Source organism: Pedobacter sp. SL55, assembly GCF_026625705.1.
In the GTDB taxonomy this organism is placed as follows: domain Bacteria; phylum Bacteroidota; class Bacteroidia; order Sphingobacteriales; family Sphingobacteriaceae; genus Pedobacter.
This window is the reverse complement of the sequence record NZ_CP113059.1, coordinates 1,497,350-1,555,020: the sequence shown is the minus strand read 5'-3', so window position 1 is coordinate 1,555,020 and position 57,671 is coordinate 1,497,350. Positions and strand designations below refer to the sequence as shown.

The following is a 57,671-nucleotide window of genomic DNA, read 5'->3' as shown; positions in this document are numbered from 1 at the left end:
CAGACAACGATTTTATGATTGAAATGACCAAACGCGATTATCCGGACATTGAGTTTCATACCACGAGCGAGTTTAAATAGCCCTTTTAAACCATAAGTTTTTTTAGCAGCGCAATTTTTGTGCTGCTATTTTTTTGTAGTGTTAAAATCTGCGAGGTTATGCGATAATCTCGCAATGCTTAAAAATATGCCCTAACTTGCATGTTGCCCGTGTGTACAGCGTTTACTGCTGGCGATTTACGCCCTTCGTAATTAATGTTAAGCTGTATACCATTACCAATGGTTCTTTGCAGCCCTAAGCCCCAAGTGTAATTGTTGCCAATCTGCAAACCAGATAGCATTTCGTAACCAATGGTACTGTTACTTTCGCCAGTGAATTTATTGTTGATGTAGCTAACCTTACCCGTTAGCACGCCCTTTTTTAAAACATTGTAACGTGTTTCGGTAGTAAAGGTTACATTCTGATTTTTTTCGCCACCATAAGCACTGGCATTTCGCTGACTGCCATAAATTCCTGCAAAAGTTACTCTCAAATCTGTACTGAATTGATAATTTAACTCTGGTAACACATCGAAATAACTGATCTGATAATTACGTTGTACAAAAAGTTCGGAATTGTAATTCTTACGCCCTTGGTTTAAAGTAAGATTAAGGTTGGTACTTTTTATTGGAGCTGTTCTAATGCGCAGCCCCCGTTCGTTACGTTTTCTACTATCGAAACCGTTGCTCAAAAAGCTTTTGCCACCATCGGCCAAATAGTTAAAATCTACACCAAACTTTGGGTTATTACGATTAAAGAAAAGCGTATTACGCAGAAAAGAAGCCAAAGAAATCAAATTTGCGGCATCTATGCCTGTATGAAAAGGATTGTAAACCTCTAGCCCATTACTTGCTAAAATTTTTCTATCTATCTTATAAGAAAGCTGGTTGGTAAACCTACTTACCAACTTCTGCAAACCCTTGCTTCCCTTTAAAATGGCACTTGGTGTAATCCTAAAAGTTTGATTAACACCCGTGAAATTGGTACGCACATATTCGGTACCTGCTGTAAAAATACGGATGTACTTTGCTTGGTCTGGAAACCGTGATATTTCAAACTCATCCAGTTCTTTAATGCCATTATCATTATAATCGTTCCAAGCATAAATACCCTGACCGGGCAATACTTCCAAATAAGTGATTTCGCGACGAGGCTCTTGCCCATTGCCCACCTCATAATAAACAGAAGTATTGATAAAACCTTTCATCGCATTAAGGTTATAATCTAATCTACCCACCAAGCTTTCGTCACTATCTACCGAAGCAAATCCGTTTTCATATCCCGTTTTGCGATAACCAGCTGTTAAACTCAATCTAGAGTTTACATTTTTGCTTAAATCTAAACCCACATTTACACTTTGCGAATGCGAACTGTTCAACAATTGCGTTCCTCGAGGTAATTGATCTTGCCTAAAGCTATAATCTATTTTATAACGGTTACTTTCTGTCGCTTTGCTTTGTAGGTAAAATTTATAAATATGGTACGAAAGGCTATTTCCAGTCAACAAATCTGTTTGCTTATCTGTAGTAAGGTTATGCTGCTGCTCAAAAACAAAGCCTGCCAAGAAATTGAAAACCTCTCTATTGGCATCTAAATAATGTTTAAAGAAAGTTCCTTTATTCGCCGTAGCATCAGAATTTAGCAAACTACCATCGTACTTTAAGCCATATTTACCAGCCTTAAATACGCTTTTCACTCTGTGTAAATAACCTTGATATTGCCCCTCTCTAGTAAATGTATTTAAGGTGTATCCAATATTTTGTTGCTCGCTTTTAAACAACTGCGCCCCGGCAGTAAACAAATGTTCGGTAGCTTCGGTTGTAATCGCATCTAAATTAAAATCTCGGTTAAACTCTACTGTGCGGTATCGTTCTATGGGTTTAAATGTTTTGCTTACATACTCGTAATTGGCAGAGGTGTTAAGCTTTAAGCCTTTATCATTCAATACAAACGGATGAAGCGCATCTAACTTTAAACCATAGCCAGATATATTTGCTACGCTTTTATCTGCAAACAGGTTAAGGTTGTTGTTACTGATGGCAAACTCGCTACTAAAAAGTGTTTGCTTTTGAGGTTTAAAATCTGCTGCTAGGGTAATTAACTGCTGCTGTTTTGGCGTGATAAGCAAAGTGATTGGTTCGTAATTTCCCTGCATTACACCTGCAACAGGTGCTACATATTCGTAAACTTTTCCATTTGCCGCCGACTGGCTATTGATACGGTAGTTGCCTCTACCCTCGCCTAAATAAGAAAAACCAACACGAAATTTCGCCAAAGCAGGATCGGTACTGTAGCGATAGTAATCTACACCGCCTACCGATGTTAACCTTTCGTACAAAATCTCATTTTCGCTATAGGGAACTTCGGTAACGTTAGGATAATAAGCCTGCGAAATATCCCTCCCCAAGGTAGACATGAACTGCTTTTGCTCGTCATTTAAGATTTGTAAAAAAGGCTGATTTCGATTATCTTTCTCGTTGTAATAATTTAAACGGAAAGCCAATTTATCTGTTTCTATCCGTTGGTTTAAATAAGTGAGCGACCGAGAATAGTTCTTATCAGAATACTCAAACTCTACCGATATCCTACTGTTAAGGTTAATAATTTGCTTAGCAGTGAAAGTAATTTCTGCGGTATTATAGTCGATGATATAATCGTTATCCTGCCCACGAACTAAAGGCACCCCATCAATAAAAACACGCTCAGTACCAGCAATAACCACAATGTAAGTTTCGCCGTTGTTACCTGTTAAACGATAAGGACCTTGGTTCCCTTCCTGACCAATAATTTGATTGCGGCCCGAGCGACCTTTTGCCACCGCAGCGGCAACCGTTGTGCTGTATCTAATTCCTTTTTCCGTTTTAAAATCATGGCTAATCATGGCGCCTTGCGTTCGCTTATAAAAGTTCATGAAATAGCTATTTGGCCGTTTCAGCTCATAATCTCCAGCGGTAAGCATCGTGCTGTCTTTCTTAATCTGTACAAACACCCTATCGAACTCGTTAAGTTGCTGCGTATTTCCCTCGGGCTGTATGGGCAAATTATCATCAGAAATGGCGGCTAAAATTTCAATGTCGTTTCCTATTTTACCAGACATTTGTAACACCATATTAGAGTTTACCGAAAGGTTTTGGTTGTTACCAAACATGACACCTCTGGAAATACTGCCACTTTTATTTAAGCCTTTCATAGAAAAAAGGGTATTTTCTACCGTTTGAGGCTTGTAATTATAAAAACTACTGTTATCTATGGCCAGCTCTTCAATCAGTTTTACATCTTTATGAAAATAGCTTTTAGAGAATAAAATGGGGAACACTTTGTAGTTCAGCATCAGTGCTACCCCTTCTGCTCCTTTCCATAAAAAGGTGGCTTTGGCATAGTCTACTTGATAGAGCGAACTATCTACAGGCAAATTTGTGCTGTACCGAACGCTAAAAGATTGCGGCACGATACTTAAACTATCTAGCGCAACCACTTTGGTGGTGGTGTTAAGCTTTTTAAACCGTTGGTTGGTATTTAGCTGTGCTTTTAATCCAGTATCTTACCAAAATCACTAAAAGCGATATGAGGCCAACCCTAAACATCATTACACTAATGGGAAAGTGAGGTAGAAAATAGTTCCATTATTTAATACTGAGGTAAACTCTACTTTTCCGCCAGCATTTTCTATGGCCTGTTTTACGAATGCCAAGCCCAAACCAGTGCCCGATGATTTTGTGGTAAAATTAGCCCTAAAAATACTGCTCTGTAAACTTGGTTCAATACCTTTTCCGTTGTCTTCTAGCTCTACAAAAACCTGTTTTTCATCGTTAGCAATATGTATTTTAATTACACATTTCTCTTTCCCATCTGCAGCTTCTATGGCATTTTTTAACAGGTTATTAAACGAACGCAGCAGCTGGTCTTTGTCGCCAAGCACCCATATTTCTCTATTGCTTCTGTTTAATATATGGATTTCTACATGCTCCATAGAGCTAAATACTTCTTTGGCTTGCTCTATAATTGGCACCAGTGTAATGTGTTCCAATTTAGTATCGGGCATTTTTGCAAAATTAGAAAACTCTGATGCAATGGTGGCTAAGCTATCAATCTGTTCTACAAACGATTTATTAAAACGCTCAAACTTTTGCTCAAAATTAGGATCTTTTTCTTTCCACGATTTTTCTAACAACTGTACACCAAGCTTTAACGGTGTCAATGGGTTTTTAATTTCGTGAGCTACCTGTTTTGCCATTTCACGCCATGCACTTTCGCGTTCGCTACGAGCTAATTTATTTGCACTTACCTCTAGTTCGGCAATCATTTTATTGTATTCTTTTACGAGTACCCCAATCTCGTCTTGGCGGTGCCACACCAATGGCTGGTTGGCCTGCCCCAACTTGGTTCTGCGTATGTTTTCTTGTATAAAAGTTAGCGGACTGGTAATTTGGTTGGCCAAGAAAACAGCCAAAACACCAATCAATACAAAAACTAGTGCGTAAATATTAATTAGCGTATTGATAAAAAGCCCAATTCTGGCCTGGTAATCTTCTTCGTTTGAATAGTATGGAATACTGATATAGGCAATGGTTTGGTTATCGGCATTTCGTACCGGAGCATAAGCTGCAGCGTAGCTAAATTCGCCAATTTTTTCTACCGGGTTTATGTATTCCGATTTTTGTGCTGTAGCCAACTGCATATAGGCCATTGGACCCATTTTACGCCCAATAATACCCAAATCGTACAACCTAGGCAAAGTAGTAAGGTAAAGGTTGCCACTAATATCGTACAAATTGAGGTAAACACCATTCACATCCGCAAATTGGTTAAACTCAAATTGCGCCTCGCTATTGTTGCTAATGGTACCTGCTAGGGCAATCTGCTTTTCGTAGGCCAATTGCACTTTTCGCAATTTCTCTCTTACCTGTTCGGTTTGTTGTTCAAGGTATTGATGTTTGATATTGAAAAAGGTAGTCCACCCAACAATAACCAGCGTAGCCACTACAGAAAGCACTATCGAAAACTGTATACGGGTTTTGTAGAGAATTTTATTGGCATTAATCATCAAATACCTATTGATGTTGAAGATGCCCCCCTCTACTATCGCTAATGTTTACCACCAGCCAAACTACAATATATACAACAATGCCAAATATGATAAAGATGAGGAAGAAGAATGATAAAGTTGCCAAACGTACCGTAAATTCTACTTTCTCTAAGCTAATAACCACTAAACGATTGTTTGCTGGTTTATAAACTGCATGGCTATAAGAATAATTTGGAGTATACTCGTTTACAAACTCAATACGGTCTCTTTCGCCTTTAAAGTTAGTGTTTACCATTGGATAAACGTACTTGCCAGACTGACTAAACAATTGGTTTTCTTTATAAAAAGCCAAAGAATATTTGCTTAAATCTTCGTCACTTTTCAGCTTACCATCTATCAATAAATCGGGAAAAAGCGTATTATAATCATAAGGCCTAGAGGTAAGCTCTACTACCATGGTACCTAGAAGTTCGCCGGCATCAAATATGGGTATAATACCGAAGTAGTTTTGAAAACCAAAAGTATCGTTAACACGGTAAAAGTAGTTGGCCTGCTGGGCTTTTACTGCACCAAATTTTACCAAATTTTTATATTTAGCAATAGGCAAACTCTCAGCACTTTTTAACGATTCGTCTTTGCTATTGTATTCGAACATTTTATATTCGAAACGAGACAAGTACCCATCTAGGTAATTTTTAGAAATATAGTTATGGAAATTAGTTGTCTGTATCAGCAAAGGATGCTTAAAATAACTTACCACTTGCGAGTCTACAGAAAGGCCACTCTCTAGCAATTCAATGGCATTCATTACTTTTGGATCATCCTGATACATCAACTTATCGGCGATTCCAGCTCTGATATTGCGCTCTTTAGTATCTTCGAACCTTATGTACTTAATTGAAGTATTGGTGGCCATACACAAGAAAATAACCGCGAGTACCGAAATAGAAAACTTGCTGCCTTGAATGTAATTGTTGTAGGCAATCATAAAAATTAGCAAAGCATACACTAAATAAAACACCGTATAGTCTGTTGCCAATTTATATACCGTAAAACCTAATACAATAAGTAAAAAAAGCCACAATTTTTCTTTGTTGCTTATTACAAATTGCTTGGTTAACATTAGCATGGCATTAACCATTAGATAAATGTTAAGCCAAGCCAAGCAGAGAATAAAGATACTTACCCAGCTTACCCACCCCAAGTTAATGATGTTACTAATGTTAAATTCTATTTTTGAATAGAACACTAAGCCAAAAAACAAGTCTTCGGTTAAAAATGCGACTACCGATAGTACTGCGGCAAAAAGTAAGAACAAAAGATAGTTGGCTATTTTTTTTGTTGCTATACTTTTGGGGAGGGTGTAAGCATTTCTATGGGCATAAATGAATACCAAAATCCACGTAGTAGCCAATACATTTAACAGTAAATCTCCTAGTGAGGGAAGAAAATCGCTTTCTGCGTATATAGTTGGATCGAATATTTTTAAATCAAACTGGTGGTTAAGCCAAAAGTAGTTTAAGTCTAGCCACCTAAAAGTTATAAAGTATGCCGCCACTAGTAGAGTTCCAATTAGTACTTTCCCATTACTAGCCAACCACAAACCACAAGAATTTACGAATAGGCTTACAAACAATATGCCTACTAGCCAAAGCCAAAGCTCTGCAGATGTAAAAATGTTATCGGTATAGTTGCTACTAAGCTTAACCGTAAAAAGGTAGTCTTTATTTAAGCTAAAAATCTCGGTGGTTTCCTTATCTGTAAAAGAAGCTATTTGTAGTGTATTGTTATTAAATAGACCCGGCCAAATCTCATTACGTAAATATTGATTTTCTATTGCAAACTGGGTTTTAACCGTTACAAGAAAAACAAACATGTATTCTCCAACCGTTTTTTTGATGAGCTCGTAATAACCATTAGGTAGCAGCACGAAAGAAGTGCCATCTTTTAGCCTATCTACGTTTTTAGGCGTAGCTTTATAGGTGCTCCAATACGTTAGCTCGCCCTTTTTGTAAACCAACACATTGATGCCACTGCTGCGATAGGTAGCAATAAAATCACTAGATAGTTTTTCGTCTACACTAAATTTCTTTAGGTCTTCCAACCTATCGGGCATGGTAAGATAATCATAAATGATTCGCTCCCGAACTAATAAATTTTCTTGCAGCCGGTTGGCTTCATGCAAAAGCAGGTCTTTTTTAGTAATTGAATTGCGCAAGGAAATGGCTGTTACAAAGCAACAAACACCTAATAGCAACATCAAAAATCTAATTTTCAGTCCTGTATTCAAATTTAACGGCTTTAAAATATAAATATACAGAAATGGGGCTGTGTAAAAAGCAAAATGTTAATTTCCAACGTATAAACACAGAAAAAGTTATAAATGTGTTAAGCATTTATAACTTTCTATTTTTTTTGGACGATTGCTCTTAAACAGCCCCAGTAATTATTTTAAAAACTAAGCGATGTTTGCACTGCTAGTTTGCACTTCTCTACTCACTTTTTTAACTAAGCCTTGCAATACGTTGCCTGGGCCTACTTCTACAAAATCATTACCGCCATCAGCAATCATATTGGTTGCAGTTTGTGTCCATTTTACTGCTCCAGTTAATTGGGCAATTAAATTTGTCTTAATTACCACAGGATCAATAGTTGGCTGCGCATTTACGTTTTGATAAATTGGACAAACCGGTGCATTAATTGCTGTAGCTTCAATTGCCGCCTGTAATTCTACCTTTGCAGGCTCCATTAAAGGCGAGTGAAAAGCACCGCCAACATTTAACTTCAATGCTCTTTTTGCACCCGCAGCGGTTAATTGCTCACATGCTTTGTTAATGCCTTCAATACTTCCAGAAATTACCAACTGACCAGGGCAATTGTAATTTGCAGGAACTACTACATCTTCAATTCCAGCACAAATTTGCTCTACAACCTCATCAGCTAAACCTAAGATAGCAGCCATAGTGCTTGGTTGCAACTCGCAAGCTTTTTGCATGGCATTAGCACGAGCAATAACCAATTTTAAACCGTCTTCAAAAGACAATGCGTTAGCCGCAACCAAAGCAGAAAACTCGCCTAAAGAGTGGCCTGCAACCATTTCTGGCTTAAAATCATCTCCCAAAACCTTTGCTAAAATTACCGAGTGCAAGAAAATTGCAGGCTGTGTTACATTGGTTTGCTTCAATTCTTCGTCAGTACCACCAAACATGATATCGCTAATGCGGAAACCGATAATTTCATTCGCTTTTTCAAAAAGTTCTTTAGCTAGCGGACTGTTTTCGTACAAGTCCTTACCCATGCCTACAAACTGGGCGCCTTGCCCTGGAAAAATATATGCTTTCATACCCCTTAATCCCCTAAAGGGGAAATTTATATTGTTGTTAAATTTTGTTCGTTATCCAAAAGCCCCTTTAGGGGTTTGGGGTTGTTAGTGTAAATCTGCCGTAATTAACCTTAAAAACTCTGCACGAGTTTTATCATTTTTCAAAAATCCGCCAGTAAATGCAGAGGTAGTAGTTACAGAATTTTGTTTCTGCACCCCACGCATTGCCATGCACAAGTGCTTACATTCCATTACTACGGCAACACCAGCTGGGTTTAACGTATCCTGAATGCAGTCTCTAATTTCGTTAGTTAAACGCTCTTGCACTTGTAAACGGCGGGCAAAAGCATCAACCACACGAGGAATTTTGCTTAAACCTACAATATGCCCATTAGGAATATAGGCAATGTGTGCTTTCCCAAAAAACGGCAACATGTGGTGTTCGCACATAGAGAAAATCTCAATATCTTTTACCACCACCATTTGGCTATATTCTTCCTTAAACATTGCCGAACGCAAAATTTCTTCTGGTTTAACATCGTAGCCATGCGTTAAATATTGCAAAGCTTTAGCTACACGCTCTGGTGTTTTCAGCAAACCTTCACGCTCTGGGTTTTCGCCCAATTGCGTTAAAATATCTTTATAGTGTACTGCAACACTGTTAATTTTATCATCGTTGTATCGTTCTATCTTCTGATAGCCCAATAATTCTTCATCATCGTGGTCGTGATTGTGTGCCATATTTAGATGCTATTAGCCGAAATACTCGACGTAGTTGTTATCAGTTTCGTAAATTTTAATGCAGTGCAATTCGGCACCGCTTTCGTTTATCTGTGGTTTCAAAATATCCCACACGGCAATTGCCAAATTCTCTGTAGATGCTAATTTACCTTTCATAAAATCCACATCAAGGTTCAAGTTTCTGTGGTCAACTTTATCAATCACATGGGTATTAATTACTTGTTTTAACCATTTCAAATCTACCAAAAAACCAGTTTCTGGGTTAACTTCTCCTTTAACCGTTACATATAATTGATAGTTATGACCATGCCAATTTGGGTTAGCGCATTTGCCAAAAACCGCCGTATTTTCGTCCTCTGTCCAATCTGGTCTAGCCAGTTTGTGTGCAGCGTTAAAGCTTTCTCTACGTGTGATATAAATCATTCTTAAAAAATAAAGTGCAAATATACAGTATAAAGTCGAGAGGCGGAGATTTGATATTGGAGGAACTGAAAATTTGAGCGCTGTATGATTTTTTGAAAAGCAATTACAGCATTTCATAGCGGCGTTAGCCCCGCTTTCCGCTTTACTCCAGAGCAAACACATAGGTTTGCTCCTACGTGCTCGCTACAATACGGGTTTAGTACACAAAAAACATTGCTAAACACCAAAAAAACCAAGCCCTCAAACAACCAAACAACCAAAAAATATTGTTAATTAGCATCATGAAACTTCTCATCGTTGCAGCCACCCAGGCAGAAATTGCGCCAACCCTGTCGCATTTCAATTTGAAGCCTCGCAATTTCATCGAAACAGAAAATTTTGATGTGCTCATTACTGGCGTAGGTATGGTAGCAACTGCATTTGCACTAGGACAAAAGCTTACCAGCAACTACCACTTAGTACTCAATGTTGGTATTGCTGGCAGTTTCGACAGAGAAATTTCGTTGGGAGAACTCGTTAATATTACTCAAGACACTTTTGCAGAATTAGGAGCCGAAGACCATGAAAAATTCATCAGCTTACCCCAACTTGGCTTTGGGGAGAATGAGTTTTCATCTTCGTCCGATATAGCACTTAAACTTAGAGCAGTAAAAGGAATTACCGTAAATAAAGTGCATGGCAACGCACAAAGCATTGAAAAAACCGAGGCAATTTACCATCCTCAAACTGAAAGCATGGAAGGCGCAGCAGTTTTTTATGCCTGCAATCAATTAGGCATTAAGACTTTGCAAGTGCGAAGCATTTCTAACTACGTAGAACCTAGAAACAGAGAAAGTTGGCAAATTGGTTTGGCAGTAAAAAACCTGAACGAATGGTTAATAGCTTTTCTGGTACAGTTATAGCTAATTAAGATTGAAAGAACTTTATATTTTTTTGGTAAATTTGAATATGAGCGTATTAGTAAACACCCAAAATGAACAAGAGGAAAAGGTGCTATTGGCTTTTCTGGACAGTTTAAGGTATAGTTATCAATCTGACATTGGAGCCAATGAGCAAGATATTAGTGCGGCCTTTTTAGATCAATACAATAAAGAGATAGATGAGGCCGATGCCGAGATTTCTGCGGGACAACACATTAAACATGAAGATGTAGTTTTGCTGTTTAAAAACAGAAGAAAAGCACTTTAATGCAAATAAAATGGAATAGATTAGCTGTTAAGCGGCTTATGGATGCCATTCAATATCTCGAAGATAACGAGAACTCCGCTTACGCAGAAAAGATTGAAAGGGAAATACTATCTAAAATCAAGTTGCTAGTTGAAAGACCAAAAATTCATCAACTAGATAGGTTAAAGAAAAATAACGATGGTAGCTTCTACGCATTTGAAGTAGATAGATATCGGATATCATATCGTGAAATTTCAAGAGAAATAAGAATTTTAAGAATTAGACATACAAGTAGAAGACCGTTTTCTCGTTAGAGAATTAAGCTCTTATAAACTATCTTTACCCCATGGAACTCACACTTGGTTTTTCGCCCTGCCCTAACGATACTTTTATTTTCGATGCGCTGATACACGGAAAAATAGATACCGAAGGTTTAACTTTTAAGGTGTTTTTTGATGATGTAGAAACGCTTAATCAAAAAGCTTTGCGTAGCGAATTAGCTATTACCAAACTGAGTTTTCATGCCTTTGCCTACGTTGCAGAGCAATATGCCTTATTGGATGCCGGAAGTGCACTTGGATTTGGCGTAGGCCCTTTGTTAATTTGCAAAAAGGAAAATGCCAAGCAAATTGAAAGCAAGCTGCAAGCTGAAAACTGCGAGCTTAAAATTGGCATTCCGGGCAAATACACTACCGCCAATTTTTTATTGGGAGCAGCCTACCCGCAATTAACCAATAAACAAGAAATGGTTTTCTCAGAAATTGAAGACGCCTTGCTTAGCGAAGAAATTGATTTGGGCTTAATTATTCACGAAAATAGGTTTACCTACCAAGCTAAAGGTTTACATAAAGTGGTAGACTTAGGTGCTTATTGGGAAGAATTTTCGGGCTGTGCCATCCCTTTGGGAGGCATTGTAGTAAACAGAAAGTTGCCACTTGATGTTCAGCAGAAAGTAAATCGTTTAGTTAAAAAATCTGTAGAATTTGCTTTTGCCAACCCAAAATCGGGAATTGATTTTATACGAGAGCATGCACAGGCTATGGAAGAAGAAGTGATGTACAAGCACATTGAATTGTATGTAAACAAATACTCTGTAGACTTAGGGATCGAAGGCCGTAAAGCAATTGACACGCTATTTGAAGTAGCTACCAAAAATGAAGTAATTCCATCAATAGGAAAGAGTTTATATGTAAATTCTTAACTGGATAAAGGAACAAAGAGCAAGGAACAAAGAGCAAGGGACAAGGAGTAAGGAACAAGGAGCAAAAGTTATATTGATAGCTATCGGTAGAAGTGGATGCCGTTTCTATCGACAGAAGTGAAAATCTACACTTGATTTAATAGTTGCAGTAAAATGCTTTTCTTACTATAAAACTAATCCCTAACTCCTAGCCACTAACTACTGATTACAAGGCCCTTCGGGAATATCTTTCAAAACTTTAAGCACTTTAGTCACCACCATTGTAGAATCGTAACCACCAGTAACGGTAGCCGTGTCAGATTTTACCAAATGTGCCTCTACCTCAATGTAAACTGGCGTATAAGGTTTTTCGAAGCCTAGGTTAGTATATTCTAATTCTAGGTTTTTAGCACTATCTGCCACCCAATATTCACGGCCTTCATCGCAATCGGTAAAAGATTTAACCTCTGGCCCAAAGCTATACAGTCCTTTTAGAGTAATCGATTTTTCTTTTTCTTGAGCTGTATTTTTATTACCGTTACATGCCCACAAGAAACTTACCGCTAACAACAATGCAAAAAATATTTTATTACGAGTATACATAGGCTAAAGATCTTGATTAATACGATCTATCTTTTTAACACTTAAATTTGATGCCAAACCTGCCGCTATAAAAGAAAAAAAGCTAACAGTGACAAATACCAGCACAAAATCTTTCCACTTTAATGCAATTGGATAAGCGTTGGAGAACATAAAATTTGCATCGCCCATTTTTACCCATCCAAAGCGTTGCTGAAGCAAGCAAAAAATCAATCCTATTGCTATACCAAATATACAACCTGTTAAGGTGATCATCATGCCTTCGGCCAAAAAATTCTTCTTATTAATCGTTTTCCTGCTCCCAAGCTGCTCAGCACAGAAATATCTTTCTGCTTATCTATCACTAACATGGTTAACGAGCCAATGATATTAAAAATTGCGATGATTAAGATAAAAGTTAGGATGATATAAACCATCCATTTTTCGGAACCGAGTACATTGTACAATGCCTGGTTTTGCTCAATTCTATTTTTTACTACATAGCTACTGCCCAAATCTTTGGACACCTGTGTCTTTAATTCCTCTGCATCTACACCGGGCTTTACGTTTATTTCTATGGAAGACACATTTTTAGCCTCGCCAAGTAGTTCTCTTGCAAAACTTAGAGGTACAATCAACAGGTTGTCGAAATCTTGTTGTATCTCGAAAATTCCCGCTGGCGAGATACTTAACATGGTAAAATCGTCCATCGGATTAACAGCGCTGCCTGTAGCACCCTTCTTTGGCGAAAAGATTTGGAGCTGTTCAAACGGATCTGCCGGATTGGTATCTAAAAATGCCTGTAATGCCGAACCAACTACGGCTTGCGGCTGCCCTATTTTGTTCTCTAAAACAAAAGTACCATCTATCATAATGGTATCTAAGCTTTTGTTTTTAAGGAAATCGGCACTCACTCCCTTTACTACCGCTGGCGTTTGCTTGGTGCCGTACCTTACGAGCGCATTTTCTGCCAAAACTTCGGTAAAAGAATATACTTTTTCGTTTTTCTTTAACTGATTGAAATAGGCTGTATTTGGATTAAAGGTTTTACCTTGTGCCGGAGAAACTACAATTTGTGGTGTAATGCTATTGAAAATTTTCAGCACCATTTCCTCAAAACCATTAAACACAGATAGGATAATGATTAAAGCCGCACTACCCACCATTACCCCCAGCATTGAAATGGCAGAGATGATGTTGATGGCATTGGTTGATTTCTTTGCAAAAAGATACCTACGAGCTATGTAAAAGGCGGTGTTCACAGTGGGTAAAGATAGGTAAAAAGGTGGAGGGTTTTTTAAAGTTGAGACAATAGATGTAACAGAAATAAAAGATGAATTTAAAAGCTTAAACATCTCAGTTGTGTGATAAAAAGTCACATATTTGGAATTATAGTTTTTTTTTTTTTGAAGTTTCGCCAAATAATTTTTTGTTTAACTAAAACCTTTAAAAACATGAAAAAATTAAACTTAGAACAAATGGAGAACATTGAGGGAGGATTCCCATGGTGGGGAACTTATTGTGATTATTCAACTCCTGTCGATTCGGGAATTTATGAAGTTGGAGAAGTAGGTGGCGGTCATTATCAGGAATTCTGCTCTTACCCTTGTGCGTATTATGTAATGGGAGTTAGGGTTGCTAGTAGACCGGATACACGAGAAGCCTGTCCTACTGGTTGGTAGCAATAAACCCTAACCTAATCAAACCTGGTTGGATGTTAATTCCCACAGGTTTGATTAACAATTCATGATTTTGATATGAAAATTTCGTTTCTGATTATTTTTCTTTGTACGCTATCATTTATCTGCAAGGCGCAAACGAATGGCAATGTTTGTTGGCAACCAAAAATTATAGACTTATCAACTGGTACGCCTTTAGAGACAGCCAACATATCCATCAACAGAAAAATAGATTACCCTATTAATAATCAAGGTGCAGCAAATATCCCGTTAGAAAAGATTAACGAGGGAGACAGTGTTTTTATTAGCTGTATGGGATATCAGACATCCAGTTTTTACGTTCAAAACAAGAAAAACTTACGCTATACAATTGAACTTACACCGGTGAGCTACGACCTTAAAGCGGTAGAAATTTCTAAGAAAACAAATAAACTTAAAGAAATAACTGTTGGCACCCAAGCCTTTACTATTACTAGTGCAGGAATTTATTACAACAGTAGTTTAGGACTTTACATCAACAATAAAGATAAAAAAACGGGCTTTATCAAATCGGTTAAAATTAGAATGTTTGACCGTGCTGACGGCATAGAGATGCCATTTAGGTTAAGATTGTATAAAAAAGTATCTGGGGAAACCTTTCCTAGGTTAGAACTAATGGAGCCGATGATTGTGCAAAATGTTAAAAAAAAGCGATGGTTTAATATCGATCTATCCCATTTTAGTATTAGGCTACCTGAAGATGGTTTTTTTGTTGTTGTTGATATATTAGGGAAAGAATACTACAGTGGCAAATTGGTAAAGTCATTCGGGGCGTTCGTGAACCAAATCCCTCAATTTGGCGCAACTACTTTCCCAAAAGCTTACAATAAAGATAATTATTCTATTATTAAGCGAGACAACAAGAAATGGATCTTATATAAAAATGATGAATACCAGTTCCAAGCAAAAATTTTAACATACGATGAATAGTATATTACGAAATAGAAAGTTTCCCATATATTATTTGGGCTTTACAATCTGGAGCTTTGTTACACTTTCTTACCTATCCTCTATATACATTCTAAATGGAAAGTACTTTTCTTATAAAACATTTATTGTTCCTGCTTTAGTTTTCTGGGGTTCGGCAATTACATTCCTATTGCTTTTTTCTGCGTTAAAGCTCAACAACATCAGCCTAAGCAAAAACATTCTTTTTAAAGCCATACTAGCTGGCACCTCCATATATTTATTGCAATATTTAGCAGAGTTTATTTGGCTGCTATATAATAAGCAAAACTATCGCCCTGCATATCTTCAAAATTTCAGTTCTCTATCGCTTTACCAATTATACCATCCTGCAGATTTGCCTAGTTACCTTATTTACCCAATGCAAACCATTAACCTTTGGGAAATGCTTTATATAATTACAATTGTGTTTGTTGCAAAAAAGCTCACAGAAAATCAAATACCAAAATTGGGGCGCACTTTAGCTATTACTTACTGTTTAGAGCTTTTCTCTTGGTTTGTCATTGTTACGTTTATCAATTTACTTAACCAACCTGCATGAGTAAAAAATTCTACCTGTTTTGCGCCATTTTAATTTGTCTATTGGCAACTATGCTTTATTTTATCACAGTAAAAATAAAGGCTCAACCCAATGCAGCACAGTTACCTAATTTTACTTTTAAAACCTTAAACGGGCAGCCATTTACCCAAAAGCAGTTACCAGAAAAAGAGCATCATTTAATTTTATACTTTTCGCCAGATTGCCATTATTGCACCGATGAAATGGATGATATCATTAAGAATAAAGATTGGTTTGCCCAATGTTATATTTTATTGGTATCTCCTTCCAGCATTCAACAACTCAACGCCTATCACCAATATCTTGTCAATAAAGGCATCAAATACCAAATTTTAAGCGACAGTAAATATCAATTTTCCAACTATTTTGGACCGGCTAACATTCCTACAAGTTATTTGTATTCGAGAAACAAGCAGCTAGTTAAAAAATTTAACGGCGGTACTACGGCAAAAAACATCTATTCATTTATCAATGCCAAGTAAGTCAGAATTAAAAAAATACAAAAGGGCTTTGGTTTTACAGCAAGACCAGACTGATTGCGGTGTAGCTTGTCTACTTAGCTTGGTAAATTTTTATGGAGGCACTGGCAGCTTAGAGAAACTACGGGAATTGAGCGGCACTGATACCGTTGGCACTACTTTGCTAGGTTTATACCAATGTGCACAAAAAACTGGCTTTGATGCAGACGCCTATGAAACAGACCTGCAACAACTCAAGCTAATTGAAAAGCCTTGCATATTACATGTAGTAAACGAAGGTAATCTGCAACACTACATCATTTGTTTTTCTTATACTCGTTCCCATTTGGAGGAATTGGAAGGAACTTTTACTATCGGCGACCCTGCAAAAGGCATCATAACGCTTAGCGAAAATGAGTTAGAAAAAATTTGGCAAAGTAAAACCTTATTAACGCTAAGCCCAAATCAAAGTTTTACCCTTAACGAACAAGAAACCAAAGCAAAATGGCAATGGTTTAAAGCACTAATTAAACCAGACTTAAATATTTTAGCGTTAACTATGCTATTGGGTATTATTGCCACCATATTGGGTTTAGCTATAGCCATATTTTCACAGAAACTCATAGACCAAATTATACCCTCTGGAAATACAACCAGACTAATTACTTCGTTGATTGTACTGTTTTTTGTGTTATTAATGCGCACAGGTATAAGCTATATTAGAACACATTTTCTATTGCTACAGAGCAAAGATTTTAACAACCGTATAGTTGGCAATTTTTTTAATGCTTTGGTTTACCTTCCAAAATCTTTTTTTGATACCCGCAAAACAGGGGATATGATTACCCGAATGCAAGACACTTCCCGTATCCAACGTAACATTGCCTTTATTACAGGTTCATTTTTTATAGATATTATCATCCTGCTGTCTACTTCCTTCTTTCTTATTACCTACTCCAAAACAATTGCTATCATTACTTTTTGCTTTATTCCTGCAATTGTTTTGCTAATACTGAGTTACAGCAAGCCTATTAAAAAACATCAACAAGAAGTAATGGCTTACAGCGGTATTAACCAAAGCAACTATATAGACACTTTTAATGGTATTTCGGTTATTAAGCAACATCTGCTCGAAACTACATTTACCCAAAAGATAAAAAATGTATATGGCAGTCTTCAAGAAAAAACGTTAGCTATGGGCAAAATGGGTAATCGCTTTACAGTAATGAACGACATATTGGGTATTATCTTAAATATAGTGCTAATTGCCACCGCCTCTTTTATGGTACTAAATAAACAACTTAAAGTTGGCGAAATGATGGCTGTTATATCACTTTCAGGATCTTTAATCCCAGCAGTAGCAAGATTATCTCAAATTAACTTACAGTTACAAGAAGCTAAAGTAGCTTTCGATAGAATGTATGATTTCAGTTCTATACAACCAGAATTTGTTGAAGAAAAAATTACACTCATAGAATTTGCTCAACTAGAAGTAAAAAATATCTCGTTCAGATTTGCTGGGCGAAAACCGATATTAAAAGATGTAAGCGTTAACCTGAAAAAAGGCGAAATGATTGCGTTGCTAGGAGAAAGCGGATGCGGAAAAAGTACAACATTAGCCATCTTAGAAAAATGCTATGAAATTGAAAATGGAGAAATTACTGTTAACGGAACACTATTAAATCATCTCTACACTCCCTCTTGGCGCAATATTCTTGCAGTGGTTCCACAAGAAATAAAACTATTTAATGGCTCTGTAATAGAAAACATTGCACTTTGTTTAAATCCTTTAGCAGAGATGAGCAAAGTTGTACGCTTTTGTAGAGATTTAGGTATAGAGCCATTTATCATGCAATTACCCCAAGGTTATTTCACAATTATAGGAGAAGAAGGAATTAACCTATCTGGAGGACAAAAACAGGTTATAGCGATATGTAGAGCACTTTATAAAAACCCTCAAATATTGTTATTGGATGAAGCTACTAGTGCCATGGATAGAAATACAGAGCATTTCATACTCAACCTCATAAAAAAAGAACAACTTAAAGGCCTTTCGGTATTAATGGTCACACACAAAGCATCTGCTGCTAAATTAGCTGACCGCATTTATGTGATTGAAAATGGTGTAACTAATGTACAGGGTACTCCAAAAGAACTGGCAGCTACTAATAACTTTTTCAGCCAATTGATAATGGACACTAACATTTAATACATTACCCTACCAAAAACGGATTATTCACTTTCTCGTAACCAATTGTTGTACTTGGTCCATGCCCCGGAAAAACCTCACAATCATCTGGTAAGGCAAATACGTTGGTTTTAATGCTTTCTATGAGTTGTTGGTGGTTACCACCTGGCAAATCTGTACGCCCAATGCTACGGAAAAACAGTACATCGCCACCAATTAAGAAATTTTCCTGCTTAGCATAGAAACACAAATGTGCTGGCGAATGACCTGGCGCAAATATCAATTCTAGCTGACTGTTACCGAACGAAACTGTTCCTTTTTCTTCCAAAAATATTTCAGGTTCTGGCGAAACTTGATAGTTGAAACCCATTTGCGGGGCATAACTTACTACTCGATGGAGCAAAATCAGCTCGCCTCTGTGGAATTGCGGCTTTAATCCCCATTGGTCGTAAACAAATTTATTGCCCAATACGTGGTCGATATGGCAATGCGTATTCAGCAATAAAACCGGTGTTAAACCTTTTTCTTTAATGAAACTTACCAATTGGTTTTGCTCAAACCCTTCGTACATCCCTGGATCTATAATCACACATTCGCCAGTTTCATCATACAAAACGTAGGTATTTTCTTGATAGGGGTTAAAAGTAAATTGCTGTAGGTTAATCATTTGAATTACGATTTTAGATTTACGAATTACGATTTTTTGCTCCTTTCCTTCTCTCCCTTCTGGGGAGAGATGCCGAAGGCAGAGAGGGGCTATTTCTTCCAATGAAAAGTTTCTATCAGCTTATCGATATCTTGTTTAATAAATTTAACTACTGGCTGAATAGAATCATATCGCGGACGCTCGTTAAAATACAGCGCACCACGTAAATAATGGTTTACACTATCAGTTAAAAAAAACTGTACCGACGATGCCGTATTTCCAGCGATGCTGTAGTAAATGCCATAAACTTTCTTATCAGGATAATTGATGATACGTTGGTCGATGGCATCGGCTTTAATAGTATGCTTCATGGCCAAAGTACGTGCATTCTCCGTCATTTCGTTGTAGGTTTTAGGAGAAAAAACGTCATAATAAGTAATGTGCAATACCCCATTAAATTGCGGAAAGTTTAAATTCATCCAGCAAGGGGCTGCATTTTTATCGGTATCGGCCTCTAATTTGGCATAAGTGGGGTAGCTAAAACTATAAGCACAGCCTTCATTAAAAACTTGATATTGTTTTTTAGGGAAATTGATACGGAAGTAACCTTTAGGTTTTGGTGTGGATACGTTTTCGTTTGTACAAGAAACAAATGCTGCCGTTATCAACCACAAAGCACACAAAAGACACAAAGTTTTTTTTGTTGTTATAGCGGTAACATTCTGCATAAATCGTACTTCGTAAATCTAAAGTCTAAAATTAGGAGTTCCAAATATCCCAAGAACGCTCTGCTTGTAAATGTAGCATTTCTAAGCCATTTTTTATGGTTCCGCCTTGCTCTTTCACTCTGGTTAAAAATGCAGTTTCTTCTGGGTTATAAACCAAATCGTAAGCCAAATGCTTTTCTGTTAAATGTTGGTAAGGAATTGGCGGAAAAGAATCTACATTTGGGAACATCCCCAATGGGGTAGTATTCACTAAAATAGTGTATTCGTCTAAAACCTCTTTAGTTACGCTAGAGTATAAAACGGCATCTGGCTGTGCATTTCTAACCACAGAAATAAACGGAATATTCAATTGGTTAAAAACATATTTTACTGCTTTAGCCGCACCGCCATCGCCAAATATCAACGCTTTGGTATGATGTGGTTTCAACAAAGGTTTCAGTGATTCTTCAAAACCGTAAACATCTGTATTGTATCCTTTCAAGTGAGGTTTTTCGCCAGATTGATCAATTGCAATACAATTTACAGCACCAATTTTCTCAGAGGCATCATCCAGTTCTGTTAAAAAGGGTAATACACTTACTTTATGGGGAATAGTCACGTTAATTCCACAAAGCTTAGGGTCGGCCTCAATTAAATCTAGCAATTCTTTGGCCTGCGGAATAGGGTGCAGTTCGTACCTACAATTTGTAATTCCTTCTGCTTTAAACTTATCTGCAAAAAATTGCTTAGAAAAAGACGCAGAAAGCGGAAAGCCAATTAAACCAAAAGTTCTCATATCGTAAATTAAACATCTCGTCATTTCAAAGGAGGAACGACTGAGAAATCTGTTAGTCAGAATACCAACTTAAAGATTTAACTCCGTTCTTTTTCAATTCTCGCATGCACTCGAAATGACGTTGCGGCAGCTAAATCGGTTATTATTTATTTAAGAAATAGTCAAAAGTATCGCCACGTAAACCTAAGCGTATAGTTTCTAAAGGAATTACTTCGGCTGGAGCAATGTTGCCTAAATTTACATTAGTACCAATTAGTTTGATAAACCAAACTTGTTGCTCTTTTTGTGGGGCTTCCCAAATGATACGTTCATCGGGTATTTGGGTTAAAATCTCATCTACCAATCCTTCTCTCACTTCGCCTGTACCGCGATAAATACCCACGTTTCCGCCTTCTCTTGCTTCGGCAATTACCTTCCATGAACCCGCTTCAATTTCTGCTTTCATTAACTGTATCCATTTATACGGAGCAAAAATCTTAGTGGCATCTTTAGAACCAACTTCAGAAATTACCGTCACTTGTTTAGCTAACTTAGCAATGTATTCACATTTTTCTTCGTGAACAATATCCATTGATCCATCAGAAACTTCGGCGTATTCCATTCCAAATTCATCTAATACTCTTTGGTAATCTTCAAACTGGTTACGGATAGCAAATGCTTCGAACAAAGTACCGCCAAAGTAGACAGGAATGCCCGCACTGCGGTATAAAGCCAGCTTTTCTTTTAAATTTGGGGTAACATACGAAGTTGCCCAACCCAATTTCACAATATCTGTGTGCGTACCAGCAACTTCTAAGAAATCTTCAACCTGTCTTAAACTTAAGCCCTTGTCCATTACCATGGTTAAACCTTTTTGACGAGGCTTAACCGTACGTTCAGGAATATTGTTTAACGTATAATTCATATCGCTGCAAAGTTAAAAAACTCTGCGTTTTTTTAAGTACCTATATGCCTTTTATTTGATGTAGTTGCTTATTATTGCCACAATTGTGCTGTTATTTTGTAACTGAGGCAAGTATTCAAATAAAATATAATGCTTATCCGGATCTATCTGTAAAGCTGTTTGTAAATACTCTACACCCTCTTGTACTTTGCCTAAAGCAAACATATAAGCCACCATTCTATAGTATAATTCGGCAGCATCTGGGTTGTTTTTAATGGCATCCAACATCGTTTCTGATGCTTCTACCAATCTACCTTGCTCGTATAAAACGGTAGAGAAATCTAGCCAAGCCTCTACATCTACTGGATTATACTCCAACACTTTATAATACGCTTCGATTGATTCATCAATTTGCCCTAATTTATAATAAGCATCGGCCATGGCAAACCAAAAATCAGCATTTTCGTTATCAAGATCTAAAGCTTTTTTATAGAAATGAAGCGATTCGAAAAAGCGCTCTTCAAAATTGAGCGTTACGCCAATTCCAAACCAGGCATCGGCCATTTTGGGATCCATTTTTACAGATTTTTTGTAGTAAGACCTTGCCTCTCCCATTTGCTCCAATTTTTCATAGCATTCGCCAATGGCACAATAGGTATCTGCATTAGGTGGTTCGTATTCAAAAGTCTGTTTGTAAACTTCAATAGCTTCATCGTACTTATCTAACTGTACTAAAGCGTTTCCTTTATTAAAATAGGCCGATGAAAAATTCTCTTTAATTAAAATTGCATAATCATAAGCATCAATAGCTTTTTCGTAAAGCTCTAACTTATGAAACGAATTTGCCAAATTGTACCATGCCGCGTAAGAATATGGGTCGCTATCAATATATTCTTGGTAAAACTGGATGCTTTCTTCCTGCTTGTCTAAAATATCGTAACAAAAAGCCAGCTCATAAAGCCCGTCTTTGTTTTCCATGTTTTGCTCTAAGCTACGCTTGATGTAAACAATTGCATTTTCATAATCGTGCATGTTTTGATACACGTAGGCAATTTGCAATAAAATTTCATCTGTAGTTTCTGCTAGCGTAAGTGCTTTTTCGTAGTTTTCTAAAGCTTCGGCATGGCGATCCATGTTTTGGTAGATATTTCCCCTTAGCACATATATGTCCGCTTCAGAAGCTTCCAACATTTCGGCTTTTTCTAATGCCGCAAAAGCCCTATCTACCTCGTTGGTAAACAGCAATAGTTGTGCTTGTTTAATTAAAAAAACCGCAGCGTACGGGTGTTGGTTAAGGGCAAAATCAATTACCTCCAATGCCTTTACCGGATCGTTCTTTTCAATGTAATTATCTATAATATATTCAAAAGCTTGCGCATCAAAAAAATACTGATCCTCGTTACGGATCATTTCTTCATAACGTTCTACCGAATTTTGCGCATCTTCATTAAAATCAAATTCAAATTCTTCTTCCATGTTTTTGAATATTTAAAAGAACAGCCCTAGTTACTTTAATACATCATAAGTTTACGCCAAATAATAAAAAGAGGCACAAAATAATTATCAACATACACACAATATGCAACTCAAATGTTTATAAATAAAAGTTTTATGCAGAATAAGGTGTGGATGTATTGGTGGCCGCTTGGCAGGAGCTCTTGTTCAATTAATTACAAATTTCGGTATATTTAGCTTTAAAATAGTAACATCAAAGTCATGAATAAACTGAAAATGCTATTGGCAATGCTCTGTTGTACAATAACGATATCGGCTTTTGCCCAAAATAACGAAGAAGAAGCCATCAAGAAAACCATTAACCAATTATTTGACGGCATGCGAAAAGCAGATAGCAATTTAGTTAAACAAGCATTTAGTGAAGGTGCCATTTTGCAAACTATTGCCAAAACAAAAGATGGAAAAGCCTTGGTTAAAAGTGCTGATTTGAATTCGTTTATAGCCAGCATTGCCAAACCCCATCCAGAAATTTACGATGAAAGGATTGCATTTACAAAGATATTAATAGACGATAACTTGGCCAGCGTTTGGACAGATTACAAGTTTTATATTGGCGATAGGTTTAGCCACTGCGGCGTAAACTCTTTTCAATTGGTAAAAACAGAAAATGGATGGAAAATTGTGTATTTGATAGACACAAGGAGGAAGGAAAATTGTAATTGAAAGAGCAAAGACTAAAGAACAAAGATCAAAGACTTTAGGGCAAGGCTGTTTGCACGTACAAAGAGAGCAACCACAAAACGAAAAACTAACAACAAGAAACGAATTATCTATTTATTTTTTTGTTGATTTGATTTTTTTAAGTAAACCCAATTTATGTATACCATGAAACCGTTATTAATAGCTTTATTATGCATTTGTTTCTCGCAAACTTTTGCTCAAACTATAGACGAAACATTTGTCAAAGAAACTGTTAATCAGCTTTTTGAAGGCATGCGAAAAAACGACCGCAATATGATGCTTGGCACACTACATAAAAGCGCTGTGATACAATATGCTAATCAAGCTATTAGACCTGGAGAAGATATAAAACCAGGCGACAGTGCAGAGGCCTTTGTAAACGGCTATTCTAAGTTTAACGGTGGCAAGATAGATGAGCAAATTACAATTAACAAAATACTAATTGATGATGAGTTAGCAAGCGTCTGGGTAAATTATAAGTGCTATATGAACAATAGATTGCTGTTTTGTGGCGTAAAATCAATTCAACTAATTAAAAATGGTCTAAAGTGGAAAATATCGTACATTGTAGAAAATAGAAGAAAGTATTGCGAGTAATCTCTTTGATAGAAAGTAAAACGCATTCTTTTTATTTTTTGTTGATTTGTAAACATCCCATTAAAATACAGTATTATGAAACCAGATATTAGTTCAATTTTAGCACAATTAGGTATTGCAGGATTTAATCCTTCATATAGTACAGGAAGCAAATGGAGCCACGCAGCAGATGGCGAGCATATCCACAGCATGTCGCCAGTAGATGGCGAAAAAATTGCTTCGGTTTTTGCCGCTTCTATGAAAGAGTACGACCATGTGATTAGCACTGCACAAGAGGCTTATAAAGTTTGGAATAAAGTACCGGCTCCTAAACGAGGCGAAATTGTTCGTCAGTTTGGAGATGCGCTGAGAAAGAAAAAAACTGCTTTAGGCACTTTGGTAAGCTACGAAATGGGTAAAAGCTTACAGGAAGGTTTAGGTGAAGTACAAGAGATGATCGATATCTGCGATTTCGCAGTAGGTTTATCGCGACAACTGTACGGTTTAACCATTGCTAGCGAACGCCAGAGCCATAGAATGATGGAGCAATGGCATCCACTTGGTGTGGTAGGCATTATTTCTGCATTCAATTTCCCCGTAGCAGTTTGGAGCTGGAATGCAGCTTTAGCTTGGGTTTGCGGCAATGTTTGTGTTTGGAAACCATCAGAAAAAACACCGATCACAGCCATTGCTTGTCAGCGTATAGCAGAAGAAGTTTTTGCAGCGAATGATATTCCCGAGGGCGTTTCTTGTCTAATTATTGGCGATGCCGAAATAGGAAAACTGATGAGCGCCGATACCCGTGTGCCTTTAGTTTCTGCTACAGGCTCTACCCGAATGGGAAAAGCTGTGGCCATGCAGGTAGCCAACCGTTTGGGCAAAACCATTTTAGAATTAGGTGGTAACAATGCCATCATCATTTCTAAAGATGCGGATCTAGATATGGCCTTAATTGGTGCTGTTTTTGGCGCTGTGGGTACTGCTGGTCAGCGTTGTACTTCTACACGCAGGTTAATCATCCACGAAAGTGTGTACGAAACTTTTAAAGCGAAACTGGTAAAAGCTTACGGACAGTTGCGCATTGGCAACCCTTTAGATCAAAATAACCATGTTGGTCCGCTGATTGATAAAGATGCAGTTAACGCTTACCTCGCTTCTATAGAAAAATGTAAAGCCGAAGGTGGCAAATTTGTAATAGAAGGTGGTGTGCTAGCAGGCGACGAATACAGCTCGGATTGCTATGTAAAACCTTGCATTGCCGAGGTAGAAAACGACTACGACATTGTACAACACGAAACTTTTGCGCCAATTCTTTACTTAATTAAGTATAACGATTTGGAAGAGGCAATTGCTTTACAAAATGCAGTGCCACAAGGTTTATCATCTGCCATTATGACCTTGAATTTGCGTGAAGCAGAGCAGTTCCTATCTGCGCAAGGTTCTGATTGCGGTATTGCCAACGTAAACATCGGCACTTCTGGTGCTGAAATTGGTGGCGCTTTTGGTGGCGAGAAAGAAACTGGCGGCGGTAGAGAAAGTGGTTCTGACGCTTGGAAAGCTTACATGCGCCGACAAACGAATACCATTAATTACTCGAATACTTTGCCGTTAGCGCAGGGAATAAAGTTTGATTTGTAATAGGATTTAAGACTTACGAAGTTTTTAAACGGCAAAGTAAACTTCGTAAGTGTTTATAAAAACCAAAAAGGCAGCTCAACCAATCGAACTGCCTTTTACATTTATGTAGAGCCCTTTTTCAGGGAGCGGATTTTATTTACCCAAAAGCATCTCATCATTTGCGGCAATTGCTTCTAAAGTTTTCGCAACTACTTTTGCCTGTGCGCTATAGACTGGAGCAATAGATTTCACATCCGATGTGCCAGCTACAAAGTTACCTGTTGTCATCTTCGCTGCTGTACCCATTAAAGCGTAGTGCTCTTCTGTAGTGCCGCTCAATTTTAAGCTGGCTTGGTCTTTTACCGAAGTAAAAAGGTTAACCGTGTTGGCGTTAATTTCTGCCGTTGCTTTGTCTTTCAATAACACATCTAAGCTTAAAAAGTTCACTTTTCCGTAAGTTTTTACTGAGGCGTTATCTGTTGCTTCGATAGATGAGATATTACGAACATAAACCGTTACTGTTAGCGGCGCCGCTTCAAAAGAACTGATGCGCAACACACCATCTTTTTGCTGCACCAACGCATTTTTTGAGTAATAGCTATCGTACACTTTTACGCTTTCTGTGGGTGCTTGTACCACAAATATTTCTACATTACCTGAAGCTACAATTTTGTTGATATTTTTTACCTCGTTTAAGATGGTTACTTTGTTAGCGCTTACATTGTTTTTTGCATTTTCTTTGTTGTCATTTGCAAATGCTGATGTAGAAATGGTTACTAAACCTAATGCTACCACGAATAAATTTTTAATAGAAGTTTTCATAATCTTTTTAATTTAATTTCATTTGTAATGAAGCTATCATGATTTGATTTTGTTGTTTTTTTGATTTACAAAATCATGATGGTTTCATAATCTTAATATTTTTATCTTTTTGATTTTCTGTTAATTGTCAACCTTTTCAGGATGTTTTCGAATATAAGACTGCGAGAAAACAAAAACGTTGCACAGCTTTTCTCCGTTTTATACGACGAGCAGTTAACCCTAGACCAACGCCTGTAATTTTTCGACCAACGGGCAGCAATTTTTTAAGGGATTTCGTGTAGATGTTGAGTTTTTAAGAAGAGAATGTTAGTGTTTGTTAGTAAAGGCAGCCCCGCTAGTTAGCTTTGACAAACCTATAGCGAACGGGGTAGAGGTTTGTCAAAGCCCCTAGTAGTAGAGTTCTTTGTTAATTAAACCCGACAACAGCGAGCACGTAGGGGTAAACCTAAGTGTTTACCCCGCAGTAAAGCGAATGGCGGGACGAACGAAAACAGTAGCACCAACCCTGCTTTTCTAATAATTTAAGAACTATAAAAATCATCTATCCTTTTTAGCTTTTGCTTTGAAAAAACAACTATTTGGCGTAAGTTTAGAAATTTTTATCAGCGTACCTTTTAATAAATTTTTCTACTAAGCAATGTTACGAGTAAATAGTTCAGCACCCTGCCAAATTGTGTATTCTTTATGCAAGCACGATTATTTGGGCTATTTAATTGAGCCGCACATTGTTCAGCTTAATCCGCAGGGCGATTTTTCGTTAACTTACCAACGCTTATTTACACATACGGCGCAAGAGTTTGCCAAGCATTTAACAGATTTAGATTTTAAACTCATCAAAATTTTGGATGAAACCGAACAAGATTTCATCATCAAAAAGTACCATAAAAAAGCCGTTAGGCCATTCGAGTTTTTTAGCAAGTTTTACGACCAAAAGTTTTTCGAGATCTGTTAGACCCAAAATCGAAAAAAAACTAGTCGAGGTTTTAGAAACGCTGAAAACTACGGGCGGCTTGTATTTAATGGATAAAGATGGCTGGCCTGCAGAACGTAAAATAGAATTGGCAACCGAAGCATCGACCATTTTATTCCATTTCCGCAGAAACGAAGTAGAAACACGCTACTTCCCTACCATCAAATACCAAGGTCTGCGTATCGATTTTATGTTTAAGGATGCTCAAGTAATTTGCAATCAGCCTGCTTGGTTGTTGCTAAACGATGTGATGTACTTTTTTGAGCAAGATTTTGAAGGCAAGAAACTCACACCTTTTTTAAACAAAAGATACATTACCATACCAAAGGCTACGGAAGAAACTTACTTCGAAAAATTTGTTGCGCCGTTAATTGAGAAATACCACGTTTACGCCGAAGGTTTCGAAATTAAGACTGAGAAATATGAGCCAAAAGCCACCATCAAAGTAATTTATGTAGAAAATGGCGTTTCGCAAATTCAGCTATATTTTAAATATGGCGAATATTCTTTTGCGATGGGTAATGAGCACAAAGTAACAGTTCGTTTAACCAAAGAGCATGTTACTGCGACCATTGCTGAAAATATTGACGATGATGAAGCCAATGCCGCTAAAACTGTTAATTATACCTTTCATCGCATTAAGCGAAATATTGATTGGGAGAAACAGCAATTTAACTTTTTAACGGGTTTAGGCTTAAAAAAAGTAAGTGCGCTTTTCCACCATTTAGAGTTGCCAATACTAAATGAAAACCATGATGCCTCTTACGCCATCATTAGCTGGGTAAACGAACATATTGAGGTATTAAAAGAGCAAGGTTTTGATGTGGAACAAGCTACTAGCGCCAAACGTTTTGTGCTGGGCAGCAATAAAATTGATTTCGAAATTAAAGAGGATAACGACTGGTTCGATATCAATGCCATTGTTTATTTCGGCATCCATCCCATCCCTTTTATTGCTTTAAAACAGCATATTCTCCATAAAAAAAGAGAGTTTGTTTTGCCAGATGGCGATATTGCCGTTATCCCCGAAAAATGGTTTACGCAGTATAGCAGTTTATTTAGCTTGGCCGATGCAGGCAAACAATTGAAACTGAAGAAATATCATGTGGGCTTAATTAACGATTTGGCCGAAGATAGCATTACCAACGTTACGCTAGACCGTAAGCTGCAAAAGCTGAACGATTTTGAGCAGATTGATGATTTTTCGATGCCTGTAAACTTTAAAGGCGATTTGCGCCATTACCAAAAAGCAGGTTACAATTGGTTTAGTTTTTTACGTGAATACAATTTTGGTGGTTGCCTGGCCGATGATATGGGTTTAGGTAAAACCATACAAACCTTGGCCATGCTGCAAAAAATGAAAGAAGAAGATGCGCAAAACAATAGCCACAGTACCTCGCTAATTGTGATGCCTACTTCCTTAATTTACAACTGGATTAACGAGGCCAAAAAATTTACTCCTTCTTTAAAAATTCTGTCGCACACGGGAACAAACAGAAATAAGGATATTGCCAGTTTCGATAAATATGATGTGGTAATAACTACTTACGGCGTAACTCGTGTAGATGCAGATGTATTGCCGGGCTTTTATTTCAACTACATCATTCTAGATGAAAGCCAGAATATTAAAAACCCTTCTTCCAAGTCGTTTAAGGCTGTAAGAATGCTGAAATCGAGACATAAACTGGTACTGAGTGGTACGCCGATAGAAAACTCGGTTAGCGATTTATGGACACAACTCACTTTTCTAAACCCCGGCTTACTGGGCACCCAAGCTTTTTTTAACGAAGAATATGTACAAGCCATAGAAAAACGTAAAGACGAAGATAAGGCAAAGAAATTGCAGGCTATCATCAAACCTTTTGTATTGCGCCGTACCAAAGAGCAAGTGGCGTCAGAGCTTCCTCCAAAAACAGAGCATATTTTCTATTGCGACATGAGCGAGGACCAAGCGGCTTACTACGAAAAAACAAAATCGGCCTATCGCAACGATTTGCTGAGCAGCATGGACAATGGCACCTATGCCAAAAAACAAATCCAGATTTTGCAGGGCCTAACCGCTTTACGCCAGCTAGCTAACCACCCGGTAATGATTGACGAGGAATATACTTCTGATTCTGGCAAGTTTGAGAACGTAATGCACACGCTCGACAATGTTTTAAAAGGCGGGCACAAGGTTTTAATCTTCTCTCAGTTTGTGAAGCATTTGGATATTTTTAGGAAACATCTTGAAAAAGAGCAAATCAGATATGCTTACTTAGATGGAGGTACCAGAAACCGTGGCGAAATTGTGGCAGATTTTCAACAGAATGAAGACTTAAAGGTATTCTTAATCTCCATAAAAGCTGGTGGTGTGGGTTTAAATTTAACCCAAGCAGATTATGTGTTTATTTTAGACCCGTGGTGGAACCCAGCTATAGAACAGCAAGCCATTGACCGTACCCATCGCATTGGACAGGACAAAAAGGTTTTCATCTACAAATTTATCTCAAAAGATACTGTAGAAGAGAAGATTTTGGCATTGCAACGTCGTAAGAAATCGTTGGCCAGTTCGTTAATTACCACAGAGGAAAGTTTCTTTAAATCGTTAAGCAAAGACGATATTAGAGACCTTTTGGCGTAAAGCCCCTCTCTGCCCTGTAGACATCTCTCCCCAAAAGGGAGAGAAAAGCAAAACACAACGGAATTGCGCTTTTTACTTTTGACTTTAAACTTTTAACTTATTATGCAACCTTTCGATTTAGAAATTAACAACATCAATTACGCAGTTTTCCCAGAAGGAAATGAGACTTACACCATTTATAAAAACGGTAAAGAGTACGTTCAAATCCAGAAAGATAATGGCGAACAATGGATTAAATTTGACGGCGAAACAGGAACGCCCATTTTTGAGATTGATGAAGAAGTGAATGCCTTAGGCAAGCTAATTGAAGCCTACAAAGAAAATCCTGAAGAGGAAGAAGACGAAGAGGAGGAGTTTTAACGATGGAAGATAGTTTTCACTTTAAACTTCGCGGAGAAATTTACGAGGTGGTTGCCGAAGAAGACAACACCTTTACCATTTTTAAAATGGGAGAAGAATACCTGCTCATTACCAAACTTAGAGGTAAAAAATGGGTGCGCATTGATTATAAAACCGATGAGCCTGTGATTGAAGAAAATGACGAAGTGGAAGATCTTGGCAGTATCATCGAGCGGTTTATGAAAAAGTAAACGCACATTATTTTAGTGCTCAAATCCTTATAAACTTACATTATTTCAACGTTTTAACCATAAAACAACCGTATCTTTGCCGCTTCAATGGAGTACAACGTTCATACACTTAAAAATGGCATTCGTATTTTGCATGTTCCAGCTGCCTCGGCAATTTCACATGCTTGTATTTTGATAAATGCCGGTTCTCGCGATGAGGAAGATGCGCAAATGGGGTTGGCGCATTTTATAGAGCATTTAATTTTTAAACGCACCGAAAAACGAACTACTTCGCAAATTTTAAACAGGTTAGAAAGTGTTGGAGCCGACTTAAATGCCTACACAACCAAAGAATACACTTGTATTCATGCTTCATTCTTACACCCTTATTTAGACAGAACGCTAGAGCTTTTTAACGATATCGTATTTCATTCTACTTTCCCAGAGGATGAAATGGAAAAAGAAAAAGGTGTGGTGTTAGATGAAATTGCTTCCTATTTAGACCAACCAGAAGAAGCTATTAACGATGATTTCGAGGATATTTTGTTTAGAGGGCACTCGTTTGGCAGGAACATTTTAGGCACACCAGAAACGGTTGCTAGTCTATCAAAAAAAGACATTCAATCTTTTGTTAAAAACAATTACAGAACCGATCAAATTATAGTTGCGGTTATTGGCAATTACTCATTGAACAAGCTGGCAAAAATTGGAGAAAAATATTTTGCTGAAGTTCCTGAAAATACAAGTTCAATTAGCCGAATTGCTCCTGTAATTAATGCCCCTTTGCACCAAACGGTGGATAAGCAGATTTCCCAAAGCCATTGCATGATGGGCACTCAAACCTATTCGCTATACCATCCTTACAAAACAGGCTTGCTATTGTTAAACAACTTGTTTGGCGGTAACGGAATGAGCTCCATACTTAACCTACAACTTCGGGAAAAATATGGTATTGCTTACACTATAGAATCTGCCTATAGCCCACTTTCTGATACGGGAATTTTTGCCATTTACTTTGGTACTGATAAAGAAAAGGCACCAAAAGCTATGCAGCTTATCCGCAAGGAGATGAATAAGCTAAAGCAAAAACCTTTAACAGAAGTACAACTGCACAAAGCGCAAAACAAGTTTATTGGCCAAATTGCACTTGGAGAAGAAAACAGGATTGGCCTAATTATAGCCATGGCAAAAAGTTTGTTAGACTATAACCATATCGATAGTTTAGAAACGGTATTTCAAAAAATAAGACAAGTAAGCGTTGCAGATATGTCGCAAATTATTAACGAAGTTTTCGACGAAAGTAAATGGACAAGTTTGCTATTTAATCCGATAGATTGAGCTTTTGTCGAGAACGGGAGTACATGTCGGTAACAATTAAAACCATCAAGCAATCAAACAATTTTCTTAAATTTGCACTATGAAACTTTCAATTGTAGCCTATGGCGACCCTGTATTAAAAAAAGTTTGTACACCAATAGACGAAGACTATCCAAACCTGAACGAATTGATAGCAAATATGTGGGAAACCATGTACAATGCCAGTGGTGTAGGTTTAGCAGCACCACAAGTTGGTTTGCCAATTCGTTTGTTTGTGGTTGATACTGGCGATAATGATGATGAACCGCAGTACAAGAAAGTTTTTATCAATGCACAAATTTTAGAAGAAACTGGCGAACCTTGGGGCTTTACAGAAGGTTGTCTAAGTATTCCCGAAATTAGGGAAGAAGTTTTCCGCAAGCCAAATGTTTTAATCAGCTATTACGACGAAAACTGGCAAAAGCATGAAGAGCAAGTTTCTGGTTTTGCCGCTCGGGTAATACAACATGAGTACGATCATATTGAAGGAAAATTATTTACCGAGAAAATTAACATGTTGCGTAAACAGTTAATTAAAAGCAAATTAGACAAGATCACCAGAGGCGAGGTTCATGCAGACTATAAAATGAAGTTTCCTAGACAAAATAAAAAAAGATAGTAGAAGAGGCTGTCTCAAAAGTCGCTCGTCATCTCGAACGCTAGAGAGAGATCTGCCTCAGAAGTGATTCTGAAAGAGATTTCTCCTCCTTTGATCGTCGAAATGACGGCATTATTTTACTTTTGAGACAGCCCCTTTGCTTTTGCTAGCATCATTATTAACGGAAGACTTACGAAGTTTAATTATCCTGTTTAAAAAAATCGCAAGCCCTAAAATTTAAAATTAAAGCCTGATAGACAGATAATTAAAGAATGATTGCGTGACACTTAAACAGTCTATCATAATTTTTACCACCTCGCCTCTCTGGCACCCCTCCAAAGGAGGGGAATCTAGGTCGCAATTCCCCTCTTTCAGAGGGGTGGTCGAAGACCGGGGTGTTGTAGGACGAAAAATATTAATCAAACTTAGGCTTACAGCACAATCAACTTAATATTTTTCTTAAAAGTATGATCTGACAAGGTTAAAATATATTGTCCTTTCGGCAATTCATTTCTTAAACTAAGTTGATATTTACCAACGCCAGTTTGAATGCTAAACTCTTCTTCGTGCACCAACTGTCCGTACAAGTTGATCAACTTTGTTTTAATAGATTTACCTTGAAAATTTTCTAAACTGAAATTGATTTCTTTCTGAGTTGGATTTGGAAAAGCTTTAGCATTAACTACAATCAACTCATTGAAATCAACAGAAGTAAGCATAGGTTTCGCTATGTCTCCATTTTTATCAACCTGAGTTAATCTATAGTAATTTACTCCATTAAACGGATTGATATCTAAAGTTACGTAGTTTTTAACTGTGGTCGAATTTTGTGAACTAGAGCTTTGCTTATCCAAATAGCTAAAAACACCATCAGCTCCGGCTTTCTCAACCAAAAAATAATCACTGTTAGTTTCGCTTGCGGTAGCCCATTCAATTTTTACCCTGTTGTTGTCTTTTTTGGCAGCAAAGTTAATTAACTTAACCGGAAGTGTAACGGCATCTGGCACCACATTACTAGCCACACTTTCGTTACTAATTCTATCTAAAGAAGCTACAGCATAGTAATAGGAAGTTCCGCTACCTGGTGTTACCGCATTATCGGTATAAGTAACAGCGCTACTCGGTAAAATGGCAATTAAGTTTGCAGAACTACTATAATCTATGGTTGGCATTGTAGAACGATAAACGGCGTATCTTACTACTTTTTGCAGCTCATCTGTAGTGCTGGCGGGAGCTGTCCAAGCAAGCTGTGTTTTGCCCGCAACCAAACTTGGGGTTAAGTTGGTAGGTTCTGCCGGGGCAATGGCATCAATCCAAGTCATTGCAGGAATAATTGCAGGAATACTATATTGGTTATCTCTAACATATTCCATAGTAGGTTTGGTTGCAGTAGAGCTGATAATTGTATGTGCAGCTCTGAAATGTGCAGTCCCTAAAACATTTGGTGTATTGGATCTCAAATAATTAAGTTGATTTTTGATTTCGTCTACAGTATACTGAGAGCTAGTGCCATCATTGGTTCGATAAGTAGCAAGGCCAATAATTAAATGTCTTGTAAAATTTTGACGGTTCCAATAATCGGTAACATAATTGAATTTGGCATTACCGCTAACCTGGCTAAATGCCCAATAAACTTGCGGTGCCAAATAATCTATCAAGCCGTCTTCCATCCACTTTTTAGTATCGGCATATTGGGTGGCATAATGCTCCGATCCAGTAGTAGTAACAGATGGGCTTGAACCTGGAACAGTAAAATTTCTGTATATACCAGATGGTGAGATACCAAATTTAACCCAAGGCTTTAAGTTTTTAATAGAAATTACTCAGTTGCTGAATCAATAGTGTAACATTGTCTCTCCGCCAATCATTAATATTGGAAAATCCACGCGGATCGGACGAGAAATTACTTGCGTCTTGGGTGCCAAGCCCAGAGTAATAAAAGTAGTCGTCAAAGTGAATGCCATCTAAATCATAATTAGACACCAATTCAGAAACTACATCATTAATGTGGTTTCTAACGGCAGCTAGGGCTGGATTGAAATATTTTAATCTAGTTATATATCCTGTCGACGGGTTGGTTGTGGCATACTCTAGTAACCATTCTGGGTTTGTTTTTGCTTTATGAGTAGCGCTATAACTATTGATAAGGGGCTCGTCTGTAGCGGCTCTATAAGGATTTAACCAAGCATGTATTTCCATACCACGTTCATGACAAGCGCTTACGGCAAAAGCGAGCGGATCCCAGCCTGGGTCGGCACCATAGGTACCCGTTAATCGGTTAGACCAAGGAACTATAGCATTTGGGTAAAAAGCATCTGCAACACCTCTAACTTGAAAATAAATGGTATTGATGCCCACTCCTTTTAGGTTGTCTAGAATGGCGAGCAACTTTGTTTGCTTGGTTGCTATGGCATCCGCTGATGTAGGCCAATCTAAACTTAGGTGGGTGGTTATCCACGCTGCTCTAACTTCTCTTTTAGGATTTTGCGAAAATGCAGCAATTTGCAGCAAAAACATAGCTGCCAAAAGTAAAACTTTCTTCATATGCGGTTTTGTTAGGTTATTTCATTAAAGCTAAGCAAAAACCAGCAATTTAACGCAACAATGTTTAACAAAAAAGCCAACTATTTTTCAATGTTGGCTTCTCGTATAGCATTTGTGTGGTTTATTTTCTCAAATAAATTTTACCATAGGTAGATTTTAAGATAACTTTCTCCCCACCGCCGTTTAGTTTACCATTAACAACTGTGCCTTTACTGGAGAAAATTGCAGAAATAGGAGAGTCTATGTTATAAGCAAAAGCTAAATCACCAGTTACTGCAGATGCCTTCGCTTTAGCCGATTTACCACTTGTAGTAGTAGTTGTTAGCACATCTACAGTTGTAGTATTTCCAGTGCCTTTAATTTGAGGAGCAACTGCCGCCGCCCTTGTTCCGTCTATGGTAATTACTTGAGCATTTCGCCCCGATGCAAGCCCAGATATCGATGGAAATGAAGCGCTTTCTTTTTTTGGAGCTTCATCCATTACCAATTTAAGGTCTTTAGCTGCATATAAAGTTTCGTAAGTGGTATTGATAGACATATCCGCTTTCGTATTATCTGGTACGGTTACATCAATAAAGCCATACACAGACACTAAAGATATGGGGCCTTTAAAAGACGGTGTTAATTTGCCCTCAATATTTCCATAGAGTGTTTTTAAGCTAATAGGACCCGTTACATTCTTCAACAAAACATGTTCATATTGGGTAGAGGCATCTATTTCGCTGTGGATATTACTTAGCGCAATTACCGTAGAGTCGCCGTTGCCAAAACCTGTAGTTTTAAAAGACAAAGCTACATTTTTAGGCAGCTTCACTTTTAAGGTTAACTCTCTTTCTATTGGAGAAACTATGGTTAAATTTTCTTTCTCTGTTACACTAATTCCAATTCCAGTATTATCGAAACCTACATTACTCAAAGGGCTTAAACCTGCTGCCCTAGGATCGTCGGTGTTTTCGTCTTTGCTCTTCGCCAACAAGATGATTTCTTTTCCGTCGTAACCTTCTACGCTTAAATTAGAAATGTTATTGATTACCAGTTTACCACTGGTTTTTGCTATTTTAAATTCTTTTTGGGCAAATGCTTGCGTTACTGTTAAAAGTAATGCCGAAGCTATAAATGTTATCTTGTTCATTTGTTTGTTTAATTATTGTTTGTTAATAAGGCATAGTATACCTGTTCTTTTACAGCATTAACCGTAAACGGATTGTTGGCCATCGCAATCAGTTTGTTGGTAGTTTCTGGGCTGCTGTTGTTCCCAATTATCTTTACCAGTTCCAATTGTACCACCGGATCTTTTTGTTTCCCCAATCCGGCTACCAATTGTTCATGGATATATATATCGTTAGAGAATTTAGAAAGCACTTCTAAGGCTGCTAACCTCACATTATCATTTCCGTCTTTATCAAATGTTTTGCAAAGCTCCGTTTTTAATTTTTCGCTGAGCGATGCCATCCCATTTACTTTGATGATCGCTTCTAATCTACTCGCAACCGAGAGGCTATCTTTTAAACCATCGTATATTTCTTTGTAGGGATCTGCTTTGGGTTGATGAGCAGCAAATTGCTTAGTTGTTACAGGCTTTACTACTACGGGTTTTTCTACAATTAGCTGTTTCTCTATTTTAGAAACTATAGGTAGCTCTACCGGTTTTACTTTATTAGCTGCAATCTTGCTATCGCCTTTTTGTATTTCATCAGTACCTCGCGAAACAAACAAATAGGTGCCAACAGTTATCAATAAAGAGCAAGCTACTGCCAACCAAGTAAAAGTTAGTTTGCGTGCCTTTGCAGCTTTTTTCTCTTCGCGTTCTTTTAACTTATCCAAAATATTGCCTAACATATTTGGAGGCAAAGCTTCGCTTTCGAAAGCATCTTTATGCTGCTCAACGTATCGCTTTAAAACATCACGTTCCATAATGTGCATTATCTTTTAATACTGTAAAAATCTTTTTCTTAGCTCTGTGGTATTGGCTGCGCACTGTTGCATGACTAATGCCTAGCATATTACCAATCTCTTCTTGTCCCATATCTTCAAATAAATGCAAAGAAACAATGGTCCGATATCCGTCTGGCAAAGATTGTATTGCCGCTTTTACCTCATCTACCTGGCATTGAAACAAAAATTCCTCATCCATATCCACATCCTCATCAGCAACCGCTTCTAAATGGCTATCATCAGCAAAAACCATTTTTTTCTTTCTTAGGGTTGATATGGCCTGATTAATTGCAATGCGTTTTACCCAGCCTTCAAAGTTGTTTTGTTTTTTTAACTTGCCAAGTTGTTCAAAAGCGATGCAAAATGCTTCCTGTACAATATCTTCGCTCTCTGCGCTATTGCCCATTACTCTAAAAACGGCATGATAAATACGTTTTGCATATTTATTGTAGAGCATAGCATAGCCTTTTTCTTCGCCGGCCAGGCATTGCTTTACCAATTCTTGTTCGTTTATAGAGATACTCAGATGCAAGGGTATAAAACTTATTTCTACTAATTTATTACGCTGTAGCATTTAAAGATATCATTTAAATCGCACAGCTTTTGGGTTGCTAACTATATGATAGTCGGCCAAGCAGTTGTTTTGTTGCACCAAAAAAGAAAAAAATAAAACAAATTCTACGAATGTAGATAAGAGGCCCCTAAAAGCTATTCCTTTTGTATATAAACTTGATTTTACCGTTTAAATACAAATTACTTTGTTGGTTGTAGACCATCATGCTTTCGTGATAAATCTCAAGTTCTGCATTGCTTTTGAGTTCAAATTGTCTAAAAAACCTATTTGATCTAATCGTATTAGCATCTTTGTATTCAGTGTCAAAATAAATTGTATTTTCGTCAACGCTAAATTTCGATGAGGTTACAGGCAATTCTTCATATCCTTTATAAATTATAAATCTAGCGTTAGCATGCCTTGGCTTATCGTAAAGTTCAGCTAATGCGAGCGAACCGCTTGAAAGTGGCAATATTTGCACACGCCCAAAATTATCTGTTATAGCAAAAGATGAGTCTGGGTTAAAGGTAATGCTGGCAGAAATTACATTTCTAAATGAATCCAGCGGATATGTTTTATTTGTTTCAGAAAGTTGGATTTCCTTTAATTCCCAGCTTCCAATTAAAGTGGCGGGATTTGGGTTTTCTTTTTTACAAGCGAAAAAACTTACAATTACAGCTAAGAAAGATAAAATGTAGAGAGGGCGTTTTTTCTTCATTATTGTTCCGAGTTTCTGGCTTTATCGCCATTAAAGATTTCTTGCATTAACCTACCCCAAGCAAAAGGGTTTAGCAATGGATTGGTTTGCCGCATATTCACGTTCATCATTCTATCGAAATTATAACGATAGTTAGAGTTGGCAATTTCTCCACCATCACGAGGCAAAGTTAGTTTCATGCCATTAATACTTTGGCGAGAAAGATTTTTCTTGGCTATGGCCATATCATCATCGGCTACTTTTAGCGAAAGAAAATCCTTATTAAACTCCTCTACCGTGGCCCACGGATTAACCCTAACTGTTTTCAAATAAACAATTTCAGACTTAATTTGAACCATTGCCGTATACTTATTATCTGTAATTATGGTAGGAAGCACTAAAGTTTTGCTCGTAAAACCAACCGCAGAAAACATTACCGTATCGCCCGGATTAGCCACAAAAGAGAAAAAACCTTGATAGTTGGCCGCATATTTCTGTTGCTTGTTACTCACATTGGTAATGGTAACATACGGCACAACAACATTACTATCAGCATCGGTAACAATACCAGAAAACTGAACCAATTTGTTTTGAGGGTTTTTATCTTGCGCAAAAACCGAACTAACAAAAAGCAATAATATGAGGACTAAAGTATATCTCATCTGTAATACAATAATAGAACAAATGTATATGCTATTGGGTTTGTATTTGGTTAAAATGTGTTAAATTGTTACACTTGAGGCGCTAAATCAACGGCTTCTACACCTTTAATTTCTGGCACTGCTTTAATAATAGCCTGCTCAATGCCCGCTTTCATGGTCATGAAACTCATTTTGCACGACCCACAGTTACCTAATAGTTTTACTTTTACAATATTGTCTGATGTGATTTCTTCAATAGCTACATTTCCCCCATCAGCTATCAAATAAGGTCTGATAGTTTCTAAAGCTTCCTCTACTCGTGCTGTTAAATCCATTTTTTTAATTTTTAAAATATAAAAGTAATAAAAATTTAGCAATTAGCTGTTGCTTGCACATTGTGGATGGAAATCTGCTGTGCTATTTTTCCTGCAATTTCTTTAAAAGAGATGGCTTGCGGATGATCCGTTTGCAACGAGATTGGCCTTCCTTGATCTCCAGCCTCGGTAATGCCCTGCACCAATGGAATTTCTCCCAAAAACGGCACTTCAAAACGTTGCGCCAACTCCTTACCTCCATCTTTACCAAAAAGGTAATACTTGTTTTCTGGCAGTTCTTCTGGAGTAAAATAGGCCATATTCTCTACCACGCCCAACACCGGAATGTTAATTCCTGGCATTCCAAACATGGCTAATCCTTTTCTGGTATCGGCAAGCGCAACCTGTTGCGGTGTGGTTACAATTACCGCACCCGCAATTGGAAAACTCTGGCAAATGGTAATGTGAATATCGCCCGTACCAGGAGGCAAATCAATCAATAAATAATCTAATTCTCCCCAATCTGCATCGTTAAAAAGTTGCTTAATTGCATTTGAAGCCATAGGCCCACGCCAAGGCACTGGCTGGTCTGGATCTGAAAAAAACCCTAAAGAAAGCAGCTTAATGCCATATTTCTCTATCGGAAGAATTAAAGTTTTGCCATCTTCAGTTTCTTTGGCACTCGGCTTTGCACCCACCAAATCAAACATAATGGGTACAGAAGGCCCGTAAATATCGGCATCAATTAAACCTACTTTAGCTCCATCGGCAGCCAAGGTAACCGCTAAATTGCTCGCCACGGTAGATTTGCCAACACCACCCTTACCCGAAGAAATTAAAACAATATTTTTAATGGCTTTAAGCTGGCTCGTATCCATAGGTTTGGTTACTCGCGAAGTAATGTTAATCTCTACCTCGGCATCGGCAGCTACAAAATGTTTTACCGCATTTATACAGGCATTTTTCAGCATGTCTTTCATCGGACAGGCCGGCGTAGTCAATTCAAGTGTAAAAAAAACTTTTTTGTCCTCAATTTTAACATCTTTAATCATATTCAAGGTAACCAAATCTTTTTTCAAATCTGGATCTTCTACATGACTAAGTGCTGCTAAAACTTTTTCCTCGCTAATTATCATGCTACAAAATTACTAAACATAAGCTATAAATAATTTTGTATCTAGCTTTTTGTTGTATTTTTAACACGGAATAAACAAATGCTTTTTGCGTTTGTTAGGAAACGTTAGAAAGACTTTAAAGGCCATAACAACAATGTTTTAACACTTTAAGTCTATTATTTTGAGATGGTTTATGCAGCTACCGAAAATTAAAATACCAAAGAAATATTTGAAAATTGGCGCCTGGGTTTTAGGTGTACTGGCACTTTTGTTAACCGCTGGCGGAGCAATTGCTTACAGTAAAAGAGAAGCACTGCTAAACAAAATGGTTGCAAAAGCCATTAATAAAGCCCAAAAAGATTATGGCTTAGCCGTTAAAATTGGCGAATATGGTTTTAGTGGCTTAAGCAGTGTACGTATGAACAAAGTTTCGGTGGTACCAAAAGATAGAGATACCTTAACCACCATAGGCGATATTACCATTGGTGTAAAGCTTTTTCCTTTGTTATTTGGCGATGTAAAACTTTCGGAAGTTACCCTAAACGAAGGAAAACTAAACGTAGTAATGCGAGACACGTTAACCAATATCGATTTTATCTTAAAAAGAAAGAAAAAAGACAGCACCACTACCAAAGGCAAGGTTAATTTAAGCGAACTGGCCAGCAACTTGTTAAACCAGGTATTTTACAAAATACCTGATGATATGGAAATCAAGAATTTCATGATGCAGTTGAACGACAATGATACAGCCTTTGTGAAATTTTTAACCACTACCGCAACTATTGATGGGGGCGAACTCAAATCGACCATAAAAGTAAATGATACTGCGGCAATTTGGCACATTAACGGCAACCTAGACCCTAGCGATAAACAATTGGATGTAATGCTGTTTGCCGATGGGAAAAAAGTGGAATTACCTTATCTGGAAAATAAACTGCACACCAAAATCAATTTCGACACGGTAAAAACGCAAATGAAAGAGGCCAGTTTTAGTGGCGATGATTACAAAATTTCTGGTTCTTGGGCCATCAAAAATTTATTGATTAACCAACCCCGCATTTCGGCAGAAGATATTATTGTACCCGATGCTCGTGTAGAAGCAGACATGCTTATTGGCGAAAATTTTGTGTGTTTAGATAGTACATCAACCGTTTATCTACGCGATGCTTCCATCCATCCGTATTTAAAATACACGCTTTCTCCCAACAAAATCTATGAAATGAAGCTAAATGCGCCAGAGCAAGATGCACAGGCAATTTTCAATTCTTTTCCGGTAGGTTTGTTCGAATCTTTAGACGGCATTAAGGTACAAGGAAAATTAAAATACAGTCTCGATTTTCATTTGGACACCTCGCTTCCTGATAGCGTAAAGTTTAGCTCTACCTTAACCCCAACAGATTTTAAAGTATTGCAATTTGGAAAAACGGATCTTACCAAAATTAATTCAGATTTTGTTTATACACCTTATGAGTATGGCAAGCCCATGCGAAACATTACCATTGGCCCATCAAACCCTAATTTTACACGGCTAGAAAACATCTCGCCAAACTTTAAAAATGCCTTGCTCACAGCCGAAGACCCATCGTTTTTTAGGCATAAAGGTTTTGTGGAAGAATCTATCCGTAAATCTATTGCCGTAAACTTTAAAGAGAAAAAATTTAAACGCGGCGGAAGTACCATTTCTATGCAGTTGGTAAAAAATGTTTTCCTTAGCAGAAAGAAAACTTTAGTACGCAAAGCCGAAGAAATTTTAATTGTTTGGCTCATAGAGAACAACCGTTTGGTTAGCAAAGCTCGTATGCTCGAAGTTTATTTCAACATTATAGAAATGGGCAACAACGTATATGGTATTGGCGAAGCATCACGCCATTATTTTGGCAAAACACCTGCCGAGTTAACCATAGGCGAAGGTATTTTCTTAGCCAACATTGTGCCTAAGCCAAAAGTGGCCTTATATAAATTTATGAGCAATGGTACGCTAAAAGGATATTTGCTGCCATACTTTAAATACATTGGCAACATTATGGCTCGCCGCGGCCTAGCCACACCAGACAGTACAGGCTATGGTTTTTACGATGTACGTTTACGAGAAGGTTTAAGACAATACCTACTGCCAGATTCTACCACCATAGACACCAATGCCATTGATATTGGCGAAGACGACATGATGACTCCCGAAGGGATGCAGGATAAATCTAAAAACTTGTTCGATAGGTTATTTGGTGGTGTAGCTAAAAAAGATACAGCAAAAGTGCAGCCCGCTACCGATACCACAAAAACAAAAAAACAGCTTAGGCAAGAACGCCGCGAAGAACGAAGACGAGAAAAGGAGATCGAAAAAAATGGAAACTAACATCAGCGTTCATCAAAAAGAATTTGAGCTTTTATTAGAAGAAGAAACCATTGCCAAGCGCATTCGTTTAATGGCCATACAGCTTAATGTAGCTTACGAAAACAGAAACCCACTATTTATAGGCGTACTTAACGGCAGTTTTCTGTTTCTGGCAGACCTAATGAAAGAAATTGAGCTGCCTTGCGAAACTGAGTTTATCAAGATCGCTTCTTATCACGGCACAAGCAGTACAGGCTCTGTTAAAGACGCCTTAGGTATGCCACAAAACCTTAAAGGTAGAGATATTGTGATAGTAGAAGATATTATAGACACGGGCTTAACCATGAAGTACATTTTGGCCAAAATATACGAGCAAGAACCCGCTTCTGTAGCTGTTTGCACCCTATTGTTTAAGCCCGAAGCGCTGAAAGAGGAAATCCAAGAACTGGCCTATGTAGGTTTCGAAATCCCTAATGAGTTTGTAGTTGGATACGGCTTAGATTACGACGGCTTGGGACGAAACTTGAACCATATTTACAGGGCAGTTTAATTTTGTATCAATCCAGCGGCTACTAGAGCATCTCAAGTTTTTTTGAAAAGCAATTCCACTGCCTCTGTGGTTTCGATAGTCCCGCTTTACATTTTATCCCGATGAAAATCGGGATGCCATTTCAATCGGGTTTATTTAACAAAAACCTGTGCAAGTAGCTCAAAAAAGACCACCAAAAAGTGATAAATTTTTACGAGTTTTGTAGTGTAATTAAATCAGATTTCAAATCTAAAATCGTAACTCTAAAATCTAAAATCAAAATGACCATACATAAAGAAGGATATACCTCCATTGCCCTAACCATACTTTTTATATTCATCATCAACGCTGTTGTTGAATACAGATTTGCCGATGTATTTGTGCTAAGATGGTTTGTGTACATCCTTTCTTTTGCATTATTTATTACCGTACTACAGTTTTTTAGAAACCCTAAACGTACGTTTACCAATGGCGACAACTTAATTATTTGCCCTGCCGATGGTAAAGTAGTAGTAATTGAAGAAACTGAAGAAGGCGAATATTTTAAAGATAAACGTTTGCAGGTATCTATTTTCATGTCGCCTGTAAATGTGCACATCAATCGTAATCCAATCTCTGGCGTGGTAAAGTTCTTTAAATACCATCCCGGTAAATATTTAGCTGCTTGGAACCCAAAATCGAGCACCGAGAACGAGCGTACAACCGTAGTGGTAGAACATAAAAATGGTGCACCTGTATTGTTTCGTCAAATTGCAGGCGCTTTAGCTCGCCGTATTGTTTGGTATGTAAAAGAGGGCGACCAAGTAACGCAAAACGAGCAATTTGGCTTTATTAAATTTGGATCGAGGGTAGATATTTTCTTGCCCTTAGGCACTAAAGTGAACTTAGAACTTAACCAAGTGGTTAAAGGTGGCATTACGGTTCTAGGAGAACTAGCTTAGGAAGTTAAAAGTATAAAAGTTTAAAGTAGAAAGTATAAAGCTTTGTGAGTTTAATCTTGCAAAGCTTTTTATTTGTCTATGGTTAGGCATCTGGATCGTCAATTGCGAGGTACGAAGCAATCCTACAACTATCGCTATTGTTAATTACTTGTGCTTTAAGATTGCTTCGTACCTCGCAATGACGTAAAGCAAAAAGCCCGACTAACACTTAATCGGGCTTTTGCAATTGCTTTTCTAAAACATTTATTTATTATTTTTTTCTGATGCGCTTTCTTCTATACTGCGCTGCGTTGGGTAAGCAAAATCAGAACCATTGGCCTGTACAATCTCAATCAGTTTAAAATTTACCTCTTCCTTAATTTTTGCCAAATCAAACTCTTTTTTCATGGGCACCAAATAAATAATTTGAAGATTAAGTGCAGAATCTCCAAAAGAATCAAAAGCTACCGAAGAATCCGTCGTTTTTGGATTTTCTGCAAGGAAACCGTTGATTTCGGCAATGATTTTTTTAAGCACCTCATTGCTGGTTTCGTAAACCAAACCAATATCAAACTTTACCCTACGGGCATTTCTCATGGTCAGGTTTTCCAATACACCATCAATCATAGATCGGTTTGGGATGACGTAAGTAGTTTTATCTGCACTGCGCAAAACCGTGCTTCTAAAACCCACACGCTCAATCGTTCCTTCAATACCATCTACTTTTACTACATCGCCCACGGTAAAGGGCTTATCCATAAAGATTAAGAAAGAGCCCAATAGGTTTTCTAAGCTATCTTTGGCCGCCATGGCTATGGCTATACCACCAATACCTAAACCCGTAATTAAGCTTACCGCATTTACCTCAAACACATAGCCCAACAACACAAAAAAGCCAACAAAGCAAACCATAAATTTAAGCAGTTCTTTCAAAAAAGGGACCAGCTGGTCATCAGCCTTATTATGGGTTTTGGCAGCACGTACCAAAAGCACATGGGCTATAAAATCAACAATTCTTAACACAATCCAGAAAACAGAGAGGATGATTAGGAACAGGAAAATTTTATCTACAAACTCGCCAATGGTAAATACTTCGTTGATCTTATTTTTCTTGTAGCGAAAAAATGCAACATTTAAAGGATGCTTTAACTGATTGATAGCAATATACAGTGTAGACAAACTAATAAAAAACTCTATTGGCTTTAAAAGCAAACCAATAAAGGTTTCTGAGTTAACTTCGTCGGCAAATTTTTTAAAGAGCCTAAAAATAAGCTGACTAAAAATGCGGGATACAATTCTTTTAAAGAGTAACCCTACGATGATGATACCTACAAAAAAAGCATATTGCTTTAACGTATTGCCCCAAAAAATTTGCTCTAAAAAGTTCGTATCCATAAGTTTATACCAATTGCTTCAATGCAATTTCAAAAGCTGTGCTTGATAAGTTTGTTCTCTTGTTTGATGTTTGGTAAACAGCTTTAAGTGCATTACTAATAATGTTAGAGGCGTCTGTAAAAATAGCATCGTCGCTCATTTCTACATTGCGCTGCATTAAATAAGCAAACACCCTGGCCATGCCACAGTTGGCAATAAAATCAGGAATTACGGCTAAATGGTTATCAGCATGCTCCATAATGCTACCAAAGAAAATTTCCTTATCGGCAAAAGGCACGTTGGCACCACAGGCAATTACTTCCATTCCGTTGGCAATCATTTGGTCTACTTCTTCCTGTTTCACTAACCTAGAGGCAGCAGCTGGCACAAAAATTTCGGCACCCATGCTCCAAATTTTACTGTATGCTTCGTCAAAAGGCAGCAAATTTTCTGCAACTAATGTATTATTTAAGCGGTTGTTAAATAGAGCTGCAATTTCTGCTTCCGTAAAACCTTCTGGATTAATTAAACCACCAACACGATCAATAATACCTACTACCTTAACACCCTGTTGTGCCAAATAATAACCCGCAGCCGCAGCAACGTTGCCCCAACCCTGTATAATGGCTCGTTTTCCTTTAATATTGCCACCCCAAATTTGGTAAAAGTGCTTAATAGACTCTGATACGCCATAGCCTGTAATCATATCGGCTACTTTATATTTTCTCTTGATGTCTGGTGTGTAAGTTAAATCTTCGAGTACTTTAGAAACACCGTAGCGCAACTGGCCAATTTGGTGGATACGCTCATTTTCTCTTGCTTGGTAGTGGCCGTTAATTACCCCCTCTTGCGGGTGCCATAGGCCATAACCTTCGGTAATTGGAATAACTTCGTGAATTTCGTCGATGTTTAAATCGCCGCCAGTACCATAGTAGTTTTTAAGCAAAGGCATTACCGCCTTATACCAACGTTCTAGCACTTCTTTTTTACGGGGATCTGCTGGGTCAAAATTAATGCCCGATTTGGCGCCACCAATGGGAGGCCCAGAAACGGTAAATTTCACTTCCATTGTTTTGGCCAGCGATTCTACCTCATGTTTATCCAAGCCCTTACGCATTCTGGTACCGCCGCCAGCAGCACCACCACGTAAAGAATTGATTACAACCCATCCTTCGGCCTCAGATTCTTTGTCTTTCCACTCAAAAACAATCTCGGGCTGCTTTTCTTCATACTTTTTTAACAGTTCTTTCATTTGGTGTTCATTTTTATAAATAATAAGTATTGAAATGAGCAATGTCACAGATGCGATCCCGACTGTTTCATTATCAGATTTCAATTTGGCTGCGCAAAGATATAAACAAAAAAACCCCGACATAAAGTCGAGGTTATATTTTTTCTATAGAAAGAAAGATTACTTTCTTAATGATTTGATACGAGCTGCTTTACCAGTTAAGTTACGTAAATAGAACAACTTAGCTCTACGTACTTTACCATAGCTGTTTACTTCTACTTTCTCGATATTTGGAGAACCGATAGGGAAGATACGCTCTACACCCACACCATTACTAATTTTACGAACAGTGAAAGTTTCGTTAGCACCAGCGCTGTTGCGTTGAATAACTACACCTTGGTAAATCTGAATACGTTCTTTATTACCCTCGCGAATTTTATAATGAACACTTACAGTATCTCCAGATTTAAAAGAAGGAAATTCTTTTTGAGTGCTTACCTGTTCTTCTACAAATTTTACTAAATCCATGATTTTAAGCTATTAAGCCGATTTTTATATTGTTTAAAATCGGACTGCAATATTAGGAAATTATTTTTAGAAATAAAAGCGAAATTTCAATAAAATTTGATAAATCGGTAATTAGTAAATTAGCTATTGATCAAATCGTCTAATTATCGCATTATTTCAACAAATCTGGGCGGCGTTGCTGTGTGCGTTTTAGCGCTTCTTCATGGCGCCACTCGTTAATTTTTGCCTCGTGCCCGCTTAACAAGATGTCGGGAATTTTATGCCCACGCCAATCTGCAGGCCTGGTGTAAACAGGCGCATCTAACAACTCGCCCTGAAAACTGTCAGACAATGCCGAGGTTTCATCATTTAAAACCCCTGGTATCAATCTAATAATGGCATCTACCAATACGGCAGCAGGCAATTCTCCGCCCGAAAGCACATAATCGCCAATAGAAATTTCTCTGGTTACATAAATATCTCTAATACGCTGGTCTATTCCTTTATAATGCCCACATAAAATGATGATATTTCCTTTAATAGAAAGCTCGTTGGCAATGGTCTGATTTAGCGTTTCTCCATCGGGGCTCATGAAAATAATTTCATCGTAAGTGCGCTCTTGCTGTAGTTTTTCTATACAGGCAGCAAACGGCGGAATGCTCATAACCATACCGCTACCACCACCGTAAGGGTAATCGTCTACACTTTTTTGCTTATTGGTAGCATAATCTCTGAGGTTGTGCACCACAATTTCTGCAATTCCTTTTTTTTGTGCTCGCTGTAAAATAGAATGGGCAAACGGACTGGTAAGCAAATCGGGCAATACAGAAATAATATCAAAACGCATGGCGCAAATATACGGCTTTAATGGCATTTTAATAGCTACTAACCCGACAAGCAGTAGTTAACTATTTTTAACTGAAGAATAATTTGTTGTTGCGATAATCTCAACTATATTTGGTTAACCAAAAATTGGTAAACCAAATATAAGCTTCATGAAATTAATCAGTTACTTTATAACAGGGCTGCTGTTAATGCAATTTGCTGTTTCGGCACAAACTGCAATTAAAACATCATTCGAAAACCCAACCTACACCATTGGAAGCATTAATTCTCAAAACCTGTGGACCGTAGTTAGCGGAAATGCAACCATCAGCAATGCTAAAGCACAAACCGGTCTTAATGGTTTAAATTTTAGCAACAACAACAATGCACTGGCGGTTAATTTTATTCCGTATAGTGGCACCGTAACCGGAATTAGAGATGTTTTTTATACAGACATGTGGATTAATCCTGTTTCTTTTACCACGAAAAGCACATTTTTAACGGCTTGGGATCAATATGGTGGCAGCTTAAAGCGCATTTACGTGCTTGAGTTAACTGTTGACAATAAAATAAAAATTTCTAACGGTGGCACCCAAGTTGAAATTGGTACTTGGCAGGCAAATACTTGGTTCCGAATTTCTATTAAAACAGATTTAGTTGCCGAGAAATTTAAAGTAGCTGTTAATGGCAACCTTAATGCTACCGAATTTGCTATGAGGGAAGCCTATACCCCAACAGCAAGTGGTATTAGGGCGGCAACAGTTAAAGAGTTTCACTCCTTACGTATTAACCATACAACGGACACACAGGTTGCCAGTTCTGATTTTACTATAGACGATCTATACATTGGCAAAAACCCAATTCCAGATATTTCATTTCTACCATCGCCCACGGCCAGAATTATCAATATAGAGCAGCCCAATTACGGCACCATTTCACTAAACCCGTCGCAAGCCAGCTATCAGGTAAACGACCAAATTACAGCAACATTAAGTTTACCACAGGGCTATAAAAACAACGGCTGGACTGGAGATTTGTCTGGGACAGAACTTACCAAAACTTTCAATATTACCAACAATATGGTTGTTGGAGCCAACGTTATTGTTGACAATACTGCCCCTCCAGCAGAATACGCCGTAACAATTAACCAACCTACCAATGGCAGTATTACCTTATCTCCTGCCCCTACCAATGGCAAATACCTGAGCGAAACACAAGTAACGGCTACCATTACCACCGATTTTTGCTCTCAGTTTAACGGCTGGACAGGCGATTTAAGTGGCACTCAAATTACAAAAACCTTTACCGTTACTGCCGATATGTCTATAGGTGCCGACGTGGCAATAAACACCACCCCCGGAATTACCCGAACCGTAACCACGGTAATCGAATTTAAAGCTGCTTTGGGCGCCATGAACCCCGGAGACCTTATTTTGGTAGAAGATGGCAGCTATGATTTGAGCAGCCTAACCATTAATCGCTCTGCGTGCCCTAACCGACCTATAATTATTAAAGCCAAAAACCAAGGCCAAGCTATCTTAAATGGAGCAACGGCACTGGTTTTAGATGGCTTGCAGTATGTAACGCTTCAGGGATTTTCTTTTAGAAGCGCCAATGTAGGAACAGGTGTAAAAATGCTGAATTGCAATAGGGTTAGGATTACCAGAAACAGCTTTAAGCTAGACGAAACCAATATCAATTCTTGCAATTGGTTGTACATTGGCGATACCTTTGGCAGTACCGCCCCGCTAAGATCTGGCAACAATAGAATTGATTACAACTCTTTTGAAGGAAAAACCAAATCGGGCAAGTTTATTCTGTTAGATGGCAATATTAATCAGCAAACCCAGCGAGACACTATAGCTTATAATATCTTTAAAAACAACGGCCCCAGAGAAGAAAACGAGAAAGAAACCATACGCATTGGAGTAAGCACCCTTTCACAAAGCAATGGCTATACGGTAGTAGAATATAATCTTTTCGAAGACTGCGATGGCGATCCGGAGATAGTTTCGGTAAAATCTTTTGCCAATACGGTAAGATACAACACTTTTAGAAGGTGTTTAGGAACAGTTTGCCTACGCCAAGGAAATAATAGTATTGTAGAGGGAAATTACTTTTTTGGGGAAGGAAAAACAGCCATTTACACAAATGAAAACGGCAATTCTAGTGTAATAGGAGCAGGCGGCGTGAGGGTGTACGGCAAGAACCATAAAATATTTAACAATTATTTTTCTGGCCTAACGGGAAGTATTTTTGATGCGGCCATTACCATTACCAACGGCGATGCTTACAATGTGGCTAACCCAACAGATTTGGCCAAACACTATGTACCAGAAAATGTAGAGGTGGTATTCAATACTTTCGTGAACAATAAATCGAATATTGAAATAGGTTACAAGTACGACAAAGCGCCTATCAACTGTTTAATTGCCAATAACATTGTAAAAGAAAATACCACGCAAATTGTTACCGCTTACAGCCCGCAATCTTTGGCAGGCGTTAGTTTTAGCAATAACATTATGCATGCCACCAATACGGCCACAATTGGCATTTCGGCATCAAATGCGCAAATTACAAACATAGATCCCTTATTAGAACAGCCTGCTTGTAATGGCACAGATTGCCAGCAACAAAAAGCATACGAAATACTGCGATTAAGCGCTACTAGCCCAGCTATAAATGCAGCCACAGGAACTTTTAACTATGCCAATGTAGATTACGAGAACCAAAATAGAATTGGCGTAGCTGATATTGGCGCCGATGAATACGACAGGAACACTGCGGTAGCTATTAGCGCTCTCGATGAGAATAACGTTGGACCAGACGCCCTACCATTTGCTTACAGTTATTTTAACGTATTGCCTATAGCTTTGGTTTCTTTCGATGCCGCCTATGTAAACCAACAAGTAGAACTAAAATGGGTAGTAGCAAAGCAAGAAAATGTAAAACGATACGAAATAGAGTGGCGCACAGATTTTTCGGATTTCAAAACCGTTGCAGATCTAGTTCCAGTAAATGGACAATTGGTTTATAAAACCAAACACTCATCGCCAACGGCAGGAAATAATTATTACCGCCTAAAAACAGTAGACGAGAATGGAGATATCGAGCTATTTAAGGAAAAAGTGGTAAACGTGTTCAGCACTCAATTGGCAAAAGTTTACCCCAACCCAACCACAAAAGAGTTTACATTAGATTTTGGATACACACCAACTAGCACTCTTAAAGTTAAAATGATTAATTTACTTGGAAAAACGGTGTTGGAAAAGCTTAGCTCAAATGCTGCTTCTTGTCAAATACCTATTGGCTCGCTAGCGCCAGGAATGTATTTTGTACAATTTTTAAATGCAGAAAAGAAAATGATTTCGCTACCTATTGTAATTGCTCCTTAAACTAACTCATAACCTGAGTTCGATTATTATTTGTTTATTTTACAGCATTATTTAAACTTATTGAGTTCGCCGACCCTGAAATAAATTCAGGGTGACGGAAAATTGGCGGTTCGTCATGCTGAATTTAGTTCAGCATCAGTTTTAAAAGTTAATAATCAATGGGTTGATAATCGAACTCAGGTTCATAAATTAATTGTGGAGATGGGCGCTAAGCTGTTTGTTAACAGTAGGCTTTATAGATAATTGCAATAGACAAGTTGTTTGCTATGTTGCAACCTATTGTTACCAGTAATACTTAATGCTTTATTGTATTTGCTAACTACGGATTAAGATAAATATCCAATAAACCTTCGGGTAAATCTAAGGTTAAGATATTTTCTTCGTCGTCTATCTCTACAATAAAATCTTCATTTAACGGGAAAAGAATATCGGTATTTTTATAATGTACAGTAGCTACAAATTGTTGTGGATACTCATTTACTTCGATGATTTCTCCTAGTTCGCCCAAAGTTTCATCTACAGCAATGAAGCCTTTTAAATCTGTATAGAAAAATTCGTCTTCGTCTCGTTCTGGCTTTTTACTGAGAGGCAAATAGGCTTTTTCTTTACCAAAGGCTGCGCTTTGTCTATATGGTCAACATCATCAAAATAGAAAAGACCAGTTTTGTTATCATACAGTTTATGGCTAGCTACGAAAAAGGGCACCATTTTTCCGTTTACTTCTAAAAACAATACATCAAGCTCCAAATCTTGGTAATCTTCAAACTCGAAAAACAGCTGAACCTCGCCTTTTAAGCCTTTAGTTTTGGTAATGTAACCGATGTAAAATGATTCGTCTTTAGTCATGCTAGAAAATGTGATGATTGATTGATGTGATAATTGGCTAATTACCACATTCGGTTAATTAGTTAATAAAAATAGCGTCCCAATCAAGATCGGGACGCTATTTAATTTTGAAGTAAAGTGAATTACTCAGCTTTATCTTCTGCTTGAGTTTCTTCAGCAGGAGCTTCTGTTGCTGCCTCAGCTTCTACCGCTGGAGCTTCTTCAGTAGCTGCTTCTTCTTCTACAACTTCTTCCGCAACTGGTGCGTTTTTAGCTGCAATAGCTGCTGCTCTGTCTTCGTTTTTCTTAGCTTCTGCTGCTAAAGCTGCTTTACGAGCTTCTGCTTTAGTGTTTGCTAACCCTTCTGTTTTACCAGAAATTTTGCCAGCTTTAGTTTCTAACCAAGTAGCAAATTTAGCATCTGCTTGTTCTTGAGTTAAAGCACCTTTTCTGATACCACCTTCTAAGTGTTTTTTGTACAAAACACCTTTGTAAGAAAGGATAGCACGAGCTGTGTCAGTAGGTTCTGCACCGTTAAGTACCCAAGTTACTGCTTTATCGAAGTTAAGTTCGATAGTTGCCGGGTTAGTGTTTGGGTTGTAAGAACCTAAACGCTCGATGAATTTTCCATCTCTTGGAGCACGAGCATCTGCTACTACCACGTGGTAAAAAGGTTTTCCTTTTTTACCGAATCTTTGCAATCTGATTTTAGTTGCCATTCTTTTTTATAGTTTATGTATTCAACATAGTTCCCGGAACTTCGTGTTGCGGGGCTGCAAAAGTAAACAATATGTTGGTAATTAGCAAACTAGGTTTAAATTTTACACCAACACACTAACTTAAATACAAAATATTCACAAAAGATGGGATATGCCCAAGCAACTAACCTCCCCTGCCCCTAAATTTTCTATATTTTGTCGACCAATTTTCAGCAACTCTTTTCCCTAAAATCCAATTGGCAACTTTACCTAAAAAAGTATAGTTATGATCTATCCAAGACCCAGCAAAATGATGAATACAATAGGTATTTGGAGTGATGTTCATCTTTAATGTTTTCCAGCTTTTAGGATAGAAATATTCGCTTGGGTAAATGGTGCAATAACCCGTTACTTTTTGATAAGTATTATTGGCCAAAACTCCTTTTTCTTTACCAAGATGATCGGTCATCATTTCGGTAATGGGGTTCACATCTAAGCTCCCATCGGTCTTGTAAAAACTCTTTGTATGGTAAAGCGACAATAAATTGCTAACCCACTCGCCATTTTTTACACTGCCAATCACCCCTGCAGAAACCAGCTGATCTTCGAAACCTGTAAAGGCAATATCGGCCAAAAACTGATCTGGAAAAGGCTTAATAAACTCCACATCGGTATCCAAATACAAGCCTCCAAACTCTTTTAACACGTACAAACGACAAACATCAGACACGAAAGCAAATTTTCTTTCTTTATAAGCATCGGCGGCGTATTTATAGCTGCCAAAATCAAAGTTGTCTTCGTTCCAAAGCTTAATTTCATACTCTGGCAAGAATTTTTTCCAAGATGCCAAGCAATCGAGCGCCAATTTTGGCATCTCTCCTCTCCCAAACCAACAATAATGTATAATCTTAGGTATCATGAGCTTAATTTTTGTTTTTTAGGTTGATGTATTTAAAACATTTTCTTGCTGCGATATTTCTTAGACCAAGCGTTCGCAATTCTTTTACCCAACAAAAAATTAGCCACCTTGCCTATCAAACTTTGTTTTTTATGTAGCCAAGACCCCGCAAAATGGTGGATACAGTAGGTATTAACCGTTTGCTTTATCTTTAAAGTTTTCCAGCTTTTGGGACAGAAATAATCACTTGGATAAATCACACAATAGTCATCCAGTAAGCTTGAAAGGTGTTGTTAATTTGGACATTTTTCTTTGTCTTCATAAACTCCGTGATGATCTCCGTATTGGGATTAACATCATGGCTACCATCCTTTAAATAAAAACTTCGATTATCATAATAAGGCAAAAGATCATTGATCCATTTTCCATCTTTTTCACTTCCCATAATCGCAGATGAAAGTAAGAGGTTATCTTCGAAACCAGTAAAGCCTTTATTACTTAACATTTCATCATCTAATGGGCGTAAAAATTCCACATCGGTATCCAAATAAATGCCACCCATATTTTTGAGCGCATACAAACGGCAAACATCTGCCACAAAAGCAAACTTTCTTTCCTTATAAGCCTCCAACGAAAAACGATACATATTCACATCGAAGTTTTTTTCGTTCCACTCTATAATTTCATAGGCCGGCAAATGCTTTTTCCAAGACTCTAAACACTTGAGCGCCAATTCTGGCATCTCTCCGTTCCCAAACCAACAATAATGTAAAATCTTCGGAATCATATCTTCACTTTTTGTCTTACTTTTCTAAAAATATCCCCTCTGGTAGTACTATCAAAATTCATAAACAGGGTAACTACCAGCAACACCAACCCAATAGCCATGCAGTTAACAACAAACATTAACCAGGTATCTACCGCAAATAAGTTAAGCTGTTTCCAGCCATAGCTTAAAGCAATTAATAATGTGAAACCTGCCAGTCCTCTCACCATCTTTTTAAAGAAATACCACCTACTTTCTTGCAAGCAGTAAGCGGCATATAAAGGAGTAAAAGTGAGGTGGCTTAGCACACCGCTCACTAAAGCGCCAACAGGTATAGCATATACGCCCAGCGAACTGTATTTACATAAAACAATTACCAAAACAAAGTTGAAGATAGAGATGAAAATACCCCAAAAAGAGGCAATTTTGAGCTTATTGGTAATCACAAAAACGTGATAAACGGTTTCTACTGTGCCATGTACAATAAAAGGCACTAAAGTAATTACCGATAAAATATGTAACGCATGGGCATCTTGCGTAGGCAACCACAGCCTAAAAAACACTTCTCCATAAACAAAAAACACCGAAAGAGGCACCAATACCACTAAGAAAATAGCTTTAAACGAAAGGTCTAAAGTCTTCTTAAGCTTATTCATGTCGCTATTTGCATAAGCTTTAAGCATTTCTGGCAAAAATATGGGTACAATAATTCCTAAAAGGATGTAGATAGCGTTAGGTATAAATTTAGTTAGGGATAGAAAACCCATACCAGAAGCACCAAAAAAATGATTGGCAATTAGCAAGTCTAACTGCGTATTTACTACGTTTGCCATGGCCATTACCGAATTCCAGATACCAGAACCCACAATTACATAAAGTGCACTTTTAGAGAAAAAAGACCAATCTATTTGCACCTCGGGAAGCAGCTTTTTAGTAAGCCTGTAATTGGCAACCAACATGTAAAGTGCCGTGGCTGCCGTGGTAACGCCCAAAAAGTAAATTTTAGGCGTAAAAAAATAAAACAGCAGTATAATGGCTCCTAATTTTAATACATTAGAAATGATATTGATCAATGCCAATTTATCGAACCTGTTTAAAGCAAACGCCGTTACCTGAAAAACAGCAGAAGAAACATTGATAACCAGACTGAAAAAGATGAAGATGAAGAGCAGCCTTACATCGTAAACCAAATTAGCGGGTATATCTAAAACCTGATCTATAAATAAACAGAAGATGGCACTTACTACTGCAAAACCTAGAGAAATAATGATGTTTCCAAAAAGAACAGAATTGAAATAGGTATTTACTTCTTTAATGTCTTTTTTCTCTAAGCTAATGGTAATGTACCTGCTAGACATAGAGTTTAATGCCGTTGTAATGATACCCGCATACATTACAAAATTGTTAGATAAAGGAAAAAACCCATAGGCTTCTTTACCTAAATGCGCTACAATGTAAGGCGTTAAAAAAAAGAAATTCCAACGCCAGACAGCGCACTAAAAAAGTTAGAAACTAGGTTAACAACAAAACGCCTTTTATCCATATAATTTGACACTAAAGTACGTTTTATGCTTAAATTTAGAGCTATTTGTGATAAAATATGTTATTTTGAAGCAAATTCAAAAACTAAACATCAAAATTGGAACCATTAGTAAGCATTATTACTCCTTGCTACAACTCAGCAGAATTTATAAAATTGACCATTAATTCTGTATTGGCGCAAACCTATACCAACTGGGAATTAATTGTTATCGACGACAAATCGAAAGACGATACCTGCGAAATTGTTGAAACTTACACCGAAAAACACCCTAACATAAAGCTAATTAAACTAGAAAAAAATGGTGGTGTGGCTAACGCTAGAAACATGGGTTTAGCAGAAGCAAAAGGAAAATATATTGCCTTTTTAGATAGTGATGATATTTGGTTGCAAGAAAAACTTGCGAAGCAGGTAACTTACATGGAAGAACAAGCATTACCTATGACCTTTTGCGCTTATAACCGAATTGACGAGGCTGGAGCAATTATTTCTAGCAAAATCGAAGTTCCCAATAGTGTAAATTATCGTCAACTCTTATCTCACAATGTGATTATCTTCTCTACTTCCTTAACCCTAAAAAGTGCAATTGGAGATACTAAATTTAAAAAACTAGGCCATGAAGATTGGGTTTTTTGGCTCGATATTTTTAAAAAACCTTTTAGTGGATATGGCATTAACGAGCCCTTGGTGCAGTACAGAATAAGAAAAGGTTCGGTATCTTCTAACAAATTAAAAGTAATTGGTTTTACTTGGAAAATCTATCGAGAAAGTGAGCAATTAGGATTTTTTGAAGCAGCTTACCATTTCGTTAAATATGCTTTTGCTACCGTTTGGAAAAGATTGAAGTAGGCTACTTGATCTTGTAGCCCAAGTATGTACTGTTTTTACCATGGGTAAAGTTCCACCACAAGCCTTTCAAAGTGTATTTGGCTAGCTCGGGTTGTCTTTGCAGCAAAAACTTTAACACCGCCTTTGGGCAAGCAATTAAAGTAAAGTAAACCGAAAACAAAACGGTATTTAACCAACCCGTATTTTTTCTAATGAACAACATTCTGTTACGGGTGTTGAAATAAATTTTCAAAGGACTGGCCTTACCCACGCTAATCGACTCTTTGTGATAAACATGAGTTTTACCAGTAAACCAAATCTGTTTGCCAATTCGCATAAACTTTTCGCACCAATCTAGCTCTTCGTAGTACAAGAAATAATTTTCATCCATTAAGCCCGCCTTTTGTAAATCCGTTTTACGGCACATTACCGCAGCACCGTGACAAAAACCTGTTTGGTAAGTTTGGTCATCAAACTGA

General features: G+C 37.6%; 56 protein-coding genes and 2 pseudogenes (2 of these 58 running past the window's edge). 23 read left to right on the top strand and 35 right to left on the bottom strand.

Features of this window, described 5'->3' with window-relative positions; all coding sequences use genetic code 11:
* Positions 1-80, top strand: a pseudogene (locus tag OVA16_RS07120) (peptide chain release factor 3); it begins 1,502 nt to the left of the window's first position.
* 98 nt (positions 81-178) lie between these two features.
* On the opposite strand, the gene OVA16_RS07115 reads toward OVA16_RS07120, so the two are convergent.
* The 6 genes from OVA16_RS07115 to OVA16_RS07090 form a co-directional block, all read right to left on the bottom strand.
* Positions 179-3,514, bottom strand: a complete 3,336-nt coding sequence (locus tag OVA16_RS07115) for a hypothetical protein (RefSeq protein ID WP_267764489.1) — start codon at positions 3,512-3,514, stop codon at positions 179-181.
* 111 nt (positions 3,515-3,625) lie between these two features.
* A complete protein-coding gene (locus OVA16_RS07110; protein WP_267764488.1) occupies positions 3,626-5,083 on the bottom strand; it encodes a sensor histidine kinase in 1,458 nt (485 codons plus the stop codon).
* 7 nt (positions 5,084-5,090) lie between these two features.
* The gene (locus OVA16_RS07105) at positions 5,091-7,355 is read right to left on the bottom strand and encodes a hypothetical protein (RefSeq protein ID WP_267764487.1); all 2,265 of its coding nucleotides are present in this window, start codon (positions 7,353-7,355) and stop codon (positions 5,091-5,093) included.
* A 168-nt stretch (positions 7,356-7,523) separates the two neighbouring features.
* Positions 7,524-8,408 carry an ACP S-malonyltransferase gene (gene fabD / locus OVA16_RS07100; RefSeq protein WP_267764486.1) on the bottom strand — a complete coding sequence of 295 codons (885 nt, stop codon included), beginning with the start codon at positions 8,406-8,408 and terminating at the stop codon, positions 7,524-7,526.
* Positions 8,409-8,492: 84 nt separating this feature from the next.
* Positions 8,493-9,128, bottom strand: coding sequence for a GTP cyclohydrolase I FolE (gene folE, locus OVA16_RS07095; RefSeq protein WP_267764485.1), 636 nt, complete (start codon positions 9,126-9,128; stop codon positions 8,493-8,495).
* 12 nt (positions 9,129-9,140) lie between these two features.
* The gene (locus OVA16_RS07090) at positions 9,141-9,551 is read right to left on the bottom strand and encodes a 6-pyruvoyl trahydropterin synthase family protein (RefSeq protein WP_267764483.1); all 411 of its coding nucleotides are present in this window, start codon (positions 9,549-9,551) and stop codon (positions 9,141-9,143) included.
* Positions 9,552-9,832: 281 nt separating this feature from the next.
* On the opposite strand from OVA16_RS07090, the gene mqnB reads away from it, so the two are divergent.
* The 4 genes from mqnB to OVA16_RS07075 are packed head-to-tail and all read left to right on the top strand — an operon-like array spanning position 9,833 to position 11,919.
* Positions 9,833-10,453 carry a futalosine hydrolase gene (gene mqnB / locus OVA16_RS07085; RefSeq protein ID WP_267764482.1) on the top strand — a complete coding sequence of 207 codons (621 nt, stop codon included), beginning with the start codon at positions 9,833-9,835 and terminating at the stop codon, positions 10,451-10,453.
* Between the two features lie 46 nt (positions 10,454-10,499).
* On the top strand, positions 10,500-10,739 hold the full coding sequence (locus OVA16_RS07080; protein WP_267764479.1) for a hypothetical protein: 240 nt from the start codon (positions 10,500-10,502) through the stop codon (positions 10,737-10,739).
* Positions 10,739-11,032 carry a type II toxin-antitoxin system RelE/ParE family toxin gene (locus OVA16_RS20230; protein ID WP_420712338.1) on the top strand — a complete coding sequence of 98 codons (294 nt, stop codon included), beginning with the start codon at positions 10,739-10,741 and terminating at the stop codon, positions 11,030-11,032. The genes OVA16_RS07080 and OVA16_RS20230 overlap by 1 nt, the downstream gene beginning before the upstream one ends.
* Before the next feature lie 32 nt (positions 11,033-11,064).
* Positions 11,065-11,919 carry a 1,4-dihydroxy-6-naphthoate synthase gene (locus OVA16_RS07075; RefSeq protein ID WP_267764477.1) on the top strand — a complete coding sequence of 285 codons (855 nt, stop codon included), beginning with the start codon at positions 11,065-11,067 and terminating at the stop codon, positions 11,917-11,919.
* Between the two features lie 198 nt (positions 11,920-12,117).
* Here the strand turns inward: OVA16_RS07075 and OVA16_RS07070 are convergent, their stop codons facing one another.
* From OVA16_RS07070 to OVA16_RS07065, 3 genes are read right to left on the bottom strand one after another with little or no spacing between them, the layout of a single operon-like run.
* Complete coding sequence (locus tag OVA16_RS07070) at positions 12,118-12,501, bottom strand: hypothetical protein (RefSeq protein ID WP_267764476.1); 384 nt, start codon at positions 12,499-12,501, stop codon at positions 12,118-12,120.
* Between the two features lie 3 nt (positions 12,502-12,504).
* On the bottom strand, positions 12,505-12,768 hold the full coding sequence (locus OVA16_RS20040) for an FtsX-like permease family protein (protein ID WP_324288567.1): 264 nt from the start codon (positions 12,766-12,768) through the stop codon (positions 12,505-12,507).
* A complete protein-coding gene (locus OVA16_RS07065; protein ID WP_324288566.1) occupies positions 12,753-13,739 on the bottom strand; it encodes an ABC transporter permease in 987 nt (328 codons plus the stop codon). Before OVA16_RS07065 ends, OVA16_RS20040 begins: the two co-directional genes overlap by 16 nt.
* A 192-nt stretch (positions 13,740-13,931) precedes the next feature.
* Between OVA16_RS07065 and OVA16_RS07060 the strand changes: the two genes are divergently transcribed.
* The 5 genes from OVA16_RS07060 (at position 13,932) to OVA16_RS07040 (ending at position 18,387) form a co-directional block, all read left to right on the top strand.
* Entirely contained in the window at positions 13,932-14,159 is a 228-nt protein-coding gene (locus OVA16_RS07060) for a hypothetical protein (protein WP_267764474.1), read from the top strand.
* 75 nt (positions 14,160-14,234) lie between these two features.
* Entirely contained in the window at positions 14,235-15,125 is an 891-nt protein-coding gene (locus tag OVA16_RS07055) for a hypothetical protein (RefSeq protein WP_267764473.1), read from the top strand.
* A complete protein-coding gene (locus OVA16_RS07050; RefSeq protein WP_267764471.1) occupies positions 15,118-15,702 on the top strand; it encodes a hypothetical protein in 585 nt (194 codons plus the stop codon). Before OVA16_RS07055 ends, OVA16_RS07050 begins: the two co-directional genes overlap by 8 nt.
* On the top strand, positions 15,699-16,202 hold the full coding sequence (locus OVA16_RS07045) for a peroxiredoxin family protein (protein WP_267764469.1): 504 nt from the start codon (positions 15,699-15,701) through the stop codon (positions 16,200-16,202). Before OVA16_RS07050 ends, OVA16_RS07045 begins: the two co-directional genes overlap by 4 nt.
* Entirely contained in the window at positions 16,192-18,387 is a 2,196-nt protein-coding gene (locus OVA16_RS07040; protein ID WP_267764467.1) for a peptidase domain-containing ABC transporter, read from the top strand. Before OVA16_RS07045 ends, OVA16_RS07040 begins: the two co-directional genes overlap by 11 nt.
* A 4-nt stretch (positions 18,388-18,391) precedes the next feature.
* Here OVA16_RS07040 and OVA16_RS07035 read toward each other — a convergent pair whose 3' ends face one another.
* The 5 genes from OVA16_RS07035 to OVA16_RS07015 all read right to left on the bottom strand — a co-directional run bounded on the left by OVA16_RS07035 (position 18,392) and on the right by OVA16_RS07015 (position 22,874).
* Entirely contained in the window at positions 18,392-19,033 is a 642-nt protein-coding gene (locus tag OVA16_RS07035; protein ID WP_267764465.1) for an MBL fold metallo-hydrolase, read from the bottom strand.
* A gap of 89 nt (positions 19,034-19,122) precedes the next feature.
* The gene (gldD, locus tag OVA16_RS07030) at positions 19,123-19,740 is read right to left on the bottom strand and encodes a gliding motility lipoprotein GldD (RefSeq protein WP_267764463.1); all 618 of its coding nucleotides are present in this window, start codon (positions 19,738-19,740) and stop codon (positions 19,123-19,125) included.
* 31 nt (positions 19,741-19,771) lie between these two features.
* Positions 19,772-20,539: a shikimate dehydrogenase gene (gene aroE / locus OVA16_RS07025; RefSeq protein ID WP_324288565.1), complete on the bottom strand. Its 768-nt coding sequence runs from the start codon at positions 20,537-20,539 to the stop codon at positions 19,772-19,774.
* A 118-nt stretch (positions 20,540-20,657) separates the two neighbouring features.
* Positions 20,658-21,419, bottom strand: a complete 762-nt coding sequence (locus OVA16_RS07020; protein WP_267764461.1) for a phosphosulfolactate synthase — start codon at positions 21,417-21,419, stop codon at positions 20,658-20,660.
* A 51-nt stretch (positions 21,420-21,470) separates the two neighbouring features.
* A complete protein-coding gene (locus OVA16_RS07015) occupies positions 21,471-22,874 on the bottom strand; it encodes a tetratricopeptide repeat protein (protein ID WP_267764459.1) in 1,404 nt (467 codons plus the stop codon).
* Positions 22,875-23,114: 240 nt separating this feature from the next.
* On the opposite strand from OVA16_RS07015, the gene OVA16_RS07010 reads away from it, so the two are divergent.
* The 3 genes from OVA16_RS07010 (at position 23,115) to OVA16_RS07000 (ending at position 25,808) form a co-directional block, all read left to right on the top strand.
* Positions 23,115-23,576 carry a nuclear transport factor 2 family protein gene (locus OVA16_RS07010; protein WP_267764458.1) on the top strand — a complete coding sequence of 154 codons (462 nt, stop codon included), beginning with the start codon at positions 23,115-23,117 and terminating at the stop codon, positions 23,574-23,576.
* A 162-nt stretch (positions 23,577-23,738) separates the two neighbouring features.
* Complete coding sequence (locus tag OVA16_RS07005) at positions 23,739-24,191, top strand: hypothetical protein (protein ID WP_267764457.1); 453 nt, start codon at positions 23,739-23,741, stop codon at positions 24,189-24,191.
* A 75-nt stretch (positions 24,192-24,266) separates the two neighbouring features.
* A complete protein-coding gene (locus OVA16_RS07000; RefSeq protein ID WP_267764455.1) occupies positions 24,267-25,808 on the top strand; it encodes an aldehyde dehydrogenase family protein in 1,542 nt (513 codons plus the stop codon).
* Positions 25,809-25,940: 132 nt separating this feature from the next.
* Here OVA16_RS07000 and OVA16_RS06995 read toward each other — a convergent pair whose 3' ends face one another.
* Entirely contained in the window at positions 25,941-26,609 is a 669-nt protein-coding gene (locus OVA16_RS06995; RefSeq protein WP_267764454.1) for a GIN domain-containing protein, read from the bottom strand.
* Between the two features lie 637 nt (positions 26,610-27,246).
* On the opposite strand from OVA16_RS06995, the pseudogene OVA16_RS06990 reads away from it, so the two are divergent.
* The 5 genes and pseudogenes from OVA16_RS06990 to def all read left to right on the top strand — a co-directional run bounded on the left by OVA16_RS06990 (position 27,247) and on the right by def (position 32,746).
* Positions 27,247-30,202 (top strand): annotated as a pseudogene (locus tag OVA16_RS06990) (SNF2-related protein).
* A 102-nt stretch (positions 30,203-30,304) separates the two neighbouring features.
* Entirely contained in the window at positions 30,305-30,562 is a 258-nt protein-coding gene (locus tag OVA16_RS06985; RefSeq protein WP_267764453.1) for a hypothetical protein, read from the top strand.
* A 2-nt stretch (positions 30,563-30,564) separates the two neighbouring features.
* Positions 30,565-30,792 (top strand): hypothetical protein, encoded by a 228-nt coding sequence (locus tag OVA16_RS06980; RefSeq protein WP_267764451.1) that lies wholly within the window; start codon positions 30,565-30,567, stop codon positions 30,790-30,792.
* Between the two features lie 87 nt (positions 30,793-30,879).
* The gene (locus OVA16_RS06975) at positions 30,880-32,109 is read left to right on the top strand and encodes a M16 family metallopeptidase (protein ID WP_267764449.1); all 1,230 of its coding nucleotides are present in this window, start codon (positions 30,880-30,882) and stop codon (positions 32,107-32,109) included.
* 79 nt (positions 32,110-32,188) lie between these two features.
* Positions 32,189-32,746, top strand: coding sequence for a peptide deformylase (gene def, locus OVA16_RS06970; protein ID WP_267764447.1), 558 nt, complete (start codon positions 32,189-32,191; stop codon positions 32,744-32,746).
* Between the two features lie 410 nt (positions 32,747-33,156).
* Here the strand turns inward: def and OVA16_RS06965 are convergent, their stop codons facing one another.
* The 9 genes from OVA16_RS06965 to OVA16_RS06925 form a co-directional block, all read right to left on the bottom strand.
* Entirely contained in the window at positions 33,157-34,491 is a 1,335-nt protein-coding gene (locus OVA16_RS06965) for a family 10 glycosylhydrolase (RefSeq protein WP_267765357.1), read from the bottom strand.
* Between the two features lie 43 nt (positions 34,492-34,534).
* Positions 34,535-35,269, bottom strand: a complete 735-nt coding sequence (locus OVA16_RS06960) for a glycoside hydrolase family 10 protein (RefSeq protein ID WP_267764445.1) — start codon at positions 35,267-35,269, stop codon at positions 34,535-34,537.
* A 121-nt stretch (positions 35,270-35,390) separates the two neighbouring features.
* Positions 35,391-36,401 (bottom strand): hypothetical protein, encoded by a 1,011-nt coding sequence (locus tag OVA16_RS06955; protein ID WP_267764443.1) that lies wholly within the window; start codon positions 36,399-36,401, stop codon positions 35,391-35,393.
* A gap of 8 nt (positions 36,402-36,409) precedes the next feature.
* Positions 36,410-37,192: a HEAT repeat domain-containing protein gene (locus tag OVA16_RS06950; RefSeq protein WP_267764442.1), complete on the bottom strand. Its 783-nt coding sequence runs from the start codon at positions 37,190-37,192 to the stop codon at positions 36,410-36,412.
* Positions 37,173-37,778 (bottom strand): RNA polymerase sigma factor, encoded by a 606-nt coding sequence (locus OVA16_RS06945; protein ID WP_267764441.1) that lies wholly within the window; start codon positions 37,776-37,778, stop codon positions 37,173-37,175. Before OVA16_RS06945 ends, OVA16_RS06950 begins: the two co-directional genes overlap by 20 nt.
* A gap of 127 nt (positions 37,779-37,905) precedes the next feature.
* The gene (locus OVA16_RS06940; RefSeq protein WP_267764440.1) at positions 37,906-38,475 is read right to left on the bottom strand and encodes a hypothetical protein; all 570 of its coding nucleotides are present in this window, start codon (positions 38,473-38,475) and stop codon (positions 37,906-37,908) included.
* Positions 38,475-39,116, bottom strand: a complete 642-nt coding sequence (locus tag OVA16_RS06935; RefSeq protein WP_267764438.1) for a hypothetical protein — start codon at positions 39,114-39,116, stop codon at positions 38,475-38,477. Before OVA16_RS06935 ends, OVA16_RS06940 begins: the two co-directional genes overlap by 1 nt.
* A gap of 68 nt (positions 39,117-39,184) precedes the next feature.
* Positions 39,185-39,430, bottom strand: coding sequence for a NifU family protein (locus OVA16_RS06930; protein ID WP_267764436.1), 246 nt, complete (start codon positions 39,428-39,430; stop codon positions 39,185-39,187).
* A 35-nt stretch (positions 39,431-39,465) separates the two neighbouring features.
* Positions 39,466-40,545, bottom strand: a complete 1,080-nt coding sequence (locus OVA16_RS06925) for an Mrp/NBP35 family ATP-binding protein (RefSeq protein ID WP_267764433.1) — start codon at positions 40,543-40,545, stop codon at positions 39,466-39,468.
* A gap of 208 nt (positions 40,546-40,753) precedes the next feature.
* Between OVA16_RS06925 and OVA16_RS06920 the strand changes: the two genes are divergently transcribed.
* The 3 genes from OVA16_RS06920 to OVA16_RS06910 all read left to right on the top strand — a co-directional run bounded on the left by OVA16_RS06920 (position 40,754) and on the right by OVA16_RS06910 (position 44,326).
* Positions 40,754-42,877, top strand: coding sequence for a transglycosylase domain-containing protein (locus OVA16_RS06920; protein WP_267764431.1), 2,124 nt, complete (start codon positions 40,754-40,756; stop codon positions 42,875-42,877).
* On the top strand, positions 42,867-43,406 hold the full coding sequence (gene hpt / locus OVA16_RS06915) for a hypoxanthine phosphoribosyltransferase (protein WP_267764430.1): 540 nt from the start codon (positions 42,867-42,869) through the stop codon (positions 43,404-43,406). The genes OVA16_RS06920 and hpt overlap by 11 nt, the downstream gene beginning before the upstream one ends.
* A 260-nt stretch (positions 43,407-43,666) precedes the next feature.
* Complete coding sequence (locus tag OVA16_RS06910) at positions 43,667-44,326, top strand: phosphatidylserine decarboxylase family protein (protein ID WP_267764429.1); 660 nt, start codon at positions 43,667-43,669, stop codon at positions 44,324-44,326.
* A gap of 243 nt (positions 44,327-44,569) precedes the next feature.
* Here OVA16_RS06910 and OVA16_RS06905 read toward each other — a convergent pair whose 3' ends face one another.
* From OVA16_RS06905 to trmD, 4 genes are all read right to left on the bottom strand, one after another.
* Positions 44,570-45,700, bottom strand: a complete 1,131-nt coding sequence (locus tag OVA16_RS06905) for a mechanosensitive ion channel family protein (protein WP_267764428.1) — start codon at positions 45,698-45,700, stop codon at positions 44,570-44,572.
* A gap of 4 nt (positions 45,701-45,704) precedes the next feature.
* A complete protein-coding gene (locus OVA16_RS06900) occupies positions 45,705-46,931 on the bottom strand; it encodes a Glu/Leu/Phe/Val dehydrogenase dimerization domain-containing protein (RefSeq protein WP_267764426.1) in 1,227 nt (408 codons plus the stop codon).
* A 159-nt stretch (positions 46,932-47,090) separates the two neighbouring features.
* Positions 47,091-47,438 carry a 50S ribosomal protein L19 gene (gene rplS, locus OVA16_RS06895; protein WP_324288562.1) on the bottom strand — a complete coding sequence of 116 codons (348 nt, stop codon included), beginning with the start codon at positions 47,436-47,438 and terminating at the stop codon, positions 47,091-47,093.
* Positions 47,439-47,589: 151 nt separating this feature from the next.
* Positions 47,590-48,264 (bottom strand): tRNA (guanosine(37)-N1)-methyltransferase TrmD, encoded by a 675-nt coding sequence (trmD, locus tag OVA16_RS06890; protein WP_267764424.1) that lies wholly within the window; start codon positions 48,262-48,264, stop codon positions 47,590-47,592.
* Positions 48,265-48,412: 148 nt separating this feature from the next.
* Between trmD and OVA16_RS06885 the strand changes: the two genes are divergently transcribed.
* Positions 48,413-51,637, top strand: coding sequence for a chondroitinase-B domain-containing protein (locus tag OVA16_RS06885; protein ID WP_267764423.1), 3,225 nt, complete (start codon positions 48,413-48,415; stop codon positions 51,635-51,637).
* 319 nt (positions 51,638-51,956) lie between these two features.
* Here the strand turns inward: OVA16_RS06885 and OVA16_RS20035 are convergent, their stop codons facing one another.
* The 6 genes from OVA16_RS20035 to OVA16_RS06860 all read right to left on the bottom strand — a co-directional run bounded on the left by OVA16_RS20035 (position 51,957) and on the right by OVA16_RS06860 (position 56,218).
* Positions 51,957-52,229 (bottom strand): hypothetical protein, encoded by a 273-nt coding sequence (locus OVA16_RS20035; protein ID WP_324288561.1) that lies wholly within the window; start codon positions 52,227-52,229, stop codon positions 51,957-51,959.
* The gene (locus tag OVA16_RS20030; protein ID WP_324288560.1) at positions 52,172-52,483 is read right to left on the bottom strand and encodes a hypothetical protein; all 312 of its coding nucleotides are present in this window, start codon (positions 52,481-52,483) and stop codon (positions 52,172-52,174) included. The genes OVA16_RS20035 and OVA16_RS20030 overlap by 58 nt, the downstream gene beginning before the upstream one ends.
* Before the next feature lie 122 nt (positions 52,484-52,605).
* Entirely contained in the window at positions 52,606-53,181 is a 576-nt protein-coding gene (locus tag OVA16_RS06875; RefSeq protein WP_267764421.1) for a 30S ribosomal protein S16, read from the bottom strand.
* Positions 53,182-53,344: 163 nt separating this feature from the next.
* The gene (locus OVA16_RS06870) at positions 53,345-54,079 is read right to left on the bottom strand and encodes a glycosyltransferase family 32 protein (RefSeq protein WP_267764420.1); all 735 of its coding nucleotides are present in this window, start codon (positions 54,077-54,079) and stop codon (positions 53,345-53,347) included.
* A 235-nt stretch (positions 54,080-54,314) separates the two neighbouring features.
* Positions 54,315-54,845 (bottom strand): glycosyltransferase family 32 protein, encoded by a 531-nt coding sequence (locus tag OVA16_RS06865; protein WP_267764419.1) that lies wholly within the window; start codon positions 54,843-54,845, stop codon positions 54,315-54,317.
* Complete coding sequence (locus OVA16_RS06860; protein WP_267764417.1) at positions 54,842-56,218, bottom strand: lipopolysaccharide biosynthesis protein; 1,377 nt, start codon at positions 56,216-56,218, stop codon at positions 54,842-54,844. Before OVA16_RS06860 ends, OVA16_RS06865 begins: the two co-directional genes overlap by 4 nt.
* A 245-nt stretch (positions 56,219-56,463) precedes the next feature.
* Between OVA16_RS06860 and OVA16_RS06855 the strand changes: the two genes are divergently transcribed.
* Entirely contained in the window at positions 56,464-57,213 is a 750-nt protein-coding gene (locus tag OVA16_RS06855; RefSeq protein WP_267764415.1) for a glycosyltransferase family 2 protein, read from the top strand.
* A 1-nt stretch (position 57,214) separates the two neighbouring features.
* Here OVA16_RS06855 and OVA16_RS06850 read toward each other — a convergent pair whose 3' ends face one another.
* Positions 57,215-57,671 carry the final stretch of a glycosyltransferase family 2 protein gene (locus OVA16_RS06850; protein ID WP_267764414.1) on the bottom strand. It continues 458 nt past the right edge of the window, so the window shows 457 of its 915 coding nt (coding positions 459-915); its start codon lies off the right edge, out of view — the gene reads right to left on this strand; the stop codon is at positions 57,215-57,217.

Excerpts from the sequence above, each read along its gene's own strand:
- OVA16_RS07110 (WP_267764488.1), bottom strand. The coding sequence starts at position 5,083 with ATGATTAATGCCAATAAAATTCTCTACAAAACCCGTATACAGTTTTCG.
- fabD (WP_267764486.1), bottom strand. The coding sequence starts at position 8,408 with ATGAAAGCATATATTTTTCCAGGGCAAGGCGCCCAGTTTGTAGGCATG.
- folE (WP_267764485.1), bottom strand. The coding sequence starts at position 9,128 with ATGGCACACAATCACGACCACGATGATGAAGAATTATTGGGCTATCAG.
- OVA16_RS07090 (WP_267764483.1), bottom strand. The coding sequence starts at position 9,551 with ATGATTTATATCACACGTAGAGAAAGCTTTAACGCTGCACACAAACTG.
- mqnB (WP_267764482.1), top strand. The coding sequence starts at position 9,833 with ATGAAACTTCTCATCGTTGCAGCCACCCAGGCAGAAATTGCGCCAACC.
- OVA16_RS07080 (WP_267764479.1), top strand. The coding sequence starts at position 10,500 with ATGAGCGTATTAGTAAACACCCAAAATGAACAAGAGGAAAAGGTGCTA.
- OVA16_RS20230 (WP_420712338.1), top strand. The coding sequence starts at position 10,739 with ATGCAAATAAAATGGAATAGATTAGCTGTTAAGCGGCTTATGGATGCC.
- OVA16_RS07075 (WP_267764477.1), top strand. The coding sequence starts at position 11,065 with ATGGAACTCACACTTGGTTTTTCGCCCTGCCCTAACGATACTTTTATT.
- OVA16_RS07070 (WP_267764476.1), bottom strand. The coding sequence starts at position 12,501 with ATGTATACTCGTAATAAAATATTTTTTGCATTGTTGTTAGCGGTAAGT.
- OVA16_RS07060 (WP_267764474.1), top strand. The coding sequence starts at position 13,932 with ATGAAAAAATTAAACTTAGAACAAATGGAGAACATTGAGGGAGGATTC.
- OVA16_RS07055 (WP_267764473.1), top strand. The coding sequence starts at position 14,235 with ATGAAAATTTCGTTTCTGATTATTTTTCTTTGTACGCTATCATTTATC.
- OVA16_RS07050 (WP_267764471.1), top strand. The coding sequence starts at position 15,118 with ATGAATAGTATATTACGAAATAGAAAGTTTCCCATATATTATTTGGGC.
- OVA16_RS07045 (WP_267764469.1), top strand. The coding sequence starts at position 15,699 with ATGAGTAAAAAATTCTACCTGTTTTGCGCCATTTTAATTTGTCTATTG.
- OVA16_RS07040 (WP_267764467.1), top strand. The coding sequence starts at position 16,192 with ATGCCAAGTAAGTCAGAATTAAAAAAATACAAAAGGGCTTTGGTTTTA.
- OVA16_RS07035 (WP_267764465.1), bottom strand. The coding sequence starts at position 19,033 with ATGATTAACCTACAGCAATTTACTTTTAACCCCTATCAAGAAAATACC.
- gldD (WP_267764463.1), bottom strand. The coding sequence starts at position 19,740 with ATGCAGAATGTTACCGCTATAACAACAAAAAAAACTTTGTGTCTTTTG.
- aroE (WP_324288565.1), bottom strand. The coding sequence starts at position 20,539 with ATGACGAGATGTTTAATTTACGATATGAGAACTTTTGGTTTAATTGGC.
- OVA16_RS07020 (WP_267764461.1), bottom strand. The coding sequence starts at position 21,419 with ATGAATTATACGTTAAACAATATTCCTGAACGTACGGTTAAGCCTCGT.
- OVA16_RS07015 (WP_267764459.1), bottom strand. The coding sequence starts at position 22,874 with ATGGAAGAAGAATTTGAATTTGATTTTAATGAAGATGCGCAAAATTCG.
- OVA16_RS07010 (WP_267764458.1), top strand. The coding sequence starts at position 23,115 with ATGAATAAACTGAAAATGCTATTGGCAATGCTCTGTTGTACAATAACG.
- OVA16_RS07005 (WP_267764457.1), top strand. The coding sequence starts at position 23,739 with ATGAAACCGTTATTAATAGCTTTATTATGCATTTGTTTCTCGCAAACT.
- OVA16_RS07000 (WP_267764455.1), top strand. The coding sequence starts at position 24,267 with ATGAAACCAGATATTAGTTCAATTTTAGCACAATTAGGTATTGCAGGA.
- OVA16_RS06995 (WP_267764454.1), bottom strand. The coding sequence starts at position 26,609 with ATGAAAACTTCTATTAAAAATTTATTCGTGGTAGCATTAGGTTTAGTA.
- OVA16_RS06985 (WP_267764453.1), top strand. The coding sequence starts at position 30,305 with ATGCAACCTTTCGATTTAGAAATTAACAACATCAATTACGCAGTTTTC.
- OVA16_RS06980 (WP_267764451.1), top strand. The coding sequence starts at position 30,565 with ATGGAAGATAGTTTTCACTTTAAACTTCGCGGAGAAATTTACGAGGTG.
- OVA16_RS06975 (WP_267764449.1), top strand. The coding sequence starts at position 30,880 with ATGGAGTACAACGTTCATACACTTAAAAATGGCATTCGTATTTTGCAT.
- def (WP_267764447.1), top strand. The coding sequence starts at position 32,189 with ATGAAACTTTCAATTGTAGCCTATGGCGACCCTGTATTAAAAAAAGTT.
- OVA16_RS06960 (WP_267764445.1), bottom strand. The coding sequence starts at position 35,269 with ATGAAGAAAGTTTTACTTTTGGCAGCTATGTTTTTGCTGCAAATTGCT.
- OVA16_RS06955 (WP_267764443.1), bottom strand. The coding sequence starts at position 36,401 with ATGAACAAGATAACATTTATAGCTTCGGCATTACTTTTAACAGTAACG.
- OVA16_RS06950 (WP_267764442.1), bottom strand. The coding sequence starts at position 37,192 with ATGCACATTATGGAACGTGATGTTTTAAAGCGATACGTTGAGCAGCAT.
- OVA16_RS06945 (WP_267764441.1), bottom strand. The coding sequence starts at position 37,778 with ATGCTACAGCGTAATAAATTAGTAGAAATAAGTTTTATACCCTTGCAT.
- OVA16_RS06940 (WP_267764440.1), bottom strand. The coding sequence starts at position 38,475 with ATGAAGAAAAAACGCCCTCTCTACATTTTATCTTTCTTAGCTGTAATT.
- OVA16_RS06935 (WP_267764438.1), bottom strand. The coding sequence starts at position 39,116 with ATGAGATATACTTTAGTCCTCATATTATTGCTTTTTGTTAGTTCGGTT.
- OVA16_RS06930 (WP_267764436.1), bottom strand. The coding sequence starts at position 39,430 with ATGGATTTAACAGCACGAGTAGAGGAAGCTTTAGAAACTATCAGACCT.
- OVA16_RS06925 (WP_267764433.1), bottom strand. The coding sequence starts at position 40,545 with ATGATAATTAGCGAGGAAAAAGTTTTAGCAGCACTTAGTCATGTAGAA.
- hpt (WP_267764430.1), top strand. The coding sequence starts at position 42,867 with ATGGAAACTAACATCAGCGTTCATCAAAAAGAATTTGAGCTTTTATTA.
- OVA16_RS06910 (WP_267764429.1), top strand. The coding sequence starts at position 43,667 with ATGACCATACATAAAGAAGGATATACCTCCATTGCCCTAACCATACTT.
- OVA16_RS06905 (WP_267764428.1), bottom strand. The coding sequence starts at position 45,700 with ATGGATACGAACTTTTTAGAGCAAATTTTTTGGGGCAATACGTTAAAG.
- OVA16_RS06900 (WP_267764426.1), bottom strand. The coding sequence starts at position 46,931 with ATGAAAGAACTGTTAAAAAAGTATGAAGAAAAGCAGCCCGAGATTGTT.
- rplS (WP_324288562.1), bottom strand. The coding sequence starts at position 47,438 with ATGGATTTAGTAAAATTTGTAGAAGAACAGGTAAGCACTCAAAAAGAA.
- trmD (WP_267764424.1), bottom strand. The coding sequence starts at position 48,264 with ATGCGTTTTGATATTATTTCTGTATTGCCCGATTTGCTTACCAGTCCG.
- OVA16_RS06885 (WP_267764423.1), top strand. The coding sequence starts at position 48,413 with ATGAAATTAATCAGTTACTTTATAACAGGGCTGCTGTTAATGCAATTT.
- OVA16_RS20030 (WP_324288560.1), bottom strand. The coding sequence starts at position 52,483 with ATGACTAAAGACGAATCATTTTACATCGGTTACATTACCAAAACTAAA.
- OVA16_RS06875 (WP_267764421.1), bottom strand. The coding sequence starts at position 53,181 with ATGGCAACTAAAATCAGATTGCAAAGATTCGGTAAAAAAGGAAAACCT.
- OVA16_RS06870 (WP_267764420.1), bottom strand. The coding sequence starts at position 54,079 with ATGATACCTAAGATTATACATTATTGTTGGTTTGGGAGAGGAGAGATG.
- OVA16_RS06865 (WP_267764419.1), bottom strand. The coding sequence starts at position 54,845 with ATGATTCCGAAGATTTTACATTATTGTTGGTTTGGGAACGGAGAGATG.
- OVA16_RS06860 (WP_267764417.1), bottom strand. The coding sequence starts at position 56,218 with ATGTATGCGGGTATCATTACAACGGCATTAAACTCTATGTCTAGCAGG.